The 54,872-nt window shown below is 66.4% G+C and carries 51 protein-coding genes and 1 pseudogene; 16 read left to right on the plus strand and 36 right to left on the minus strand.

The genetic code is table 11. The features are described from left to right. Positions 1-94: 94 nt before the first annotated feature. Entirely contained in the window at positions 95-1,189 is a 1,095-nt protein-coding gene (locus ACVOLZ_RS14130; protein ID WP_481516723.1) for an ABC transporter ATP-binding protein, read from the minus strand. A gap of 185 nt (positions 1,190-1,374) precedes the next feature. Here ACVOLZ_RS14130 and zwf point away from each other — a divergent pair, with 185 nt between their 5' ends. The 5 genes from zwf (at position 1,375) to eda (ending at position 7,428) form a co-directional block, all read left to right on the plus strand. Beyond that, on the plus strand, positions 1,375-2,946 hold the full coding sequence (gene zwf, locus ACVOLZ_RS14135; RefSeq protein ID WP_481516724.1) for a glucose-6-phosphate dehydrogenase: 1,572 nt from the start codon (positions 1,375-1,377) through the stop codon (positions 2,944-2,946). Beyond that, positions 2,943-3,950: a glucokinase gene (gene glk / locus ACVOLZ_RS14140; RefSeq protein WP_481516725.1), complete on the plus strand. Its 1,008-nt coding sequence runs from the start codon at positions 2,943-2,945 to the stop codon at positions 3,948-3,950. The genes zwf and glk overlap by 4 nt, the downstream gene beginning before the upstream one ends. Continuing rightward, a complete protein-coding gene (gene pgl, locus ACVOLZ_RS14145; RefSeq protein ID WP_481516726.1) occupies positions 3,947-4,666 on the plus strand; it encodes a 6-phosphogluconolactonase in 720 nt (239 codons plus the stop codon). The genes glk and pgl overlap by 4 nt, the downstream gene beginning before the upstream one ends. Before the next feature lie 139 nt (positions 4,667-4,805). Further along, on the plus strand, positions 4,806-6,716 hold the full coding sequence (gene edd, locus ACVOLZ_RS14150) for a phosphogluconate dehydratase (RefSeq protein WP_481516727.1): 1,911 nt from the start codon (positions 4,806-4,808) through the stop codon (positions 6,714-6,716). A gap of 52 nt (positions 6,717-6,768) precedes the next feature. Beyond that, complete coding sequence (gene eda / locus ACVOLZ_RS14155; protein WP_481516728.1) at positions 6,769-7,428, plus strand: bifunctional 4-hydroxy-2-oxoglutarate aldolase/2-dehydro-3-deoxy-phosphogluconate aldolase; 660 nt, start codon at positions 6,769-6,771, stop codon at positions 7,426-7,428. Positions 7,429-7,762: 334 nt separating this feature from the next. Here the strand turns inward: eda and ACVOLZ_RS14160 are convergent, their stop codons facing one another. The 6 genes from ACVOLZ_RS14160 to ACVOLZ_RS14185 form a co-directional block, all read right to left on the minus strand. Continuing rightward, positions 7,763-10,912 (minus strand): discoidin domain-containing protein, encoded by a 3,150-nt coding sequence (locus tag ACVOLZ_RS14160; RefSeq protein ID WP_481516743.1) that lies wholly within the window; start codon positions 10,910-10,912, stop codon positions 7,763-7,765. Positions 10,913-11,054: 142 nt separating this feature from the next. Then, entirely contained in the window at positions 11,055-11,891 is an 837-nt protein-coding gene (locus ACVOLZ_RS14165) for a carbohydrate ABC transporter permease (RefSeq protein ID WP_481516729.1), read from the minus strand. Then, positions 11,888-12,769, minus strand: a complete 882-nt coding sequence (locus ACVOLZ_RS14170; RefSeq protein ID WP_481516730.1) for a carbohydrate ABC transporter permease — start codon at positions 12,767-12,769, stop codon at positions 11,888-11,890. Before ACVOLZ_RS14170 ends, ACVOLZ_RS14165 begins: the two co-directional genes overlap by 4 nt. Continuing rightward, complete coding sequence (locus tag ACVOLZ_RS14175; protein ID WP_481516744.1) at positions 12,766-14,040, minus strand: sugar ABC transporter substrate-binding protein; 1,275 nt, start codon at positions 14,038-14,040, stop codon at positions 12,766-12,768. The genes ACVOLZ_RS14170 and ACVOLZ_RS14175 overlap by 4 nt, the downstream gene beginning before the upstream one ends. A gap of 13 nt (positions 14,041-14,053) precedes the next feature. Further along, complete coding sequence (locus ACVOLZ_RS14180; protein WP_481516745.1) at positions 14,054-15,628, minus strand: glucoamylase family protein; 1,575 nt, start codon at positions 15,626-15,628, stop codon at positions 14,054-14,056. Positions 15,629-15,788: 160 nt separating this feature from the next. Then, on the minus strand, positions 15,789-15,923 hold the full coding sequence (locus ACVOLZ_RS14185) for a hypothetical protein (protein ID WP_481516731.1): 135 nt from the start codon (positions 15,921-15,923) through the stop codon (positions 15,789-15,791). A gap of 165 nt (positions 15,924-16,088) precedes the next feature. Between ACVOLZ_RS14185 and ACVOLZ_RS14190 the strand changes: the two genes are divergently transcribed. The 3 genes from ACVOLZ_RS14190 (at position 16,089) to ACVOLZ_RS14200 (ending at position 18,411) form a co-directional block, all read left to right on the plus strand. Continuing rightward, on the plus strand, positions 16,089-17,378 hold the full coding sequence (locus ACVOLZ_RS14190) for a tyrosine-type recombinase/integrase (RefSeq protein ID WP_080375619.1): 1,290 nt from the start codon (positions 16,089-16,091) through the stop codon (positions 17,376-17,378). Positions 17,379-17,723: 345 nt separating this feature from the next. Continuing rightward, positions 17,724-18,095: a type II toxin-antitoxin system RelE/ParE family toxin gene (locus ACVOLZ_RS14195; protein ID WP_033474870.1), complete on the plus strand. Its 372-nt coding sequence runs from the start codon at positions 17,724-17,726 to the stop codon at positions 18,093-18,095. After that, positions 18,088-18,411, plus strand: a complete 324-nt coding sequence (locus ACVOLZ_RS14200) for a helix-turn-helix domain-containing protein (RefSeq protein ID WP_033474869.1) — start codon at positions 18,088-18,090, stop codon at positions 18,409-18,411. The genes ACVOLZ_RS14195 and ACVOLZ_RS14200 overlap by 8 nt, the downstream gene beginning before the upstream one ends. A gap of 85 nt (positions 18,412-18,496) precedes the next feature. Here the strand turns inward: ACVOLZ_RS14200 and ACVOLZ_RS14205 are convergent, their stop codons facing one another. Further along, entirely contained in the window at positions 18,497-19,387 is an 891-nt protein-coding gene (locus ACVOLZ_RS14205; RefSeq protein ID WP_033474868.1) for an alpha/beta fold hydrolase, read from the minus strand. A 103-nt stretch (positions 19,388-19,490) separates the two neighbouring features. On the opposite strand from ACVOLZ_RS14205, the gene ACVOLZ_RS14210 reads away from it, so the two are divergent. From ACVOLZ_RS14210 to ACVOLZ_RS14235, 6 genes are all read left to right on the plus strand, one after another. Next, a complete protein-coding gene (locus ACVOLZ_RS14210; protein ID WP_033474867.1) occupies positions 19,491-20,393 on the plus strand; it encodes a LysR substrate-binding domain-containing protein in 903 nt (300 codons plus the stop codon). Between the two features lie 74 nt (positions 20,394-20,467). Further along, complete coding sequence (locus ACVOLZ_RS14215) at positions 20,468-21,106, plus strand: TetR/AcrR family transcriptional regulator (protein WP_081044035.1); 639 nt, start codon at positions 20,468-20,470, stop codon at positions 21,104-21,106. Positions 21,107-21,121: 15 nt separating this feature from the next. Then, a complete protein-coding gene (locus ACVOLZ_RS14220) occupies positions 21,122-21,817 on the plus strand; it encodes a type 1 glutamine amidotransferase domain-containing protein (protein WP_033474866.1) in 696 nt (231 codons plus the stop codon). Beyond that, entirely contained in the window at positions 21,814-22,143 is a 330-nt protein-coding gene (locus ACVOLZ_RS14225) for an aldehyde dehydrogenase family protein (RefSeq protein ID WP_033474865.1), read from the plus strand. The genes ACVOLZ_RS14220 and ACVOLZ_RS14225 overlap by 4 nt, the downstream gene beginning before the upstream one ends. A 46-nt stretch (positions 22,144-22,189) precedes the next feature. Beyond that, the gene (locus ACVOLZ_RS14230) at positions 22,190-22,600 is read left to right on the plus strand and encodes an organic hydroperoxide resistance protein (RefSeq protein ID WP_033474864.1); all 411 of its coding nucleotides are present in this window, start codon (positions 22,190-22,192) and stop codon (positions 22,598-22,600) included. Positions 22,601-22,616: 16 nt separating this feature from the next. After that, positions 22,617-23,594 (plus strand): zinc-binding dehydrogenase, encoded by a 978-nt coding sequence (locus ACVOLZ_RS14235; RefSeq protein WP_033474915.1) that lies wholly within the window; start codon positions 22,617-22,619, stop codon positions 23,592-23,594. A gap of 259 nt (positions 23,595-23,853) precedes the next feature. Here the strand turns inward: ACVOLZ_RS14235 and ACVOLZ_RS14240 are convergent. The 16 genes and pseudogenes from ACVOLZ_RS14240 to ACVOLZ_RS14315 form a co-directional block, all read right to left on the minus strand. Next, positions 23,854-24,156, minus strand: a pseudogene (locus ACVOLZ_RS14240) (LysR family transcriptional regulator); the annotation flags it as partial. Positions 24,157-24,218: 62 nt separating this feature from the next. Beyond that, complete coding sequence (locus ACVOLZ_RS14245; protein ID WP_033474845.1) at positions 24,219-25,073, minus strand: 3-hydroxyacyl-CoA dehydrogenase; 855 nt, start codon at positions 25,071-25,073, stop codon at positions 24,219-24,221. 32 nt (positions 25,074-25,105) lie between these two features. Next, entirely contained in the window at positions 25,106-27,091 is a 1,986-nt protein-coding gene (locus ACVOLZ_RS14250; protein WP_033474844.1) for an esterase/lipase family protein, read from the minus strand. Beyond that, positions 27,088-28,119, minus strand: coding sequence for an Lnb N-terminal periplasmic domain-containing protein (locus tag ACVOLZ_RS14255; RefSeq protein WP_033474842.1), 1,032 nt, complete (start codon positions 28,117-28,119; stop codon positions 27,088-27,090). Before ACVOLZ_RS14255 ends, ACVOLZ_RS14250 begins: the two co-directional genes overlap by 4 nt. Positions 28,120-28,130: 11 nt before the next feature. Next, positions 28,131-29,333 carry an acetate/propionate family kinase gene (locus ACVOLZ_RS14260; protein WP_481516746.1) on the minus strand — a complete coding sequence of 401 codons (1,203 nt, stop codon included), beginning with the start codon at positions 29,331-29,333 and terminating at the stop codon, positions 28,131-28,133. Positions 29,334-29,350: 17 nt separating this feature from the next. Further along, entirely contained in the window at positions 29,351-30,103 is a 753-nt protein-coding gene (locus tag ACVOLZ_RS14265) for an SDR family NAD(P)-dependent oxidoreductase (protein ID WP_033474840.1), read from the minus strand. A gap of 49 nt (positions 30,104-30,152) precedes the next feature. Next, positions 30,153-31,100 (minus strand): bifunctional enoyl-CoA hydratase/phosphate acetyltransferase, encoded by a 948-nt coding sequence (locus ACVOLZ_RS14270; protein ID WP_081044025.1) that lies wholly within the window; start codon positions 31,098-31,100, stop codon positions 30,153-30,155. After that, positions 31,097-33,592, minus strand: a complete 2,496-nt coding sequence (locus ACVOLZ_RS14275) for a DUF3141 domain-containing protein (protein WP_481516732.1) — start codon at positions 33,590-33,592, stop codon at positions 31,097-31,099. The genes ACVOLZ_RS14270 and ACVOLZ_RS14275 overlap by 4 nt, the downstream gene beginning before the upstream one ends. Before the next feature lie 22 nt (positions 33,593-33,614). Next, positions 33,615-34,796: an acetyl-CoA C-acetyltransferase gene (locus tag ACVOLZ_RS14280; protein ID WP_481516733.1), complete on the minus strand. Its 1,182-nt coding sequence runs from the start codon at positions 34,794-34,796 to the stop codon at positions 33,615-33,617. 68 nt (positions 34,797-34,864) lie between these two features. Beyond that, on the minus strand, positions 34,865-35,611 hold the full coding sequence (phbB, locus tag ACVOLZ_RS14285; protein WP_481516734.1) for an acetoacetyl-CoA reductase: 747 nt from the start codon (positions 35,609-35,611) through the stop codon (positions 34,865-34,867). Positions 35,612-35,616: 5 nt separating this feature from the next. Next, positions 35,617-36,069 carry a phasin family protein gene (locus tag ACVOLZ_RS14290; protein WP_481516735.1) on the minus strand — a complete coding sequence of 151 codons (453 nt, stop codon included), beginning with the start codon at positions 36,067-36,069 and terminating at the stop codon, positions 35,617-35,619. Between the two features lie 43 nt (positions 36,070-36,112). Beyond that, positions 36,113-37,243, minus strand: a complete 1,131-nt coding sequence (locus ACVOLZ_RS14295; protein WP_481516736.1) for an ABC transporter permease — start codon at positions 37,241-37,243, stop codon at positions 36,113-36,115. A gap of 1 nt (position 37,244) precedes the next feature. Continuing rightward, positions 37,245-39,986, minus strand: a complete 2,742-nt coding sequence (gene rbbA / locus ACVOLZ_RS14300; RefSeq protein WP_481516737.1) for a ribosome-associated ATPase/putative transporter RbbA — start codon at positions 39,984-39,986, stop codon at positions 37,245-37,247. A gap of 6 nt (positions 39,987-39,992) precedes the next feature. Further along, a complete protein-coding gene (locus tag ACVOLZ_RS14305; RefSeq protein ID WP_481516738.1) occupies positions 39,993-41,081 on the minus strand; it encodes an HlyD family secretion protein in 1,089 nt (362 codons plus the stop codon). Beyond that, on the minus strand, positions 41,078-42,586 hold the full coding sequence (locus ACVOLZ_RS14310) for an efflux transporter outer membrane subunit (RefSeq protein WP_481516739.1): 1,509 nt from the start codon (positions 42,584-42,586) through the stop codon (positions 41,078-41,080). The genes ACVOLZ_RS14305 and ACVOLZ_RS14310 overlap by 4 nt, the downstream gene beginning before the upstream one ends. A gap of 1 nt (position 42,587) precedes the next feature. After that, complete coding sequence (locus ACVOLZ_RS14315; RefSeq protein WP_481516740.1) at positions 42,588-44,324, minus strand: PHA/PHB synthase family protein; 1,737 nt, start codon at positions 44,322-44,324, stop codon at positions 42,588-42,590. Positions 44,325-44,629: 305 nt separating this feature from the next. On the opposite strand from ACVOLZ_RS14315, the gene ACVOLZ_RS14320 reads away from it, so the two are divergent. Then, positions 44,630-45,346, plus strand: a complete 717-nt coding sequence (locus ACVOLZ_RS14320) for a TetR/AcrR family transcriptional regulator (protein ID WP_481516741.1) — start codon at positions 44,630-44,632, stop codon at positions 45,344-45,346. Positions 45,347-45,421: 75 nt separating this feature from the next. On the opposite strand, the gene ACVOLZ_RS14325 is transcribed toward ACVOLZ_RS14320, so the two are convergent. From ACVOLZ_RS14325 to ACVOLZ_RS14370, 10 genes are all read right to left on the minus strand, one after another. Further along, the gene (locus tag ACVOLZ_RS14325) at positions 45,422-47,392 is read right to left on the minus strand and encodes a relaxase/mobilization nuclease domain-containing protein (protein ID WP_033474832.1); all 1,971 of its coding nucleotides are present in this window, start codon (positions 47,390-47,392) and stop codon (positions 45,422-45,424) included. A 448-nt stretch (positions 47,393-47,840) separates the two neighbouring features. Continuing rightward, positions 47,841-48,452 (minus strand): S26 family signal peptidase, encoded by a 612-nt coding sequence (locus ACVOLZ_RS14330; protein ID WP_033474831.1) that lies wholly within the window; start codon positions 48,450-48,452, stop codon positions 47,841-47,843. Continuing rightward, a complete protein-coding gene (locus ACVOLZ_RS14335) occupies positions 48,449-48,994 on the minus strand; it encodes a DUF2840 domain-containing protein (RefSeq protein WP_033474830.1) in 546 nt (181 codons plus the stop codon). Before ACVOLZ_RS14335 ends, ACVOLZ_RS14330 begins: the two co-directional genes overlap by 4 nt. Further along, positions 48,991-49,263 (minus strand): hypothetical protein, encoded by a 273-nt coding sequence (locus ACVOLZ_RS14340; RefSeq protein WP_033474908.1) that lies wholly within the window; start codon positions 49,261-49,263, stop codon positions 48,991-48,993. Before ACVOLZ_RS14340 ends, ACVOLZ_RS14335 begins: the two co-directional genes overlap by 4 nt. After that, entirely contained in the window at positions 49,260-49,898 is a 639-nt protein-coding gene (gene parA, locus ACVOLZ_RS14345; RefSeq protein WP_033474829.1) for a ParA family partition ATPase, read from the minus strand. Before parA ends, ACVOLZ_RS14340 begins: the two co-directional genes overlap by 4 nt. A gap of 253 nt (positions 49,899-50,151) precedes the next feature. Next, complete coding sequence (locus ACVOLZ_RS14350) at positions 50,152-51,009, minus strand: replication initiator protein A (RefSeq protein WP_428992494.1); 858 nt, start codon at positions 51,007-51,009, stop codon at positions 50,152-50,154. Positions 51,010-51,023: 14 nt separating this feature from the next. Then, positions 51,024-51,308: a helix-turn-helix transcriptional regulator gene (locus ACVOLZ_RS14355; RefSeq protein WP_033474906.1), complete on the minus strand. Its 285-nt coding sequence runs from the start codon at positions 51,306-51,308 to the stop codon at positions 51,024-51,026. 115 nt (positions 51,309-51,423) lie between these two features. After that, a complete protein-coding gene (locus ACVOLZ_RS14360) occupies positions 51,424-52,191 on the minus strand; it encodes a DUF2285 domain-containing protein (protein WP_033474828.1) in 768 nt (255 codons plus the stop codon). Between the two features lie 54 nt (positions 52,192-52,245). Further along, the gene (locus ACVOLZ_RS14365) at positions 52,246-52,428 is read right to left on the minus strand and encodes a hypothetical protein (protein WP_088886606.1); all 183 of its coding nucleotides are present in this window, start codon (positions 52,426-52,428) and stop codon (positions 52,246-52,248) included. Between the two features lie 106 nt (positions 52,429-52,534). Next, positions 52,535-52,885 carry a DUF2958 domain-containing protein gene (locus ACVOLZ_RS14370; RefSeq protein WP_481516742.1) on the minus strand — a complete coding sequence of 117 codons (351 nt, stop codon included), beginning with the start codon at positions 52,883-52,885 and terminating at the stop codon, positions 52,535-52,537. A gap of 296 nt (positions 52,886-53,181) precedes the next feature. Here ACVOLZ_RS14370 and ACVOLZ_RS14375 point away from each other — a divergent pair, with 296 nt between their 5' ends. Further along, positions 53,182-53,472 (plus strand): helix-turn-helix domain-containing protein, encoded by a 291-nt coding sequence (locus ACVOLZ_RS14375; protein ID WP_033474827.1) that lies wholly within the window; start codon positions 53,182-53,184, stop codon positions 53,470-53,472. 110 nt (positions 53,473-53,582) lie between these two features. Here ACVOLZ_RS14375 and ACVOLZ_RS14380 read toward each other — a convergent pair whose 3' ends face one another. Beyond that, complete coding sequence (locus ACVOLZ_RS14380) at positions 53,583-53,723, minus strand: hypothetical protein (RefSeq protein WP_154583261.1); 141 nt, start codon at positions 53,721-53,723, stop codon at positions 53,583-53,585. 39 nt (positions 53,724-53,762) lie between these two features. Beyond that, a complete protein-coding gene (locus ACVOLZ_RS14385; protein ID WP_033474826.1) occupies positions 53,763-54,077 on the minus strand; it encodes a DUF736 domain-containing protein in 315 nt (104 codons plus the stop codon). Positions 54,078-54,872: the final 795 nt, after the last annotated feature.

Here is a 54,872-nt window from a genome sequence, read left to right on the forward strand (position 1 = left end):
CCCCCCCCCCCCCCCCCCCCCCCCCCCCCCCCCCCCCCCCCCCCCCCCCCCCCCCCCCCCCCCCCCCCCCCCCCCCCCCCCCCCCCACTACCGGTCAGGTTCCGGTTTCGATGCGACTGCCACTGGCCGCTTCGAAAAAATGCAGCTTCGATGCATTCACTTCAACTGCAATCTCCTGCCCAACCTGCGGCAGCTGTTGCGGCGGCACCCGCATGATCAGCGCTTGCTCGCCATAGCGCAGATTGACGAAAATCTCGTTACCCACCGGCTCCAGCCCTTCAATGCGCGCATTGAATGCAGCCGCATGGTCACCCGGTTGCAGATGCTCAGGCCGCACCCCAACCACCAGTGGCTTGCCAAACCATTCTGCATCCAGTGACACAACGCCGAGCGTCACGTCGACACCCTCGTCCAACTGCAGCACAGCCACATCCGTGGCGTCGCGCCGCAACTGACCGCGCAGCATATTCATCGCCGGGCTACCGAGAAAGCCCGCAACAAATAGATTGACCGGCCTGTCATACAGCGCCATCGGCGTGTCGATCTGCTGGATCACACCTTCGTTGAGCACAACGATGCGCTGCCCCAGCGTCATCGCCTCGACCTGGTCATGGGTGACATAGATCATCGTGGTACCGAGCTTGCGATGCAGCTGTGCGATCTCGGTGCGCACCGAATGACGCAACTTGGCATCCAGATTGGACAGCGGCTCATCCAACAGGAACACCGCCGGCTCGCGCACCAGCGCACGCCCCAGCGCCACGCGCTGCCGCTGCCCGCCCGACATCGCACGCGGCAGCTTGTCCAGCATCGAGGTCAGGCCCAAGGAATCGGCCGCCTCCTGCACACGACGCTGCACTTCGGCCTTGTCATGCCCACGCAGCTTCAAACCAAAGCCCAGGTTCTCGGCCACGGTCATATGCGGGTAGAGCGCGTAGTTCTGGAACACCATGGCGATGTCCCGATCTTTCGGCGCAACGTCATTGACCACCCGCTCGTCGATGCGCAGTTGGCCAGCACTGATCTCCTCCAGCCCGGCCACCATTCGCAGCAGTGTGGACTTGCCACAACCCGACGGCCCCACCAGCACCATCAATTCGCCATCGGCGATATCGAAACTGGCCCCGGCCACGGCAACCTGACCGTTGTCATACACCTTGCGCACACCGTCGAATTGAACCTTGGCCATCACTACCTCGTTGCGAGTCGAAACCTGGAGCAGGGGAACACTTGCGTTACAACGACAGAACAGTTTCCTGCAATCGTATACATCCGAAACATTGTGCACGGTAAGCATATTCATATGGCACCATCACAGTCGCTCTTACATGGCACCTGCGCTCCGCTGCACGGACCTGCTTTCGCCCTCGCGGCATGCTGCATTGCACAAGCACAGGTTGCCCACGCCCGCCCCCTCGCGCCGATGGACGCGGACGTCCCAATCGCGGCGCAGGCCTTGAAGACGAACAATTGACAACGATGTCATCCGCACCCGAAACTCGTGCCATGCACGACACCCTCTTCCTGTTCGGTGCCACAGGCGATCTGGCCCAGCGTTATCTGTTCCCGTCCCTGCTACGCCTGCTCGGCGACGGTCTACTTCCCGAAGATTTCCGTGTACGTGCGCTGGCCTTGTCGCCGCATGACACCGAGAAATTCCGCGACCTCCTGCGTCCGCGTCTGGAAGCAGCCATGCCGCATGCCAGCCAGGAGGACATCGGCAACCTGCTCAGCCGCATCGACTACCGCTCGGTGGACCTGCGCAATGCAGAGTCGGTCGCCGAGGCCGTCAAGGACCTGGTGCACCGCAAGTGCGTCAGCTATCTGGCGATCCCGCCGGGTCTCTACATCTCGACCTGCGAAGGCTTGGCACTGGGCGGCGCCTTGGCTGCACCGAACCGGCTGATGCTGGAAAAGCCGATCGGCTCGGACAGCGACAGCGCCGAGGAGATCCTGCAGTCGATCGGCAAGCTGATCGACGAAGACCGCGTGTTCCGCCTGGACCACTACCTGGGCAAGGCGCCGGTACAGAACCTGATGGCGCTGCGCTTCGGCAACACCTTGCTGGAAGCGGTGTGGAACCGTAACTACATCGCCTCGGTGCACATCCTGGTTGCCGAAAGCGACGGCGTGGATGGCCGTGACTCCTATTACTCGCGCTCTGGCGCCCTGCGCGACATGGTGCAGAGCCATATTCTGCAGCTGCTGTGCCTGGTTGCGATGGAGCCGCCGGCATCGCTGGAAGCAGACCGGATCCGCGACGAAAAGGTCAAGGTGCTGCGCGCCCTGCGCCCGCTCGACGCCAAGCATGCAGCCAAGGACAGCGTGCGCGGCCGTTACACCGCCGGCACCATCAATGGTCAGCCGGCGCAGGCCTATCAGCCGCCGGAAGGCAGCGAGGCCGAAACCTTTGTCGGTGTCACCGCGCATATCGACAACTGGCGCTGGGCCGGCGTGCCGTTCCACCTGGTTACCGGCAAGCGCCTGCCCGAGCGCACCACCCGCATCGAGGTCAACCTCAAGCCGGTGACGCATTGGTTGTTCGAACGCCCTGACCGCAAGAACGCCACCCCCAACCGCCTGACCTTCCAGCTGCAGCCGCAGGAAAACATCCAGCTCGGCTTGATGAGCTCGCTGGCCGGTCCGGAATGGGGCGCGCTGGAACTGCAGCCGCTGGAACTGGAACTGTCGGTTCCCACCGGCCTGCACCGCCGCATCGCCTACGAACGCCTGTTCCTGGACGCATTCAACGGCAACCACGCACTGTTCGTGCGCGATGACGAAGTGCGCGCAGCCTGGGCCTGGATCGACAGCGTCAGCGATGCCTGGAAGGCCGCCGACCTGCCGATGGAGCCTTACCCGGCCGGTGGCTGGGGCCCGCGACTGGCGCAGGATTTCCTGCCCGAATCCATTGCCGCCGATGCGGGCCCGGAGCAAGGGCTGTGAGCCCCAGCGCTGACCTGGTACTGGTAGCGGATATTGGTGGCACCAACGCACGCTTCGCGCTGGCCGACCGCTCCGCTGCCATCCCACTGGATCAGAGCAGCATCGACGAGTACCCGGTGGCGCAGTTCGCGTCACTGGCCGATGCAGCCGCGCACTACCTGCAGCAACGTGGTGCGAGCGCCACCAGCGGCGTGTTCGCGGTAGCTGGCCGGGTCGATGGTGACGAAGCACGCATCACCAATCACCCGTGGGTGATCTCGCGTTCGCGTACCGCCGAACAGCTCGGCTTCGAGCAGCTGCATCTGATCAACGACTTCGTCGCCCAGGCCATGTCCATTGCCCTGCTCGGCGTCGCCGATGTGGTGCAGGTCGGCGGCGCCGGCTGGCAACCCGCCGCTGAAGGCGAATCGCGCAACTACTGCGTGCTCGGCCCGGGCACCGGCCTTGGCGTTGGCGGACTGGTGGTGCGCGATGGCCGCAACTACCCACTGGCCACCGAGGGCGGCCATGCCAGCTTTGCACCGAACTCACCCGAACAGATCCGTATTCTGGAGATCCTCTCGGCGCAGTTCGGTCGGGTGTCCAACGAACGCCTGGTCTGCGGTCCCGGCCTGGTCAACATCCATCGCGCCATCTGCGAGATAGCAGGTACCGATCCAGGCCTGCTGCAACCAGCAGAGGTCAGCGCACGCGCTGCCGAAGGCGATGTGCCGGCGACTCGCGCGGTTGAAGTGTTCCTTGAAATCTTCGGCGCAGTCGCCGGCGACGCGGTGCTGGTACAAGGCGCCTGGGACGGCGTGTTCCTGACCGGTGGATTGGTACCGCGCCTGCTGCAGCAGCTGCAGCATTCCGGCTTCCGTCAACGGTTTGAAAGCAAGGGACGCTTCTCCGCGACGATGTCGCAGATCCCTTCGATGGCCATCACCCATCCCTGCCCCGGCCTGCTGGGTGCCACTGCTTATGCGCTGGACATGCAGCGCGCCAATTCTGGAGTGACCGCATGAACGCCGCTGTTTCCGACCGCATCACACTTGTCCGCCATGCTGACGAAGAGGCCTGGACCGAAGGTGTCGCCAAGGAAATGGCAGCGCTGCTGAGCGCGGAGATCGAACAGCGCGGGCGCGCCCGCATGCTGCTGTCCGGTGGCACCACGCCGGCTCCCATCTACGAACTGTTGTCCGACCAGGGCCTGGAGTGGGCGCGGGTAGAAGTTGGCCTGGCCGACGAACGCTGGCTCTCGCCGCAGGACAAGGACAGCAACGCCTGGCTGGTACGCGACAGCTTCCTGCGCCATGCCGAGGGTGCGCATTTTGATCCGCTGGTGCGGGTCGGCCTGCCCATCGCCGAATGCGTGCACACCGCCAATCTGCTCGCCACCCATTCGCAGCCGGCCTGTCTGGTGGTGCTGGGCATGGGCAATGACGGCCATACCGCCTCGTTGTTCCCGGGCTCACCCGATCTGCCGCAGGTACTGCAGAGCAAGCACCCTTATGCGGCATTGGATGCCACCGGCTGCCCGGTCGCCAAGCACTGGTCCTTGCGCATCACCTTGACCCCGCACGGCCTGGGTTTGGCCAACCAGCGCCTGCTGCTGCTGCGCGGCAAGCAGAAGCTCGAGGTGCTAGAAACCGCACTTGCATCCGGCGACGTGCATACCTACCCGATCCTTGCTGCGATCAATGCGCCCGGCAACAAGCTGCGCGTGCATTGGTGCCCTTGAGCGGGGAGTAGCACATCGGGAATACGGATTGGACCTACCCGCCGCTCGCATGAGCTGCAGGCAGTACTTTTCGAACCACCAGAACCCGAAGCCCGCCACTCTCCCTGCCGTACCTCCCCCTCATTCCAGCCATAAAGCCATGCATCCGAAAATCCAAGCCATCACCGATCGCATCCGCCAGCGCAGCGCCCCATCGCGCGCGGCTTATCTGGCCGGGATTGATGCCGCACTGCGCGAAGGCCCGTTCCGCTCACGTCTGAGCTGCGGCAACCTGGCCCACGCCTATGCGGCATGTGGCCCAACCGACAAGGACCGTCTGCGCGGCGATGTGACGCCCAACCTTGGCATCATCACTTCGTACAACGACATGTTGTCGGCGCACCAGCCGTTCGAGAACTACCCGGAGCTGATCCGCGACGCTGCCCGCGAGCTGGGCGCGACCGCGCAGGTTGCCGGCGCGGTGCCCGCGATGTGCGACGGTGTGACCCAAGGCCGTGGCGGCATGGAACTGTCGCTGTTCTCGCGCGACGTGATTGCCCAGGCAACCGCGATTGGCCTCAGCCATGACATGTTCGACGCCACCATCTATCTGGGCGTGTGCGACAAGATCGTGCCCGGCCTGCTGATCGGCGCCCTCGCCTTTGGCCACCTGCCGGCGGTGTTCGTACCGGCCGGGCCGATGACACCGGGCATTCCGAACAAGAAGAAAGCCGAAGTCCGCGAGCGCTACGCCGCTGGCGAAGCCACCCGCGAAGAACTGCTGGAAGCCGAGTCGGCCTCGTACCACGGCCCGGGCACCTGCACCTTCTACGGCACCGCCAATTCCAACCAGGTCCTGCTCGAAGCAATGGGTGTGCAGCTGCCCGGTGCCTCGTTCGTCAACCCGGAACTGCCGCTGCGCGATGCCCTTACCCGCGCCGCCACTGAACGCGTATTGGAAATCAGCGCGCTGGGCAATGACTTCCGTCCGTTCGGCCGCGTGATTGATGAGCGCGCCATCGTCAACGCCGTGGTTGCACTGATGGCCACTGGCGGCTCCACCAACCACACCATTCACTGGATCGCAGTCGCGCGTGCCGCCGGTATCGTATTGACCTGGGACGACATGGACGAGCTGTCGCAGATCGTGCCGCTGCTGGCCCGCGTCTACCCCAACGGCGAAGCCGATGTGAACCGCTTTGCCGCCGCTGGCGGCCCGGGCTTCGTGTTCCGCGAGCTGATGGACGCCGGCCTGATGCACGCCGATGCGACCACGATTGCCGAAGGCGGCATGCGCGCCTTCGCCCAGGAACCGCGCCTCACCGACGGCAAGGTCACGTATGTACCCGCCGCTGAACGCAGCGGTGACGAAGAAGTAGTGCGTCCTGCCTCCAATCCGTTCGAGGCCCAGGGCGGCCTGCGCCTGCTGCGCGGCAATATCGGCCGTTCGCTGATCAAGCTGTCGGCAGTGAAGCCGCAGTACCGCACGATCGAAGCCCCGGCCGTGGTCGTCGATGCGCCGCAGATCCTCAACAAACTGCATGCCGCAGGCGTCCTGCCGCAGGACTTCGTCGCCGTGGTCCGCTACCAGGGCCCACGCTCCAATGGCATGCCGGAACTGCATTCGCTGGCACCGCTGCTGGGCCTGCTGCAGAACCAGGGCCGGCGCGTCGCACTGGTAACCGATGGCCGCCTCTCGGGCGCCTCCGGCAAGATCCCGGCTGCCATCCACGTCACTCCGGAAGCCTCACGTGGCGGCCCGATCGCACGCATCCGCGAAGGCGACATCATTCGTCTGGACGGTGAAGCCGGCACCCTGGAAGTGCTGGTCGACGCCGCTGAGTGGGCTGCGCGCGGTATTGCCGCCAACACCGCACCGGCAGGCTCGGACATGGGCCGCAACCTGTTCGCGATGAACCGCCGCATCGTTGGCCCGGCTGATCAGGGCGCGATCTCGATTTCCTGCGGCCCGGCCAGCCCGGATGGCGGCCTGTGGGACTACGACGCCGAGTACGAACTCGGCCACGATCACGCCGCTGCCGCTGCCCCGCACGAAGCCAACGACGCCTGAGATTCGGGATTCTGGATTAGAGATTCGCGAACACGTTATCAATGAGGACACCATGAGCATTGCCCAATATCAGGACCGCGCCGAGCAGCTGCTGAGCGCCGCTGGCATCCTGCCGGTCGTTACCGTGCATACCCTCGACCAGGCGCGCGCCGTCAGCGCCGCCCTGCTCGAAGGCGGCCTGCCCGCGATTGAACTGACCCTGCGCACGCCGGTGGCGATGGAAGCGCTGGCCATGCTCAAGCGCGAATTGCCAGATGTGGTGGTAGGTGCCGGCACGGTGCTGACCGTCGAGCAGATGCAGCGCTCGATCGATGCCGGTGCCGACTTCATCGTTACCCCGGGTACGCCCGCGCATATGGCCGATGCTCTGGCTGCCGCGCCGTTGCCGGTGGTTCCGGGAGCTGCTTCACCGACCGAACTGCTGGAACTGGTCGCGCGCGGCTTCCGCATCTGCAAGCTGTTCCCGGCCACCGCCGTCGGCGGCCTGGCGATGATCAAGGGCGTTGCCGGTCCGATCCCGGAACTCAAGCTCTGCCCTACCGGCGGCATCACCGAAGCTACCGCAGGCGACTACCTGTCGCAGAAGAACGTGGTCTGCATCGGCGGCTCGTGGATGGTGCAGGACAGCTGGATCCGCAACGGCCAATGGGACGAAGTGAAAAATTCCGCCGCCGCTGCTGCTGCCATCGTCAAGCAGGCTCGCGCTGGCTGACGCAAGGCAGCTTCTTTTGTAGGAGCGGCGTAAGCCGCGAAGCCGACAGCATCGAAACCACCTGCATCCACTTCCCCAGGTTCCGACCAGGAAGCGGGTGCCGTTTACGCATGATCTGCAAGCAGCATCAGCTTCGCGGCTTACGCCGCTCCTACAAGCATTTTCCGGGAAAGCCCCTGCCGAGCATGGCTCGGCACTACATCTTTGCTCCCAGCCATTGGTCGCAAGCCAACGGGAGCGTGGTGGTTTCTTTTTCTCAGATCCGACGGAAGTTCTTCCTCTCCCTCTCGTCGACTGGCCTGCGCCTCGGTATTCGAGGCGCAGTTTTTATCGCTCAGCGCTTGCTGCGCTCATTGCGGCGTAGCTCGGCAGGAATCTCGATCTCGACCTTGGCCGGCAAGCTGCTTATGTGCAACTCATTGCCCAACCACTGTGCCGGTTCGCCATTGATGGTAGCTTCCCCCGGCGCGCCCTCATAAGGCCATTGCAGCAAAAGCCCGGCCGCAGGCAAGCGCAGTCCTTCAGACACCTCCAAGGTCAGCTGCTTGTCACTGCGCTGCAGCGCGTAACTCAAGGTGCCGTGCGAGGTGTTCAAGTCCTCGATGGCGATGCCTTTGCCGGTCAACCATGCACTTGGCACACCCCCAGCCAATACGATCGGACCATCCACATCGCGCTCATAGGCGAACATGTCCAGGGCCGAACGAACGAAGTCCGACGCCACCCATGCATGTGGCAGATCGCCGACAAAGAACGGTTTTCGTGGCGTTGAGGACACCACTTCGGCCCATTGATTCCATGCCGGCGGCGCACGGTCCTTGAAGAAGAACTCGGTGGCCTCCCAGGCCCGTGCACGCCAACCAAGGCGCACGAAAGCACTGACATTGCGCCACTCATACGGCGTGTAGTCCTTCCATTGGCGCTTGCCGTCACGGCGCTCGACGAAGTGCTGCCAATAGCGCTCGAAGGTATTGTCCAAGGCCGGCTGCGGCAACCTGCCCTGCTCGCCACCCGGTGCCAAAGCGATGGTGGTCGAGGTCGCATCGAAGTCGCCCAACTCCACCGATCCGGGCAGATAGTCGATCTTGTGCGCCGCCATCGCCGCACGCAGCGATTCGTCCAGGTCCTGGCGGAACTGGTCACGCGAGGCTGCCATGGTCAGCGCTTCGGTTTCCAAGCCCAAGGCTGTCGCCATATCGGCGGCGTCCTTGTAACCACGCAGCGCCCAGAAGTTGTCCCAGTACGAATGCACCGGCTTGGCCGAATAGCCTTCGTGACTGATCGAGGCCGGCATCATCCCGTAGAAGCCGGCGTTGCGCGCACGGTTCTCCTCGGTGCGTTCACTCAGGCGCAGCAGCTCCATGTAGTTCCATGCCGATTGCACATGCGGCCACATCTGCTGCAGGAAAGCAGTGTCACCGGTATGTCGCCAATACTCGGCGATGGTGTAGATCAGTTCGCCGTGGCTGTCGTTCTCCGGCACCGGATCGCTGCCACGCGCATCCACGCAGCACGGCACCATGCCGCTTTCAAACTGATACGGCGCATACCAGTCGACGTACTGGCGCACTGCATCGGCGCGACCCATCCGCAACAAACCCTCCGAGATCATCGCGCCGTCGCGGATCCAACTGCGTGCATAGGAACGCGTGCCCGGTTGCAGGCTCGGTCCAACCCGCGAGATCAGCATGTGTGCGAGCGCGGTGCGCAGCGTGTTGGCCAGCGGCTGGCCAGCCTCGGGCACGCGCAGCTTGAGCTGGTCCAACTTCTGCCGCCACATCGTGGCGACCTGTTGCTGCGCTTTGTCCGCATCGAACTTGGCCGGCATCTGCCAATTGCCGGTCTGCGGGAGCACCAGCACTACTTCGCGGCGCTGGCCAGGCTCCAGTTTCCAGCTGTAGACCAAGGCACCCGAAGCCAAGCCGGTGGCGTCGCGAACCTCCTGTGTGGTTGGCAAGTCCTTGTCAGCTAGATGGGTGACATCCAGCTTGCTGTCGAAGCTGCTGGCGAAACCGGCATCGGCCGGAAGTGACGTATACACGCGCGGCTGGCCATTGACACTTATCTGCCCGGTTCGCACGGCCAGATTGTCGATACGACTGACGCCGCCGACGGTATTGAGGAACTGGCTGGGCGGATTGACCTGGAACGGCCGCACCGCAAGCGCCAACCGGTACTCGTGCGCGACCTTGTCGGTATTGCGCAGCTCGTAGCGCGCCACCAACTGCGCCTGCTCCGGCCGGCCCTGCACGAAACCGCTTACGTTCAAGCCAAACTGATCGTGCTGCCAGCCCACCGACGGCATCGGCAGATACCCGTCCTGCAGACTCTGGCTGGACTTCACCTCTGCCCAACCAAGCACCTTGCCATCGAGCACCACAAACGGCTCGATACTGAAGCCACCCTTCATCGCCTCGATTGCACCGTCCTCGCTGATCAGCGCCTGCTCGCGGCCGCCGTCCAGACCCAGGATGGTCCAGTACGGCTGCTCGCCAGTGAAGCCACGCGGCAAGGAGCCGCGCGGCAGATCGGCCGCAACAGAACGGATGAAATCATTCGGGGTATTGGCAAACGACAGCGGCTTGAGGCTGATATCGCGGATGCCATAACGCCAGTTGGGGCCATCGACCAGATCAAATCGCAGGTAGCGCGCTTCGGTCTCCGGCAATGCCAACCAATCCTTGCCGCCAGTACCGCTGGTGACTTCACGCAACGTCTTCCAGTCGCGCCCATCGGCGGACGCGCGTACCACGTAGCGGCTCGCTTCCAGACCGGGTGCCCATTGCACGACCGCGCCACCGAACTCGCGCACCTTACCCAGATCCAGGCTGACCGTCTGTTGCTTTACGCCGCCGCTGATCCACAAGGTATCCGGCTTGCCGTCGGCGATGCGCTGCTGCAGGGCAGTCGCGGTATCGGCGATCACCGTGGTGGTCAGCGCCGAGTTGTCCTCCTTCGGCAGCGGCTGCAGGGTCAGCTGATCGAAGCACACCGTGCCACGGCCACCGACCTTGCTGTAGATGGTGAACTCAACCGCCGCGCTGCGCCGCAGGGTCTTGTCCTGGTCCGGGCCCCAGGCCTTCTCGATATGCCGCTTGCGATAGCTGATGCGGGTCCAGTTCTTGGGGAAGTTGAAACCCGGACGATTGACCCACCAGACGTTGTCGCCACTGGCATCAACCAGCTTGAACTGCAGGTCGTTGGCCGGTGAATCACCGCGCAGGTCGAACGACAGCTGGTAGTTCTCAGGCCAGCTCACATCCAACGGACGACGGATGCCGACGTAGCCGGAAACCTCATGGAAGTCGTAGTCCAGGCACAACGCGCGGCCACTGTTGCCGGCTACTGGTCGCAGCGAGCCGCTGACCTGCGGCGAGGTGATCAGCTGCCACGCGCTGACATCGTCGAATTTGGCGAGCACAGCAGCACTGGCTGGTTGTACCCACGCCAGCAGCAAGCCCAGCACAACGATGGAAAAACGCATATTCATCAGCAAAATCCCGATTCAACACCAGCAAGCAACACCTGCTGGATTTTCGCAAAGATCACCGCCATTCGCGGCGGTATGTTTCGTATGGAAGTTCAGCGTCACAGCTACATGACAGCCCGCGCCGCACTCAGCGGCTTCAGCCCTTAACGCTGCCCAGCAACAGGCCCTGGATGTAGTAGCGCTGCAGCACCAGGAACAACAAAAGGACCGGCAACACCGTCACCACCGCGCCAGCCATCATCATTTCCACATCCATGATGTGTTCGCGCGACAAGCTGGCCAGTGCCACCGGCAAGGTGTAGTGCTCCTGGTCGGTCAGCACGATCAATGGCCACATGAAATCGTTCCATGCGCCCATGAAGGTGAAGATCGCCAAGGTCACCAGCACCGGCTTGAGCATCGGCAACACGATCTGGAAGAAGATCCGCGCCTCACTGGCACCATCGATCCGCGCCGCCTCCAGCAACTCATCGGGAATCGAGCGCGCGTACTGACGCACCAGGAAGATGCCGAACACGCTGGCCAAGGCCGGAATCACCACACCACCAAAGGTGTTCACGAAACCCATCTGCTTCATCAGCAGAAACAGCGGCAGCATCGCCACCTGTGCAGGGATCACCAGCGCGGCCAACAACATCTGGAACAGCCGCTCGCGGCCGGCAAAACGCAGCTTGGCAAAGGCATAACCGGCCAGGGTGTTGAACAGCAGCGAGCCCAAGGTGATCGCAATCGACACCAACAAGCTGTTGACGAAGTTGTTGCCCATGCCGGTGCGGGCGAACAAGGCCTGGTAGTTGGCCAGCGTGGTATGCGCCGGCAACAACGGCGGCGGGAACTGCGATGCCTGCCCGCTGGGCATGAACGACACCGACAGCATCCACGCCAACGGCGCCAGACTGATCACCGCCAGCAACAACAGCCCACCATTCACCCACCACGCATGCCAGCGCGACTGCCCAATCTCGCGACTCATACCAGCTCCCTGCGCTTACCGAAGCGCAACATCAGCGTGGTCACCGCCAGAATGATCAGGAACAACAGGAAGGCCACGGCGGAGGCGCGCCCCAGGTTCCACCACTTGAAGCCTTCCTCGAACATGAAGTACAGCACGCTCACCGTGCTTTGCAGTGGATCGCCACGGGTCATCACATAAGGCTCGGCAAACAGCTGGAAGTAGCCGGACACGGTGATCACACCAACCACAAGCAGCACCGGCCCTAGCATCGGCAAGGTGATGTGCAGGAACTGCTGCCAACGCGAGGCGCCATCAATCCGCGCCGCCTCGTACAAGTCCTTGGGGATGGCCTGCAGACCGGCCAGGAAGATCACCATGTTGTAACCGAAGTTTTTCCACACCGCGAAACCAATGATGGTCGGCATCGCCCAGTTCGGGTCACCGAGCCAGTCGATCGGATTGATGCCGATCTGGCCCAACCCCCAGTTCACCAGCCCGTAGCGGGTGTGGAACAGATAACGCCAGATCACCGCCACCGCCACCAAGGTGGTTACCACCGGCGCGAACAGCGCCGTGCGGAACAACGCCTTGGATCGTGCGGCCGGCGCGTTGAGCAACAACGCAGCGCCCAGCGAAACACCTATCGACAAGGGCACGCCGGCCACCACGAAGTACGCGGTATTGCCCAGCGACTTCCAGAACATCGGCGTCTGCAGCAGATCGATGTAATTGCCAAGACCGGCGAAGCGCAGGTTGTGCGGATCAGCCAAGGCATAGAGATCGAAGTCGGTCAGGCTCAAGGCCAGCGCCGACAACACGGGTAGACCGAAGAACACGCCGATCACGATCAGCGCCGGTGCGGCGAAGATCCAGCCAGCCAGCGAGCCGCGCTTCATGGCGCCGCCTTCGCAGCCGCACCAGCCTGCTGCTCGACGATCCAACGGCGCTTGGCAAGGATGTCATCCACCTGCTGATCCAACTGTTCGACCGCCTTGTCCTGCGGCAAACCACCGCGCACCACCTGCTCGGTCACCACCCGCATCTGCTGGGCGATGCGCTCCCACTCCAAAACCTTTGGCGTGGGCTTGACCCGTTCCAGCTGATCGGCGAAAGCGGCAGTCAACGGATCATCCTGCAGCTCCGGCGACTGCCACGCACTGCGCCGCGGCGGCAGGTCGCCAATGATCTTGTAGAAGCGCTGCTGGATGGCAGGACGCGACAGGAATTCGATCAGCTTCCATGCCGCTTCTTTCTTCTGCGAAGAACGGAACACCACCAGACTGGTGCCACCGGCAATGCCTGCGCCCAGACCATCAGGACCGGGCAGCGGCGTTGCGCCCCACTCGCCCTCCAGCGAGGCCGGTTGGCGCTGGCGGAACTCGCGGATATTCCACGGGCCCGACAGATAGAACGCAGTGAACCCGCGGAAGAATTCATCCCAGACGTTGGAAATCTGGGTCTCGGACATCTTCGGCGCCCAGCCCTGCTCGAACATATTGTCGTAGAAGGCCAGCGTGCGACGGAAACCGGGACTGCGGAAGTTGCCGCGGGTATCACCATCGCGCAGCAGCGAATCCTCCTGCTGCAAGGCGAACGACAGCTGCGGCTCGAATTCGTTCAAGGGCATAAGTACGGGGTAGCCACGCGTGCCCATGATCTTCTTCAGCGCCGCGTTCATCTGCTCCCATTCGGCCCAGGTCTTCGGCGGTTGCGAGTAACCGGCCTGACGCAGCAGATCCTTGCGATAGAACAGCAGCCGCGTATCCACGTACCAGGGAATACCGACCAGCTGACCGTCGACGACATTGGTGTCCCAGATGCCGGAAAAATAGTCCTGCTGATCGATGACCGTTGACGCGTCAACCAATGGCTGCAGCGGCGTCAGCGTCTGCAAGGTGGCGAACTCGGCGATCCATGTGTTGCCGAGCTGGCAGACATCAGGCAGACCGTCGGCGGCATACGCCGTCAACAGTTTCTCGTGCGCTGCCGTCCATGGAATGTTCTGTACATCCACACGGATGCCCGGGTTTTCCGCCTCGAACTCACGTACCAGCTCCCCAACCACTTCAGCCTCGCGGCCCATCGCCCAGAACCGCAAGGTGGTGCCCTGCTCCGGCTTGGCGCAGCCTGCGAGCAACAGCAACAACAGCATGGCCAGCGCGCGCATCATTGGCCGCGCATCACTGCTTCGTGGCCGCAGGCGCAGCCGGCTTCTCGCTGGCTGCCTTCTGCTCGGCCGCTGCCGAAGCGCGCGACTCGGCAATTCCTGCTGCCCGCGCCGAAGCAGCCTGTTCGTCCTTCTGCAACGGCTGGAAGCTGTCTTCCGGCGCCAGCCAGCCGCCAGTGAACCCGGCCCGCTCCAAGCCCTTGCGGATGTAAGGGTTCTTCTTCATCACTTCCCACACGAATTCATCGCGGTAATTGGCGATGCCGGCGAGGATAGGCCCCTGATCAATGGCGATGTAATCGCTGGCCACCCAGCCGCGCTCGGGGATCAAGCGTCCGGTCTTGAGCGGAATGTCGTAGCTGAAGCTCGGATTGAAGGAATCCAGGAAGCCATAGCTGGAGTACAGGTAGTCGCCGTAGCGCTTGTGCATTTCCACCGTGGCCGGGATCACCACTTCCGGCGCGAACGGCAGCGAGGAGATTGCCGCAGATGGCACGATGGTGCCGTCATCGAAGTTCTCGCGCAGGCCCGCACCGCGTGCCGAGTAGTGGCGGAACTGGCGCTGCTCGCCCTTGTAGTCCTGGGTGGTGTTCTGCGGGCCATCGCCTGCAGTCAAACCCCATACATTGGCGCTGTAGTCTTTCCACTGCATCGGATTTTCAATCGCATACTCGCGTTGCGCCAGGGTCGCGCGGCGACTATTGAGGAAATAGTCGATGCCACGTTCGCGCATGTACGGGTCCTGGATATCGCGGAAGTCGATCCAGACATGGCTGTACTGATGGCCGAACAGCGGCCCGAACGACAGGTATTCCTGACCTTGGTACACGCCCCAATCGTTGTCATAGGTGCGCGTCCATACCGTCCAAGCATCTGGCTCGACAGGATGTGTCGGCGAACCCAGCGCAAGCACATACAACATCATCGCCTCGTTGTAGCCCATCCAGTCGTGCTGGATGAAGCCGCTCTCCGGGAACCAGCCCATCGATACCAAGGGCTTGTTGCGTTGCAGCCACTGCCAATCCACGCGCTTGTAGATCGTATCGGCAATCTGCCGGATCTCTTTTTCGCGCGGATCGTCCTGGTCGTAATAACTCTGTGCAAAAAGCACGCCCATCAACAGCAGCGCGGTATCCACGCTGGAAAGCTCCACCCAGCTGTCGTAGCGGCGCCCCTGCTGCATGTCGAGGAAGTGGTAATAAAAGCCCTTGTACCCTGCCTTGCCGGTGCGCTGCGGCCCGCTGGGCAGGTCACGGAAGAACTTCAGCGTAACCAGGGTGCGTTCCACCGCCTGATTGCGACTGACCCAGCCGTTCTCGATACCGATCGGATAGGAGGTCAGTGCGAAGCCCACCGAAGCGATGCTGGCAAACGGCCGCGACGGATAGCGGTCCGGGGTAAGCCCGTTCTGCTCGTTGGTGGTATCCCAGAAGAACTGGAAGGTACGCCGTTCAATGTCATCGAATAGCGGCGGCAGCTCCGGTTTCATCGGCCGTGGCGGCAGATCCGCCTCGATCAGGATCACCTGCGGCAATACCTTCGGCATCGGTGGCTCCGGCGCTTTGCCACAGCCCCCCAGCAACGCCAGCCCGATACCGGCGAGAACACAGGCCAACAACGGCGGGGTGCGTGACTTGCTCAAGGCGACATCCATCTAGAGAACATAGCAGCAGATTCATGTAGCAAAGGCGTGCTGCATATAAGAAAGGTCCCGGCCTTCGATCATGAGGTGACCGGGACCCACACGCTTACCAATCCAGGCCGAACGACAGTTTGACCGTCCGCGTGGGAAGCAGCTGTTCGGTAGTCCTGGGATCAGCATCACCCGGGGCGCGGAACCAGCGCGGATAGTTGTAGTTGACCCAATCGAACAGTTTGAACATAGGTTCCGCACCGAGATACGCGGGACTACGCCAGCCCTCGCCGCAGCGAGTTTTCCTAGGGATGACGCGGATTCACCATATCCCGGTGCTTTCTGCAACCCGACCTGATTCCCCCTCGCCAGGCTCCTACTTGGCCCCTGGAATCGGTCATCCCGAGGACTGTTCATGGCCAAGATCAAACTCACCAAATCCGTGGTCGATTCGGCGGAACCCGAAGCCCACGACGTTGAACTGCGCGACACCCTCGTGCCCGGCTTTCTCTGCAAGGTCACGCCGGCTGGTCGCAAGGTGTTCATGCTCCAGTACCGTACCAATGCCGGCGACCGCCGCAAGCCCTCGCTCGGTCTGTTCGGCGAACTGACCGTCGAGCAGGCCCGCACCAAGGCGCAAAACTGGCTGGCGGAAGTCCGCCAAGGCCGCGATCCCGGCGCGGCCAAGGTCGAGGCGCGCAAGGTGCCGACGATGAAGGAGCTATGCACGCGCTTCATGGAAGATCACTCGAAGCGCCACAACAAGAAGTCTTCGCAGAAGACCTACCAGACCTACATCGACAACCACATCATCCCGAAGCTCGGCAAGCTCAAAGTCTCTGAGGTCAAGCGCGCCGACATTGCCGCGATGATGAAGAAGATGGAACACATCCCGACCTGCGGCAATCGCACCTACTCGTTGCTGCGGGTGATGTTCAACCTGGCCGAAGTGTGGGGCTACCGGCCCGAAGGCTCCAATCCGTGCCGGCACATCAAGGGGCTTCCGGAGAAAGGCGAATCCCGGCTCATCACCGACGAGGAAATGGGCAAGCTGTTCGCCTACCTCGATCAAGCGGAGATCGAGCGCACCGTCCGCCCCGAAACCCTGCTGGCGATCCGCCTGCAATTCGAGTTCGCGGCACGCATGTCGGAAATCCTCTCTCTGCAATGGGACTGGATCGACTTCGAGAACCGCCGCATCAACTGGCCCGATAGCAAGACCGGCCCCATGTCCAAGCCCATCAGCGAGGAAGCGCAGCGGTTGCTGTCCAATGCCACGAGGTATGAAGATTCGCCCTACGTCATCACGGCCGCACGCGACCACAAGCGGCCCATGTCCAAGGGCGTTTACTACCATGCGTGGGTCACGCTCGCCAAGCGCGCCGGCCTGGCTCATGTCGGCACCCACGGCATTCGCCACCGCTCGGCCACCGACATTGCCAATTCCGGCGTGCCGATCAAGGTGGGCATGGCACTGACGGCGCACAAGACCGTGGGCATGTTCATGCGCTACGTCCACACCCAGGATCAGGAAGAACGCGAGGCCAGCGACGTGGTGGCGAAGCTGCGCAAGTTGATCGCCAGCGGCCAGCAGGCCGCGCCCGCGAAGGCCGAGGAAGCGACGGAACTGCCGCAGGCGCTGGCCGAGCTGTTCAAGCTGCTCAAGCGTTCGCCCGAACTGCTGGAAAAACTGGAAGCCGCGTGATGCCGGCCCAGGCTCTAGCGGAGAAATGTCGTGACGGCGACACGACATTTTCCGTCCTCGCCCAGCCCCGAATTGTCGTATCACCGATACGACAATTCGCGCGGCCGGTGGCTTTCGACTGCTACGCCGGAGCACGCCCCAGCGAGTTTCCGGCCGCGCCAGCCTGCGGCATCCTTCCTTCATTTGCGGATGGACGCCCGTGCCGCTTGAACTGACCGGCTTCGTTCCGCTGGGCGTGCCTGGCCGGGCCGTACCTGCCACGGCAAGCGAGCCTGCCTAGCGATCTGGCAGCATCCATCCCTTCATGGACAAGTCATGCCACTGAGTGGTATAGTGAGGACAGCGATGCACATCTTCAAAACCCGTCACTTCCAGCGGTGGATGCGCAAGACGGCATTGGGCGATTCTGATCTGCGCAAGGCTGTCCTTGAAATGACCGCCGGACTGATCGACGCCGATCTCGGCGGTGGCGTGGTGAAGAAACGTATCGGATTGGCCGGGCGCGGCAAGCGCGGCGGAGTGAGAACGCTGGTCGCCACCAACAAGGGCAACCGCTGGTTCTTCGTCTTCGGGTTTGAGAAGAACGAGCGGGACAACATCAGCGACGCCGAACTGCAAGCCTTGCAGGACTACGCCGCCGATTTGTTGGAGCGCACGGCCGCGCAACTGGATGCCGCCGCTGCCGACGGTACTTTGCTGGAGATCACCGATGACTGAAAAAGCCCAACCCAAGAGCCGCATTCTGGAAGCGGTGCATGAAGGCGCCCGCGATCTGCACCACCTGGGGTTTATCGACAAGCGCAAGATGCAGAAGTACGACCTGCTGTGCCTGGAGCCGGTGCAGGACTACGATGCCGCCAAGATCAAGGCGCTGCGCGAGCGCCTGCAACTGAGCCAGGCCGTGCTGGCCTCGGTGCTCAACACCAGCGCGTCCACCGTCCGTAAGTGGGAAGTGGGCGACAAGCGCCCCAGCGGCCCGTCGCAGAAACTGCTGGACATCATCGAACGCAAGGGCCTGGAAGCCGTGCTCTGAACGGCCGCAGGCGCATTGACGAACAGAACCCGCCAGCGATGGCGGGTTCTGCGTTTCAGAGGTCAGCGCGGCGACGCATTGGCGCTCACGCCGATGCGCAGAACCGCGAAACAGCCTCGGCGACCGCCTGCGGCGCCTCCCGCTGCGGAAAGTGGCCGACGCCATCGAGCACCTGTCGCTCGTAGCGGCCCGTAAAGAACGCTTCCCGCCCCTTGGAACTGTCGGGGTGGTTGCAGGTATCGGCCCCGCCGTGCAGCACCAGGGTCGGAACCGACAGGACGGGCGCGGGGTTCAGGCGCGCTTCGTCCTCCGCATAGGCCGGGTCGCCCTCTGCGAAGCCCCAGCGGTGGCGGTAGGAGTGCAGCACGATCTCGGCCCAGTCCTCGCCCTGGAATGCCCGCGCTGCCTCGTCGAAATCGGCAGGGTCGTACCAGCCGGCCGGTGCCCAGGTGTCCCACATCTGCCGGGCGAACGCCTCGCGTTCTTCCCGCACCACGCGCTCGCCGCGCGGCGTGGCCATGTACCAGTGATACCAGTAGTTGCGCGCCTGCGCCAAGGACATTGGCTGGTTCGGGTCGTTGGTGCCGTAGCCGACCGACAGCATCGCCAGGTGCGAGGCCACGCCATCGCGCAGGCCGCAGGCATTGGCGGCGGCCCGTGCGCCCCAGTCATGGCCGATCAGCGCGGGCTGCGCCAAGCCGAGCACGTCGATGAAGTCCAGCAGGTCACGGCCCAGGGCGGACAACTGGCCGCTGCGTGGCGCGCCGGCCTCTCGGAACCGGGTCGGCGCAAAACCGCGCAGCGCCGGCGCCAGCACCCGGTAGCCAGCGTCGGCCAGGATGGGCGCCACGGCCTTCCAGCACTCGGGGCTGTCCGGCCAACCGTGCAGCAGGATGGCGGTTCGCGCTCCCTGCCGGTTCCATTCGAGATAGGCGATGTCGAGCCGTTCGGTCGTGGCGACTTGATAGTCCTGCATGGGTTTGTCTCCCGTCGTGAAGATGCGCCAGCGTAGCTGGACGACTCCATTTGATTGGAGAATAATCATTCATCATTGATGATTTTTCGTGTTGAATTACTGAATGAACCTATCTCCCATCGCCGATGGCCCGCCGCTGGAAACGGTACTGCTGCGCACCTTCCTCGAAATCGTGGACAGCGGCAGCTTCGCCACCGCCGCCGAGCGGCTGGCGCTGACGCCTTCTGCCGTCAGCGGGCACATGCGGCGGCTGGAACAGATCGCCGGTGCCAGCCTGCTGGCGCGCACCACGCGCCGGCTGGAGCTGACCCAGGCGGGCGATACCCTGTACGCCTACGGCCGCAACATCCTCGATCTGGAGCGCGAGGCCCGCGCCAAGCTGCGGGGCACCCCGCTGCGCGGGCGTCTGCGCATCGGCGCCTTGGAAGACTTTGCCGGTGCCTGGCTGCCCCAGGTGCTGCAACGCTTTGCCCAGTGGCATCCCGAAGCCACGGTGGAATTGAAAGTCGGCATCACCGCCGACCTGCTGCGCCAGCAGGAACGTGGCCGCCTGGATCTGGTGTTCGGCAAGCAATGCAGCCGGGTCGAAGGTAGCGGCACGCTGCTGTGGGAAGAACCGCTGGTGTGGGCGTTTGCCGCCGATCACCCGTTGCCGGCGCAAGCACCGTTGCCGCTGGCGGTCTTTCCCGAACCGTGCGTCTACCGGGAGTCGGCGGTCACGGCGCTGGGCCAGACGGATCGCACCTGGCGCATCGTCTTCGAGAGCAGCAGCATGGCAGGCTGCCTGTCGGCGGCGCGGGCAGGTTTCGCCGCCACGGTCATCGCCGACAGCCAGCGCGGCGAAGGCTTGCGCGTGCTGGGCGGTGAGGATGGCCTGCCCGAACTGCCGGCGGCGCGCTTCTACGCTTTCGCCGGCAAGGACAGCCCGGCCAGCACGGCGCTGATCGAGGCGGCCCGACGCGCCGGCCAAAGCCGGTTTACTCCGCGAGGGCTGCGGGACCGATAGGCGCTATGGCTGTCTTCGTGTTGATTGAATCCGAGATATAGACGACCGGTCTATTTTAATGCATAATGCCCAGCATGCACCTGACCAAGAAAGCCGAAGCGACACGCCAGCACATCCTCGATACGGGGCACCGGCTCGTGCTGCACAAAGGGTTTTCCGCGTTGGGGCTGCTCGAAATCCTCAAGGCCTGCGGCGTGCCCAAGGGCTCGTTCTATCACTACTTCCCGTCGAAGGAAGCCTTCGGGTGCGAGCTGCTGCAACAGTACGTCGATGGCTACGCGCGCAAGCTCGATGGCCTGCTTTCGGTGCCCGGCAACGGCAACGAGCGCCTGATGCGGTATTGGGATGCCTGGATCGCAGATCCCGCCGATCCGGCACAGGGATGGGCCGACGAATGCCTGGTGGTGAAGCTGGCGGCGGAAGTGGCCGACCTTTCCGAAGACATGCGCCGGGTACTCGATGCCGGTGTGCAACGGCTTCTGGCAAGGATCGCGGCACTGATCGACGAAGCCCGCGCGGACGGCTCCTTGCCTGCTGGCTCACCATCGCCGGCATTGGCCCGGGTGCTTTACCAGATGTGGCTGGGCGCGGCGCTGCTGGCGAAGTTGAGCCAGGACAAGACGCCTTTGACGCAGGCGCGCGACGCCACGGGGCAGTTGCTGGCCTGCGGCACGGCACGGCACATCGCGGCCGACCAAGCACTTTCCCGATAACGCCTGGAGCTTTTTATGAAAATCCTGTTCGTACTCACTTCCCACGACCGCCTGGGCGATACCGGCCACAAGACCGGTTTCTGGCTGGAGGAGTTCGCCGCCCCCTACTACGTGTTCAAGGACGCCGGCGCCGCCATCACGCTGGCTTCGCCCGCAGGCGGCCAGCCGCCGCTGGATCCCAAGAGCGACGAACCCGATGCGCAAACGGCCGCGACCGAACGCTTTCGCCAGGACGTCCAGGCGCAAGCGGCCCTGGCTGCCACCGTACCGCTTGCGCAGGTGGACGCCGCGGATTTCGATGCGGTGTTCTACCCCGGCGGCCACGGCCCGTTGTGGGATTTGGCCAACGATCCCGCCTCCATCGCCTTGCTCGAAGCCTTCGAGCGCGCCGGCAAACCGCTGGGCCTGGTCTGCCACGCGCCGGGCGCGCTGGTGAAGGTGCGTGCAGCGAACGGCCAGCCGCTCGTCGCGGGACGCCGTGTCACCGGCTTCACCAACAGCGAGGAAGCGGCCGTGGGTCTGAGCGCCGTCGTGCCATTCCTGATCGAAGACGAATTCATCCGCTTGGGCGGCCACTACCAGAAGGGCCCGGACTGGCAGGCGCACGTCGTCACCGATGGCCGCCTGGTCACCGGGCAGAACCCAGGCAGTTCCGAGGGCGTGGCCCAGGCGCTGTTGTCCCTGCTGGCGCGGGACGTAGAAGCGTCATGAATGCAGACAACGCGCATCCGCGTCCGCTGGCGGCCTATTACTTCGGAAACGATCCAGCCAGGCAGCAGGCGTTTCTCGACCGCACCACCTCCGGCGCCGCGGTCATCAACGACGTGATGACGCATGCCGTGGTCGAAAGCGTGCCTTTCGGCGGCGTGCGCCCGTCCGGCATGGGCGCCTACCACGGCATCCACGGCTTCCGTCGCTTCAGCTACGCCAAGGCCGTGGTGGTGCAAAGCGCCGATGGCGCGTCCAACCTGCGCTTGCGCGCACCGTATGCCGACGCGCTGGCGCAGGCGCAGGCCGCGCTCGCCGGCGTTGCGTGACGTTCCGCTTTCATCCTTTGCCTCTCTCATCCAACAGGAGCCAGCCATGAAGATCTTCTACAAGACCCGCGCCACCGCCACGGGCGGCCGTTCCGGCCGCACCGCGCTGGACGACGGCAGCCTGGCGCTCGACCTGGCCACGCCCGGTTCCGGCAAGACCGGCGCCAACCCCGAGCAGCTTTTCGCCATGGGCTACGCCGCCTGCTTCGACAACGCCTTGCCCGTGGCCGCCAAGCAACTGGGCCTGGCGCCGACCGGGACGCGCACCTCGGTGGAGGTCGGCATCGGCCAGACGGCCACCGGCGGCTATGCACTGGACGTGGACTTGCATGTGGAAGTCCAGGGCCTGGACGAGGCCGCTGCGCGCAAGCTGGTGGAGGCCACGCATCAGGTGTGTCCGTATTCAAATGCCACGCGCGGCAATATCGACGTGCGCCTGCATGTTTCCGTGGCCTGAGCAGGAGAACAGCATCATGCGCAGTGCCATCCACACCACATTTGGCGAGCCTGCCGACGTCCTCGAACTCGGCGACCGTCAGGTGCCGCAGCCTGGCGCGGGCGAAGTCCGCATCAAGACCTCGCTGGCGCCGATCCACAACCATGACCTGTGGACGATCCGCGGCCGCTACGGCTACAAGCCGGAACTTCCCGCCATCGGCGGCAGCGAGGCGGTCGGCATCGTCGATGCACTGGGCGAGGGTGTCGAAGGCGCCACCGTCGGCCAGCGTGTTGCCGTGGCCTCGGCACACGGTACCTGGGCCGAGTACTTCCTGGCCCCGGCGCGGCTGCTGGTGCCGGTGCCGCAGGCCCTGCCCGACGAGACCGCCGCGCAGCTCATCGCCATGCCGCTCAGTGCGTTGATGCTGCTGGAGTTCCTGCACGCCGAGCCGGGCCAGTGGATCGTGCAGAACACGGCCAACGGCGCGGTCGGCAAGACGCTGGCCATGCTGGCCGCCGCACGCGGTGTGCAGGTGCTGAGTCTGGTGCGCCGCGACGCGGGCGTGGACGAACTGGCGGCCCTGGGCATCGGCAACGTCATTTCCACTGCGCAGCCGGAGTGGCAGGAACGCGCCCGCGCGCTCCTTGGCTCCACCCTGGCCCACGCGGCCGTCGACTCCATCGGCGGCGCGGCCAGTGCAGCGCTGCTGGGCCTGCTGGGCGAAGGCGGCACGCTTGTTTCCTTCGGCACGATGGCAGGAGAGCCGATGCAGATCGACTCGGGCTCACTCATCTTCAAGCAGGCCACGGTCAAGGGTTTCTGGGGCAGCAAGGTCAGCCAGGCTTTGTCGGCGGATGACAAGCGCCGGCTGGTGGGCGAACTGTTGCAGCGCACGCTGGCCGGTGAACTGTTGCTGCCGGTCGAGGCGATCTACGACCTGGCCGATGCAGCCCAGGCCGCGGCCGCCAGCCTGCAACCGGGGCGCAAGGGCAAGGTCTTGCTGAAGCCATGAGAAAGGGGTTTTCCCATTCGCTGTGTTTTGGCGATCGTGCCTGTGGAATGCGCCTCTTCTTGAAACCCGATCCCCGCGATGAACGTCTCCAGCATGTGCGGGATCAGCCAGTTCGGCCTGGATTGATACGCTGGGCGCGCAGCCGCAGCGCATTGCCCACCACCGAGGCCGAGCTCAGGCTCATGGCCAGGGCCGCGAACATCGGCGAGAGCAGCCAGCCGGTCAGCGGGTAAAGCACGCCGGCGGCCAGCGGCACGCCCAGGCCATCGGACAGGGCGATGCGCAATTGGCCGTGGAAGCCGTTGGCCGCCGCCTTGACGCTGTCGCGGGCCTGCTGCAGGGCGGTGAAGACGCGTGGCACATGTTCATGGAACAACTTGCCCGCACGGGTCAGGCGCGTGCTCCGGCTGGTACGAACGAACAGTTGTTCGCCCAGCTCTTCTTCCAGTTCCTTGATGGTGCGTGACAGTGGCGATTGCTCGATATGCAGCCGCTCGGCGGCTCGGGCGAAGTGGAGTTCTTCGGCAACCGCAAGAAAGCAGCGAAGGTGTCGAAGTTCCATTTCTTCCTCCATGGTGCATCACGTGAGTCGCTGCAGCGTTGGTGACGGCCGTGCCCGCATGATCAGGACTCGTAACGATAGAATCCTTCGCCGGTCTCCACGCCGAGCTTGCCGTGGTCGATGTAGCGTTCCTTGAGGAGACGGGCGAACGCCTGCTGCTTTGGCCCGCCGGCCAAGGAAATGTGGTACGCGGTGCCCAAGCCGACGATGTCGTATATCTCGAACGGTCCTCTCGGCGAACCCGTGGCGATCTTCCAGGTCCTGTCGATGGCCTCATGCTCGGCGATGCCATCGACCAGGAGTTCGGAAGCCGCGGACATCAGCGGTACCAGCAGCGAATTGAGCACGTAGCCGGCTTTTTCCTTATGGATTTCGACCGGCACCATGCCGATGTCGTTGGCAAAGCGAACCAATGTCGAGAACACTTCGGGGTCGGTTCCGGCGTGCCCCATGACTTCAGCCACGTTGTGCAGCCAGATCTCGTTGGCGAAATGCAGTGCAATGAAGCGCTCCGGGCGGCCGGTCGCGTCGGCCATCGCGCTGGGCAGCAGGGTCGAGGAATTGGTGGCGAAGATCGCCGTCGCCGGTGCCAGGCGCCCCAGTTCGGCATATACCCTGCGCTTGAGCTCCAGCTGTTCCGGAATGGCTTCGATGACCAGATCGGCGTCCTTGACGGCCGCGGCCAGATCAGTGGTCCAGCGGATGCGCCCCGCCGCTGCCGCCAGCGCCTGCGGATCGGCGCCGTCGATGTCTTGCAGGTAGCGCCGCTGCAGCCAGCCGATGACCTTGCCGGCCTTGTCCAGGGCGGCCTGGTCGGGAACATAGGCGCTGACGTCGAAACCCTTGAAGGCGGTCTGGAAGGCGATCTGCGCGCCGAGGACGCCGGCGCCGACCAGGGTGACATGCCGAATGCTCATGGGACTACCTCTACGATGGACAGGGAGCGCTGCTACGGTGGTGGGAACGATTTGCCATGCATGGCCATGTCTTCGCGCAGGATGCGGAGAAGTTCGAGGACGGATTGCGCGGTGCCCTGCACGCTGTGGTCGGCGTCGATCACCCTTTCGGACAGGGCGCCCGGCAGGTGCGCGCTGCGATACGGCACCAGGCCGTCGTCGGATGCGGCCAGGCTGACGGCGGGGTCGCGGCGGGCGATGATCGAGTGGTAGGACACGCGGGCGGAGATCGGCAGGTCGGCGGCCGCTCGCATGAAGGCATCGTCCTCGCGCAGGTTGTCGATGCTGTTGGGCAGCAGCGAGAGGCGTTCCAGTGCCTGTTCGCGCGGGACGCCCTGGGCCATTTCGGACAGGCTTTCCAGCACCGTCAGTGGCATGCGCACCATTCGCGAGGCGAGCCGGGCCAACCGGTCCGCGGCAACGGGGGTGCCCCGGTGCGGGGCGGCGATGAAGACGGCCCGCCCGACGTTGTCCATCGGCTCGAAGCGCAGGGCCGCGTCCACGCGCGGGCGCAGTCGTTCGATTCGCTCCGAGTCCAATCCGCTTTGCTCGACCGCCCAGTTCCACAGCTTCTGGTCGGCCGAGGACACCATCAGCCGCGCGATGACCCCGCCCATGCTGTGCCCGACCAGGACCATGTTCTGGGAGGCGGCGGCCGTTCCCTGCGGATCCAGGTGGGCCAGCGTGTTGCTCACCGACTCGCGCAGCCACGCGTGGTTGAGGACGATCGGCATGTTGGTGGGGTAGTAGGCCAGCCAGATCTGGAAGTGCTCCCGCACATCGTGGTCGGCCTGCAGTTCGTTGGCCACGTCCACCCAGGCCTCCGGGCTGCTCGCCAGGCCGTGCAGCAGCAGGACGATGCGACGGTTCGGATCCCATGGTTGCAGCAGGTACAGGTGCGGTCGCTCGATGCCCTCGCCGCGACCGAACAGGGTGCGCAAGGACTGCCGATTGAAGCCGGATCGAGCAAGCCACAGGCCGTAGCCGGCGGTGAAGTTGGCGGCCAGGGGAACCCGTTGGCCCTGCAAGGCGATGCTGTCCTGCAGGTAAGGGTCATGGGCGCTGACGAGTACCGTCCGGGTGCCGAGCACGCCGTCCAGGTCATCGCCCTGGAAGCGAAACAGTGCGGTGACACCGGGGGACGGCATTTCGCTCCAGCCGCGCGCTGCGGCCCCGTCGCCGTCGAGGGAGGGCGCAGGTCGCCCGGCTTTGTCGGGCAGGCGAACGGCGGGTTCGACCGAGGCGACCAGTTCGGCGCCGAAGCCGTCGCGGCGCCACGTGTTGCGCAGACCGGTGAAGGCCAACTGCCTGGCGGGCAGGAGTTCGTGCGGCAGTCGTGTGCCCTCGGGAAGACGGATGCCGCTAAGGTCCAGATGCAGATTCCAGCCGGCGTAGGCGATTGGCTGATCGTTGCGCGGGACGTCCTGCGCCGCATGGATGCGCCCCTGCTCGTCCAGCACGTCGAACAGCAGGGTCGAGGCCTGCTGGACCGCGTGGTTGTACCAGTCGCGTGCCTGAGTCTGGCGATCCTCGAATGCGCGTTCACTGGGATCGCGCCGGGTGAAGAACAGATAGGCGTAGGCGTGGCGGGCGCTTTCCATCCAGGCCTGCATGCGCGCTTCGGCGTGCGCAGCGTCCGATGGCGTCTGCATGGCCGCTTGCAGCCAAAGCTCGGACAGCGCCGACAGGCGCTGCTCGTCGGACAGCGTGGTCTGCTGCGCCGCCGCGTCGATGCAGCCCAGCGAAGGTTGGCTGCAGCACGCATCGAGCCCCGCCACGCGCAGCGTCTGCACGGTTGCGGCACTGAGCCTGCCGGTGGTGAGGATGTCGCCGCGCTGCATCGCAATGTACTCGCCCGCGCTCATCGGGTCGAATCTGACCGCCGGCTGCAGTTCGCGGTACACGGCGCAACCGTTGAACAGCGGCAGCACCACGGTCGCCAGCAGCACGAGGCGGAGGGAGCGTGCATGCCGGGTCATCGGGAAGGCTCCGTGCCTGGAACGCCATGCCGGATGGCTTTCGGGAAATCCTCCGCGGTACCCGCGAAAGCCTGCGCGCGCGCCACAATGTGGCCGCGCGCGTGCAGCGTCCGAAAGTCGTACCCCGGCACCAGGCCCTGGTGATCGTGGGCATAGCGGGCGAAATGCCCCGACAGCAACAGCCGGTAGTCCGGCGGCAACGACGGCGACAGGCGCTTGGCTAGCCCGAACACGATGGTCGTGCAGTTGCTGGTCAGGGTGTTGTAAAAGCGCGGCCGGCGGCGAATGTCGTCGGCCTGCTCGAGATAGCCAAGGAAGGCGCTGCGCAGCGCTTCCGGCGCCAGGTCGAGCCGATACAGGTAGACGTCCTCGCCGCGCACATTGGTCCGCACCCGGACGATGTCGTTCTCGTCGGCGGCGATCAGCACGGCCTCGAACTTGCGGAACAGGCCGCCCAGGGCGGAGAAGGACTCGCCGCGTTCCTTGCGGATCTCCAGCGAGAACACGAGTTGGCGCCCGTCGTCGAAACCGAACGACACCAGGGTGTGCGCGACGTGCGGCCCCATCCAGTACGACAGGATCAGATCGGCGGAGACCAGCCGGTCGAGATCGTAGCTGCGGGTTTCCCAGCGTGCGGTGTAGTCGCCTTCGTCGCGCCAGTCGAAGTTGCGGACATCGTGCAGCACCACCTGCGAGCCGGATATCTCTGCCCGCAGCAGGCGATCGACGTCATCGGCCCAGTCGCGCTCGTGCGATGGCGCCAGCGTCTGCCACCAGCCCAGCAGGAGCGCGGTGGCCAGGACCAGCAACGGGATGGCGAGCGGTGCGCGTGCGCGAAGACGCAGGCCCAGCGATACGCCACAGGCGACACACCACAGCGCGGCCAGCGAACCGCGTACCGGCGGTGTCCCCGGACCCTGGAACCACAGCGCCAACGCGCCCCAGGCTGCCAGCAGCGGCACCACCAGCGCGAGGCAGATCGCCCGGAGTCGCCGGAAACGGTTGCCGACTCGATGGCTCACGGGCATGGCGGCGCCACTCACCCGGCCACTTGAAGTGCATGGTCGGCGGCGATCCACTCCTCGTTGGTCGGCTCCACCGCGACCCGCACGGGGCTGTCGGAAGTGGAGATCAACGCTGCGTCGGCGGCGTTGGCTTGGTCGTCGAGTTGCACGCCGAGGAAGCCCAGCGCGCGGCAGACGCGCTCGCGTACAAAAGCGTTGTGCTCGCCGACGCCAGCGGTGAACACCAGCAGGTCGAGCCCGCCGAGCACGGCGGTGAGCGCACCGATCTCGCGCACGATGCGGCGCACGTACAGCGCGAGTGCGATGCGGGCACGCTCGCCGCGTTCGCCATCGTCGCCTTCGTGCTGCACGATCACGCGCGGCTCGGCCGAGATTCCCGACACGCCGAGCAGGCCGGAGCGGTGGTAGAGGATGCGGCCGACCTCTTCCAGCGACAGCTTCTCGATCTCCATCAGATACAGCACCGCGCCCGGGTCCAGCACGCCGGTACGGGTGCCCATCATCAACCCGTCCAGCGCCGAGAAGCCCATGGTGGTGGCCACGCTCCGCAGATCCTGCATCGCGCACAGGCTCGCGCCGCTGCCCAGGTGAGCAACGATGGTGCGTCCATGCGCGACGGCACCGTGGCGCTCGCCCAGGACCGCGGCCATGTAGGCGTAGGACAGGCCGTGGAAGCCATAGCGCCGCAGTCCGCGCTGCCACGCATCCCAGGGCAGCGGCAGCATCTGCTCGACCACTGGCAGGGTGTGGTGGAAGCCGGTGTCGAAGCAGGCGACCTGGGCGATGTCCGGGCGCTCGCGCAGCAGGATCTCGATGGCCTCCAGCGCGAACGGCTGGTGCAGCGGCGCCAGCGGGATGTAGCCCTTGAGATCGGCCAGCACCTGGGCATCGACGCGCACCGGGTCGAAGTACTTGCTACCGCCGTGGACCACGCGGTGCGCGATCGCGGCCACGCCGCGCCCGTCGAGCCGGGCCAGGACGCGCTGCCGGATCAGCGCCAGCGCGTCGCGGTAGGGGTGGTCCGGGCCCAGTTCGATCGGGAACGGCGCCACGTCGGTCTCGCCGAAATCCGGCGCCGGCCCGCCGATGCCCTGCACCTTGCCGTTCCACAGCGGCCTGCGCGGCAGCGGCACGGCGCCGGCATCGAACACGGCGAACTTGATGCTCGACGAGCCGCAGTTGAGCACCAGCAGGACGTCTCGGGTGGGTTCGGACATGGACATGCGGCCTGCGTTCAAGCGGCGGTGTAGCCGCCGTCGGCGACCAGCGCGCTGCCGGCCAGGAAGCTGGCGCCGTCGGACAGCAGGAAGGCGACGGCATGGGCGATCTCCTCGGCGCGGCCGAGCCGGCCGATCGCGTGCTTGGCCACCAGCGCCTGGCGCGTGGCGCCGTCCAGGTTGGCCAGGATCGCCGTCTCCACGTAGCCGGGGTGGATCGAGTTGATGCGCACGCCCTGGCTGGCATAGGCCAGCGCGGCCGAGCGGGTCAGGCCGGTCACGCCGTGCTTGGCGGCCACGTAGGCCGGGGCGCCGGCGTCGCCGACCAGGCCGAGGATCGAGGACATGTTGACGATGGCGCCGCCGCCGGCGGCCAGGATCGCCGGGATCTGGTAGCGCAGGCCGTACTGCACGCCGCTGAGGTTGATGTCGATGACCCGGCGCCATTCCTCGGTGGTGAGTTCACCGGCCGGCTTGAACGGGGCACCGATGCCGGCATTGTTGAACGCCAGCTGCAGCGCGCCGAATTCGCGCACGGCCAGCGCCACCGCCGATTCGGCGTCCTCTGGGCGCGAGACGTCGCCGGCGTGGGCCACGGCGGTGCCGCCGTCGGCGACGATGGCCCCGGCCACGCGCCCGGCGGTGCCGGCGTCGATGTCCGAGACCACCACACGCAGGCCGTTGGCGGCCAGCAGCCTGGCGGTGGCCTCGCCGATGCCCGAGCCGGCGCCGCTGACCAGCACCACGTCACCCTGGAATGTGTATTTCATGTCATCTCCTTCGTTTGATGGAACCGTCGTCGGCATCGGGGGCCGTTGTTCAGGGCGGGATCTGCCGGTAGCGGTGCGCCAGCAGCAGGGCGATCGCGCAGGAGGCCAGGCGCGTTTCGCGGCTGTCGGCACGGCTGGTCAGGATGATCGGCACTTTGGCACCGAGCACGACGCCGGCGCTCTCCGCGTTGCCCAGGTAGATGAGTTGCTTGGCGAGCATGTTGCCGCTCTCCAGGTCGGGCACCACCAGCACGTCGGCCTGCCCGGCCACCGGCGAGGCGATGCCCTTGGTACGCGCGGCGGCGATCGACACCGCGTTGTCGAAAGCCAGCGGCCCGTCGAGCACGCCGCCGGTGATCTGGCCCCGGTCGGCCATCTTGCACAGCGCGGCGGCGTCCAGCGTGGCCGGCATCGCCGGGTTGACGGTCTCGACCGCCGCCAGGATGGCGACCTTGGGCTCGGCCACGCCGATGACCTGCGCCAGTTCGATGGCATTGCGGACGATGTCGGCTTTCTGCAGCAGGTCCGGGGCCAGGTTGATGGCCGCATCGGTGACGATGAAGGGGCGCGGATACTGCGGCGTCTGCAATACGAAACAATGGCTGACCCGGCGCTTGGTACGCAGCCCGGTGGTGGAGGACACCACTGCCGACATCAGTTCGTCGGTATGCAGGCTGCCTTTCATCAGGGCCTCGACCTGTCCCTCGCGGGCCAGTTCGACCGCGCGCGCGGCGGCGGCGTGGCTGTGCGGCACGTCCTCGATGGCCAGGCCGGCCAGCTCCAGGCCGGCCTGCCCGGCGACCGCTTCCAGTTTCGGGCGCGGGGCGACCAGGATGGGCTCGATCAATCCCTCCGCCCTCGCCTCCAGGGTCGCCGACAGGCTCAAGGCATCGCAGGGATGCACCACTGCGACCCGGATCGCCGACTTGCCCGCGACGTGGGCGAGCAGGTGCAGCAGGCCTTCGTTGCCGGCGGCCTGGCCGGTTGTCGCGGTCATGGGCGGTTTCCTTTCTTGCCGGTGGCCTTCTTGCCGGGACGCCCAGGCGAACCGGAGGGGCCGGGACGGGTGGCGGGCTCGCCAGCAGTCCCCGATGGGACTGCAGCGCCTGCCGTGGTGCCGCGCTTTCGCGTCTGCGCAGTCCCGGGACGCGGCGTGTGCTTTGCCGCGGAAGCCGCTTTGGCGGTGGCGGCCTTGCCGACCTTCGCAGGCACGCTGGGCGCATGGGCAGGCGTCAATGGCACGGAGGCCGCCGGCGCGGCCGCAGCGGTCGCCGCTTGCGCGGCGCGTGCGAACAGGTCGAGCACGCGTCGCAGGCTGGCCTGCTCCTGGGCAGACAGACTGCCGGCCACTTCGACCAGTCCGGCGATGATGTCGCTGGCGCGGTGGATGATGTCGGGTGGCGTGTCGGCCAGCAGCCGCGGGATCGCCGCCAGTGCGGCCTCGCCGTCGCGCCAGACCAGCAGGCCCTGTCGGCGCACCAGTTCGCGGAACCGCGCCAGGTCCGGCACGCCCAGATCCGGGCGGTCCAGGCGCGGCTGCAGCAGCTCCCAGGCATGGCGGAAATGGCGGAAATGGCGGCAGTCGGCCTCGCCGCGGGTCTTGAGCACGAAGAACAGGCCGCGGATCACCGCCTCGGCCAGCCCGCCCCGGTCCAGGTCGGCCTCCAGCCGCGCCAGCTCGCCGGCCAGGAAGGCGCGGTGCTCGGGCGAATCGCCCGGATGCGTCCTGGGCGGCTGCGGTTGGTACAGGGTCTGCCCTGCCAGCGACTGCAGCAGGAGCGAGCCGAAGATCAGTTCGAACAGGCGTCCCTGCAAGGCGTCGCGCTGGTCCCGGAACTGATCCAGCGCCTGCACGATCGTCTCGGACAGGCGCTCCTGCGCCAGCAGGAAGGGGTTGCCCGCGGCGGCCGGCGCACGCTCCTTGCGGATCTGTTCGGCGGCGGCGGCGACCGGCACGGCCAGTGGATGCTGATCCGACCACCACTCGAAGCCGACCCGCAGCGGATGCAGCGCCTGCAGCCAGCGCGCCGACCAGGGCGTGGAGATCGCCCGGATCCAGGGTTGCAGCGTGTTGCGGTACAGCGCCAGGTTGATCTCCGACAGGCGCGCGGCGGCCGCGAAGCGGCGGTCGGACGCGGGATCGGGCCGCACGATCTGGCGGATCTCCTCCAGGCTGCTGCCGCGGATGCGCATGAGGTACTCGGCGTCGCCGAGCTCGCCCGCCGGCACGCCGTCGGGACGGTCCTCGACCTCGGCGCGGTAAATCCCGGACGGCAGCAGGTCGATGATGTCGATGTGGGCGGCGAACTTGCGGTGTTCCTTGCGACCGACGCTGGCCGAGACGAAGATCCCCAGATGGCCGATGCTGTCGTGGGTGGCGTAGACGATGGTCTGGTCGTGGGCGACCAGGTCGTCCTTGTCGCGGTACAGGTCGGTGATCCAGCCCAGCGCCTGGCCGGGCGGGGTGATGTTGTCGCCGTAGGAGCAGAACACCACGATCGGCGAGCGTATGTTGCGCAGGTCCACGCGCACGCCGTCGGAGGTCAGCAGCTCGGCGGTGGCCAGCTTGTTGCCGATGAACAGGTTGTCGACGATGTACTGCATCTCCACGTCGTTGAGGAAGACGTAGCCGCCCCAGTACTTCTCGAAGCGCAGGTAGCGGTCGGCCTCGGTGTCGATGTTGGCGTACAGGTGGTACTGCTTCTTCCACAGGGTGTTGGCCGGGTCCAGGTGCTCGAAGTTCTGCACCAGCCAGGCGCCGTCGAAGCGCCCGGCGCCGATGTCGCTGGTCAGTGCGGTCAACCAGCTGCCGCCGGTCAGGCCGCCGCCGTAGCGCATCGGGTTGTCGCCGGCCCAGTACGAGACCGGCGCGCCGGCCACGATGATCGGCCCGAACAGCTCCGGCCAGACCGCCGCGGTCATCAGCACCTGCCAGCCGGCCTGGCAGTTGCCGATCACCACGGGCTTGCCGTTGCCCGGATGCAGTTCGCCGACCTTGCGCACGAACGCGGCCTCGGCGCGCATCACGTCCTCGACCGTCTGCCCCGGCACCGGGTCGGGCAGGAAGCCGACGAAGTAGCACGGATGACCGGCCTTCATCGCCGCACCGATCTCGCTGTCGGGCTTGAAGCCAGCGATGCCCGGGCCGTGGCCGGCGCGCGGGTCGACCACGACGAAGGGGCGCTTGGCCGGGTCGACCGGGGTTCCGGCGCCGGGCACGATGCGCGCCAGCCAGTAGTTGACCGGGCGCGGCAGGTCCAGGCCGGAGAGCACCAGTTCGGCCTCGAAGGCGAGCACGTTGGGCACGCGCTCGCGCAGGTGCGCCTGGTACTGGTTGCCGCGCTGGCGGAGTACGTCGGCATACAGCAGGCCGCGCTGCCAGGCGTCGATGGTGTATTCGGCCGCGGCGGCACCCAGCCGCAGCGGGTCGGTCGGCCAGTCTGCGGGGATGTTCCCGGTCGTCTTGTGGGGGGCGCGATCGTCGCTCATGTCGTCGGGGCCTGTGTCGGGATCAACATTCTATGACGATGGCCACGCCCTGGCCACCGCCGATGCACAGCGTGGCCAGGCCCTTGCGGGCATCGCGGCGGATCAGTTCGTGGACCAGGGTGACCAGGATGCGCGCACCGGACGCGCCGATCGGGTGCCCCAGCGCGATCGCGCCACCGTTGACGTTGACCCTGGCCGTGTCCCAGCCCAGTTCCTGGTTCACCGCCAGCGCCTGCGCGGCGAAGGCCTCGTTGGCCTCGATCAGGTCGAGATCGCCGATGCGCCAGCCCGCCTTGTTCAGCGTCTTCTGCGTGGCCGGCACCGGGCCGATGCCCATGACCGCCGGGTCCACGCCGGCGCTGGCATAGCCGCGGATCCATGCCAGCACCGGCAGGCCCAGTGCCTCGGCCTTCTGCGCACTGGCCAGCAGCAGCACCGCGGCGCCGTCGTTGATCGTGGAAGCGTTGCCGGCGGTGACCGTGCCGTCCTTCTTGAACGCAGGGCGCAGCTTGGCCAGCGCCTCGGCGGTGGTGCCGGCGCGCGGCTGCTCGTCGGTGTCGAACAGCACCGGATCGCCCTTGCGCTGCGGGATCGAAATCGGGGTGATCTCGTCGCCGAAGCGGCCGGCGGCGATGGCCTCGGCGGCCTTGCGCTGCGAGTCGGCGGCGAAGGCGTCCTGCTGCGCGCGGGTGATGCCGTAGCGCTCGGCCAGGTTCTCGGCGGTGATGCCCATGTGGTAGTCATTGAAGGCGTCCCACAGGCCGTCGCGGATCAGGCTGTCCTCCAGTTGCGCATGGCCCAGGCGCAGGCCGGTGCGCGCCTTGGGCAGCACGTAGGGCGCCAGGCTCATGCTCTCCTGGCCGCCGGCCAGGACCAGGTCGGCGTCGCCCAGGGCGATCGCCTGCGCGGCCAGGTGCACGGCCTTCAGGCCCGAGCCGCAGACCTTGTTGAGGCTCAGCGCCGGCACCGTGTGCGGCAGGCCCGCCGCGATCGCGGCCTGGCGCGCCGGGTTCTGGCCGCTGCCGGCGGTGAGGATCTGGCCCAGGACGACCTCGTCGATCTCCGCGGGCGCGATGCCGGTCTTCTCGACGATGCCGCGGATCAGCGCCGCGCCCAGGGCGTGTGCCGGCAGGCCGGACAGCGTGCCCTGGAAACTGCCGATGGCGGTGCGGGTGGCCGCCAGGATTGCAATGTCGTTGCTCATCTCATGTCCTTTTCTTTGCGGGAGGGCGCCTGACCGCCGGCGCGACCGGCGCCGCGGCGGGCGCGGCGTCAGTACATGTGCTGGCCGCCGTTGATGGACAGGTTGCTGCCGGTGAGGAAGCCGGCGGCATCGCTGGCGACGAAGGCGATCAGCGCGGCGATCTCGTCCGGTTCACCCAGGCGACCGACCGGGATGCCAGCGATGATCTGGTTGCGCACGTCCTCGGGCATGGCCATCACCATCTGCGTGGCCAGGTAGCCTGGCGAGATGGTGTTGACGGTGATGCCCTTGCGCGCCACCTCCTGCGCCAGCGCCTTGGTGAAGCCGTGGATGCCGGCCTTGGCCGCCGAGTAGTTGGTCTGGCCGAACTGGCCCTTGGAGCCGTTGATCGAGGAGATGTTGACGATGCGGCCCCAGCCGCGTTCGAGCATGCCGTCGATGAACAGCCGGGTGACGTTGTACATCGAGTCCAGGTTGACCCGGAGCACCGCGTCCCAGTTCTCCTTGCTCAGCTTGCGGAAGGTCGCGTCACGGGTGATGCCGGCGTTGTTGACCAGGATGTCCACCACATGCCCGTCGGCGGCGATGCGCTCGGCCATGGCCTGGGTCGAAGCCCAGTCGGCCACATCCACGGCGTAGCACTGGAAGGTGTAACCGGCATCGGCCTGTTTGCGCAGCCACAGGTTGGCGGCTTCGTCGCTGCGGGCGTGGGTGACCAGCACCGTATGTCCGGCATCGTGCAGATGGCGGGCGATGGCCTCGCCCAGCCCTCCCATGCCGCCAGTGACCAGCGCAGTATGTGTTGTGCTGCCCATTCCGATCAGTCTCCCTTGGGCGCCTTGCGCTGGGTGGCCTCGGTCGTCTGCGACCACAAGGCATTCCACTGCTTGAAGACGTCGGCGAAGGGCGACGCGGAATTGTCGCTGCCGAGCGCGCTGCTCACGGCCTTGTGCCAGCTCTCGATGGCCTGGTGCAGTCCCGACGTGAAGGCCGCCTGGTTCTTGATCGCGACCTGTTGGAACGTCTGCACGTGCGCAACGCAGCCCTGGAACTGACGCCAGAAGGCTTCAGGCGGCAACGACGCCAGTGCCTGCCAGTTGGCCGAACGCAGCACGCCTTCGATCTCGGCCGAGGTTTCCGCGATACCCTGCGAACTGGCCTCCTTCACCGAATCCAGCCATTGGTGGCTGCTTTCCTGCAGCAAGCGAGTCAGGCGCAACTGCAGTTCGGCGTTGGCCTTGAGGAGGTTCAGGGGAAGCGTTTCGGTGGTCATGGGTAGTACCTCACTGAGTGGAAGTCCCGAGTCAGGGACGGATTCAGGCCATCTGGCTGATGGTCCTGCGGAAACGGGTGAGCGCGAGCGCGAACAGGGCCGAGCCGATCAGCGCCAGGGCCAGGAAGGGCTTCCAGACCACGCCGATGCCGGCGCCGCGGTAGAGGATGGCCTGCGACAGCTCGACAAAGTGGGTGGTCGGCGCGGCCAGCATGATGGTCTGCACCAGCTGCGGCATGCTTTCGCGCGGCGTCATGGCGCCCGACAGCAGCTGCAGCGGCAGCAGCACGAGCACCAGCAGCATGCCGAACTGTGGCATGTTGCGCGCCAGCGTGGCAAGGAAGATCCCCAGCGACGTTGTGGCGAACAGGCACAGCGCCGCGCCGACCACGAACAGCGCCAGCGAACCTTCGATCGGCACGCCCAGCAGACCCCGCACTACCAGGTTGAGCGAGACGAAGGCGGTCACCAGCACCACCAGCCCCATCGACCAGACCTTGGACAGCATGATCTCGGCCGGGGTGACCGGCATCACCAGCAGGTGTTCGATGGTGCCGTGCTCGCGCTCGCGGATCAGCGCCGCGCCGGTGAGGATGATCGAGAGCATGGTGACGTTGTTGATGATCCGCATCAGCCCGCCGAACCAGGTCTTGTCCAGCGACGGATTGAAGCGCGCGCGCAGCGCCAGTTCGACCGGCATCGCGGTGCTGCCGCGCTGGCGCCGCACGAACTCGTTGACCTCCAGGTTGATGATCTGCTGCACGTAGCTGTTGCCGGTGAAGGCCTGGCTCATGCGGGTGGCGTCGATGTTGAGCTGCAGCGCGGGTTGCCGGCCGGCCAGCACGTCGCGCTGGAAATTGGGCGGGATGTCGAGCACGAAGGTGTAGGCGCCGGAGTCCATGCCCGGGTCGACCTCGCCCAGCGAGATCATCGCCGGCGGCGAGAACTGCGGGGGATAGAAGGCGCCCGCGATGCGCTGCGACAGCGGCGAGCCGTCCTCGTCCACGATGGCGATGGGCGCGTTGTGCAGGCTCTCGGGCATGGCCGTGGCCGCCGTGTAGATGGAGACCGTGAACACATAGGCGATGAGCACCAGCAGCACGGGGTCGCGCCACAGGCTCCACAGCTCCTTGACGCCCAGCCGGTAGATGTTGGAGAAAAGGCGGGTGCGCATGTCAGTTCTCCTGCTTTCTGGTCAGCGCAATGGCCAGGCCCAGGATCGCCGGCACGGACAGCAGCAGCGGCCCGAACGAGCCGGCCAGCTCCCGAAAGCCCAGCGCCTTGCTGAACACGCCGCGGCTGATGGCGATCATGTGGCTGGCCGGATAGACCTCGCCGATGGCGCGGCCCACGCCCTCCAGCGAGGACACGGGGTCGACCAGGCCTGCGAACTGCGTGGTGGGGATCAGCGTGCCGATCAGCACCAGGAACATCGAGGCGATCTGGCTGCGCGTCAGCGTGGAGGCCAGCAGGCCGAAGCCCGTGGAGGCGCCGCTGAAGATCAGCGCCGCCAGGGCCAGCGTGGCAAAGCTGCCCGTCACGGGCACGCCGAACAGGGTGACGGCCATCAGGCACATCAGCAGGAAGTTCAGCATGGCCAGCACCACATAGGGCAGTTGCTTGCCCAGCAGGAATTCGGTGCGCGTGACCGGCGTGACGTAGAGGTTGGTGATGGAGCCGCTTTCCTTCTCGCGCACCACGGCCAGCGCCGTCAGCATGGCGGGCAAAAGCAGCAGCAGCAGGGGCATGACGGCCGGCACCATGGCCGGCAGGCTGCGCACGTCGGGGTTGTAGCGAAAGCGCGTCTGGATGTCGATGAGGCCGGCCGGCGCCACGCCCAGGCGCTCGCGCGCCTGCTCGGTCAGCCAGTGCTGGTGGATGCCCTGCAGGTAACCCTGGATGGTCTCAGCGCGGGTGGGCATGGCGCCGTCGAACCAGGCGCCGACCTGGACGCTGTTGCCGCGCAGCACGTCGCGCGCGAAGCCCGGCGGGATCTCGATGGCCAGCGCCAGCTCGCCGCTGCGCATGCGCCGGTCCAGCTCCTCGTAGTCGGCCAGCGGCGCCCGTTCGATGAAATAGCGCGAGCCTTCCAGGCTCATCGCATAGCTGCGGCTGAGGCTGGTCTGGTCGCGGTCGAGCACGGCGTAGCGCAGGTTCTCCACATCCATGTTGATGCCGTAGCCGATCACGAACATCAGGATCAACGAGCCCGCCAGCGCCAGCGTGGCGCGCACCGGATCGCGCTGCAGCTCCAGCGCTTCGCGCCAGACGTAGCTGATCATGCGCTGCAGGCTGAAAGGCTTGCGACGGGCGTCGCGATGGCCATCGGCGCGGGGCTGCGCGGGCGCCGGGTCGTCGCCGGTCTGCCCGGACGTGCCGCCGCCGGCCTCGACCAGATAACCGATGAAGGCCTCTTCCAGGGTCTGCGCACCGCGCTTGGCCACCAGCGCGGCCGGGGCATCGCTGTCGAGCACCTTGCCCGCATGCATCATCGACATGCGGTCGCAGCGCTCGGCCTCGTTCATGAAGTGGGTGGAGATGAAGATCGTCACCCGGTCGCGGCGCGACAGCTCCACCAGCAGGCGCCAGAACGCATCGCGCGCGACCGGGTCCACGCCCGAGGTCGGCTCGTCGAGGATCAGCAGCTCCGGCTTGTGCACCATCGCCACCGCCAGCGACAGGCGCTGGCGCACGCCCATCGGCAGGCTGGCGGGCAGGCTGTGCACGACCGCCTCCAGGCCGAAGCGTTCGACCATCTCCTGCACCCGCGCCGGGATGCCGTCCTCGGGCACCTTGAACAGGCGTGCGTGCAGCACCAGGTTCTGCTGCACGGTCAGTTCGGAGTACAGCGAGAACGCCTGCGACATGTAGCCCACCCGGCGGCGGGTGTCGATGTCGTGCGGGTCGACCTCGTTGCCGAACAGCCAGGCGCGGCCCTCGCTGGCCGGCAGCAGGCCGGTCAGCATCTTCATCGTGGTCGACTTGCCGCAGCCGTTGGAGCCGAGGAAGCCGAAGATCTCGCCGCGGCGGATGCGGAAGGACACATGATCGACCGCCACGAAGTCGCCGAAGCGCATGGTCAGGTCCTGGGCCTCGATGGCGATGTCGCCGTCATCGCCGCTCAATGGCGGGATCACGACCGGTTGGTGGTCGCGGGTCTTTTCTTCCGGCAACAGGGCGATGAAGGCCTCTTCCAGCGAAGCCGAGCCGGTCCGCGCCAGCAGTTCAGCCGGCGTGCCGGTAGCCAGCACCTTGCCGTCGTCCATCGCCACCAGCCAGTCGAAGCGCTGCGCCTCGTCCATGTAGGCGGTGGCCACGACCACGCTCATCTCCGGGCTCTGCCGCCTGATCCGCGCGATCAGGTCCCAGAACTGCGCCCGTGCCAACGGGTCGACGCCAGTGGTCGGCTCGTCGAGCAGCAGCAGGTCGGGGTCGTGGATCAGCGCGCAGCACAGCCCGAGCTTCTGCTTCATGCCGCCCGAGAGCTTGCCGGCAGGGCGCGAAAGGAACGGATACAGGCCCGTGGCCTGGGTCAGCTCGTCGATGCGGCGGCGGCGCTCGGCCGCGCCGTGGCCGAACAGGCGGGCGAAGAACTGCAGGTTTTCCTCGACCGACAGCGTCGGATACAGGTTGCGGCCCAGACCCTGCGGCATGTAGGCGATGCGCGGGCAGACCGCGTTGCGGTGGCCGCGCCGGGCCATGTCGCCGCCCAGCACCTCGACGCGGCCGGCCTGGATCCGGCGGGCGCCGGACACCAGCGCCAGCAGGCTGGACTTGCCGACCCCGTCCGGGCCGATCAGGCCGACCATGCGGCCGGCGGGAATGTCCAGATCGACGCCATCCAGCGCGGACACCTTGCCGTAGTCCAGGCGCACGCCCTGCAGTTGCACGACGGTGGGCGCGATCGGCTTGGTCATGTCCGCTCACTCCGCCGGCACATTGGCAACCAGATCGGCGGGCCAGGCCTGGTCGCTGTCGAGCCGGATCCAGGCCACCCCGGGCACTCCGGTCTTGACCTGCTCCAGATGCCGACGCAGAAGATCCTCGGAAATCTGCGCACGCACGCGGAACATCAGCTTCTGGCGCTCGTTGGCGGTCTCCACCGTCTTGGGCGTGAACTGGGCCTGGCTGGCGACGAAGGAGATCGTGGCCGGGATCACGTACTGCGGCGCGGCGTCGAGCACGATCCGCACCTCGCTGCCGATGGCGATGCGACCGGCGCTGGTCTCGGGCACGAAGAAGGTCATGTAGACGTCGGACAGGTCGAGCAGGTTGAGCACGCGCCCGCCGGCGCCGAGCACTTCGCCCGGCTGCGCCACGCGCACCTGCACCCGGCCGGCGCGCGGCGATTTGAGCGCGCTGTCGTCGATGTCGGCCTGGATCCGCGCCACCGCGGCCTCGGCCGCGCGGACCGTGGACTGCGCCCCGACCAGCTGCGCCTCGGCGGCGCGCACGGCCGCCTGGGCAGCGGCAGCCTGGGCCCGGGTCGCCGCGACCGCCGCCTGGCTGGCGCGTGCCCGCGCGCGGTCGTCGTCCAGTTCCTGGGCCGAGGAGGCGCCCTCCACCGAAAGCGTCTCCGAACGCGCCAGCCGGCGGCGCGCAGCATCGAGCTCGGCCTCGCGCTGGACGACCAGCGCCTGCGCGGTGGCCACCTCGCTCTGCCGCAGCGCGATCTGCGCCTGGGCCGCGGCCACGCCGTGCTCGGCCTGTTGCCGCCCGGCCTCGGCCTGGTCGTACTGGGCGCGCAGGGTGTCGGTCTGCATCCGCGCCAGCGTCTGCCCGGCCTGCACGAAGTCGCCCTCGCGCACCAGGATCTCCTCCACCCGGCCGGGCAACTTGGTGGCCACGTTGATCTCGGTGGCCTCGATGCGCCCGTTGCCGCTGACGAATCCCTCGCCCGGGCCGTGGTCGGACCAGCGCTGCCAGCCCCACCATGCCAGCACCGCGACGGCGACGACCAGCGCAGCGGGGACGATGCGTTTCTTGGAAAAAAGGGACGATGCTTTGCTCATGGTATGTCCGACGCCCGTTGCGAATGGGTGGAAAGGCCTGCTTCTGCGCCACTGGAGCGCTGGCCAGGCCCGCCTCCGAGCGCGCCGTACAGCGCGACCTGACTGGACAGCAGCGCACGGCGCACCTGCACCAGTTGCTGCTCGGTGTCCAGCAGGTTGCGCTGCGCGTCGAGGACTTCGAGATAGGCGGCCGAGCCGTTGTCGTAGCGCAGTTGGGCCAGCCGGGAGCGTTCGGCCAGGGCCTGGCGCGCGACGGTCTGCACCTGCAACTGCTCGGCCAGCCAGTGGCGGGCCGCCAGCGCGTCGGCGACCTCGCGGAATGCGGTCTGGATGGATTTCTCGTACTGGGCCACCGCGATGTCGCGGCGCACTTCGCTGAGCTCCAGGTTGGCGCGGCGACGGCCGGCGTCGAAGATCGGCAGCGACAGCGTCGGCAGAAAGGTCCACGCGCGGCTGCCGGAATCGAACAGGCCAGCGAGCTCGGCGCTGGCCGTGCCCCAACTGCCGGTCAGGGCGATGCGCGGGAAGAACGCCGCGCGCGCGGCGCCGATGTTGGCATGGGCGCCACGCAGCTGATGCTCGGCGGCGATGAGATCGGGGCGGCGGACCAACAGGTCCGAAGGCAGCCCTGGCTGCAGCGCTGCCAGCACCGTGTCCTCGTCGAACGGCGCGCGGGCCGGGAGCGCGCCGGGATCGGCGCCGACCAGTTGGGCCAGTGCGTGGTACTGGCTGGCGCGCGCGCGTTCGAGCTGGGCCAGCAGCGCCTGCGCCTGGGTCAACAGGGTCTGCACCTGGGTCAGGTCCATCCGGGAGGTCGAGCCGACTTCCTGGCGGCGCTGGAAGATGCGGTAGGACTCCGCGCGCGAATCCACGGTGCGGCGCGCGATCGCCACGCGCTCGTCCAGTTCACGCAGCCCCAGGTAGCCATCGGCGACCTGGACGATCAGCGCCAGTTCGACCGCCTGACGGCCGGCATCGGTGGCCAGCCACTGCTGCAGTGCCGCATCCTTCAGGTTGCGTATGCGGCCCCACAGGTCCAGTTCCCAACTGCTCAGGCCGACTTCGGCGCGGTATTCGCTGCCGACCACGGACTGCCCATAGTAGTTGAGATCGCCCGGCACCCGCGCGCGCGCGCCCTGCACGCCCAGGCCCAGGCCCGGGAATTGATCGGCGCGCTGGATCTGGAATGCGGCTCGGGCTTCCTCGGCCCGGAGCGCGGCGACGCGCAGGTCGCGGTTGTTGCCCAGCGCCGTCTCGATCAGGCGCTGCAGCAGCGGATCGGTGAAGTAGTCGCGCCAGGGCGGCAGATCCTCGCGCCCTGGCGTCGATGCGCCCACGGCGGACGCATAGCTCTGCGGTACCGGCGCGACGGGCGGTTCATACTCCGGCGCCAGGCTGGCGCAGCCGGCCAGCAGCGCCAGCGCGGTGCTGGCCAGGATCGGCCGGGCCCGCAGCGGCGGCGGACGGCGCTTGCCACCTGTGGCGACGGCTGGCATATCGTTCATGTCATGTCTCCAGCACGTAGTGGCCCGGCGCCGCGTACTGCGGCTTGTAGCCCTTGGAGGGCGCCCCGATCGCGGGCGGCTTGACGGGCGTTCCCGAGCGTTCCTGCAGCCACGCGATCCAGGCCGGCCACCACGACCCGTCCTGTACCGGCGTCTGCTCCAGCCAACGGTCGGGGGGCACGTAGCTGGCGCCGGCCGCACGCGTACCGATCCGGTAGCTGCGTCTGGGCCTGCCCGGTTCGCTGACGATGCCGGCGTTGTGCCCGCCGCTGGTCAGCGCGAAGGTGATCTCGGTGGGCGTGAGGTAATGCAGCTTGTACACCGAGCGCCAGGGCGCGACGTGGTCGGTGAGCGTGCCGACGGCGAACGTCGGCAGACCGATGTCGCCCAGCGAGACCGGACGGCCGCCGACCGGGTAGCGCCCCTCGCTGAGATCGTCGTCCAGGAACAGCCGCCGCAGGTACTGCGAATGCATCTTCGCCGGCATCCGGGTCAGATCGGCATTCCAGGCCATCAGGTCGTTCATCGGCCTGCGGTCGCCGAGCAGGTATTCCTGCACCATCTTCGACCAAAGCAGGTCATAGGAGCGCAGCATCTGGAAGGCGCCGGCCATCTGGTCGCCGCGCAGATAACCGGCCTCGGCCATCTGCGCTTCCAGCATGGACACCTGGCTTTCGTCGATGAACAACCCGAGTTCGCCGGGTTCGCTGAAGTCGGTCTGCGCCGTGAACAGGCTCAACGAGGCCAGACGCTCATCGCCATCGCGCGCCATCGCCGCAGCGGCAATCGCCAGCAGCGTCCCGCCCAGGCAATAACCGGTGGCGTGCACCTTGCGCTTGGGAACGATCGCGTTGACGGCCTGCAGCGCTGCATGGAAGCCCTGCTCCAGATACTCGTCCATGCCCAGATCGCGCTCGGCCTGGCCCGGGTTCTTCCAGGAGATGCAGAACACCGTATAGCCCTGGCCTACCAGATACTTGATCAGGGAGTTGTGCGGAGAAAGATCGAGGATGTAGTACTTCATGATCCAGGCGGGGATCACCAGCACCGGCTCCGGGTGCACCGTTTCGGTCGAGGGCGCGTACTGGATCAGCTCCATCAACTGGTTGCGCAGCACCACCTTGCCCGGCGTGGCGGCCACATCGCGACCGACCACGAACGCCTCCGCTCCTGCGGGCGGCAGCTTGGCCAGCGAGCGCTCGATGTCGTCAAGCAGATGCGCCAGGCCGCGCTGCAGGTTCGCGCCATCCTCGGCGACGGTACGTGCCAGCGCCTCTGGATTGGTCAGCAGGTGGTTGCCGGGAGAGAGCATGTCCAGCCACTGCCTGGCCGCGAAGGCCACCACGTTCTCGTGGTGCTTGTCCACGCCGGATACGCCATGGGTGGCCTGCGACCACCACTGCTGGTTGAGCAGAAAGACCTGATGCAACAGGTTGAACGGCCAATGGCGCCATTCCGGGGCAGCGAAGCGCCGATCCTGCACCGGTGTCTCGATGCAATCGCGGGCTTCTCCCGTGCCGGCCAGAAGGCATTCGCGCAGATAGCCGGCAAGCGCGGACGCCTGTTCGGCCGCCAGTGACATCAACTCGGACTGCTTGCCCGGCGAGGAGGCCAGATGCGAAGCCCAATCCGTCCACGCCAGCAGGAGAGACTGCGGCGAGATGGACGCGCTGGCAGCGGCCTGGACAGCGCGGGCCAACGCATCCATCTGTATCGAGACTTCACCTTCATCCGCCATCAAAACGCGTCCTCTTCCTATGACGATCAATGAATTACGCAAGAAACGACCCGTTCGTCGTTTTGGACTATAGCATCAATTCCCCAAATGCGAAGCGCTTATCCGCGGCTCGATCGGTCACGTGGGCGTACGCATGGGCCGCTCTACGACAAGGGGTGCGGCACGGGTGGGCGTTGAAGTGAAGCTCCGTGCTGCCTTGATTGCAGCTCTGAAAGCAGAATGGCGAGACTGCGCCAGGCGAGCCGCGTTAGAATTGCCGCAACAATTTCGCAGCGTGTTGAAGCAGGCCTAGGCCGGGAGATATCTTGAGTAGCTCGTCTCACCGAGGCGGTCGGCGGCGCCGTTATTTGCCAGGAGCCGAGCGAAAGCGGGAAATCCTGGATGCTGCACTGATCGAGTTCCTCGCACATGGGTTTACCAAGACCACTGTCGAGGGAATCGCCATACGCGCAGGCATGTCGAAGTCAGGGGTCTATGCGCACTTCGGCAGCAAGGATCAGGTCTTCGAAGAACTGTTGATGGCAGCCTTGCCTACGACGGAAGATTCTTTCAGCGTGTTTCTGTCCGAGGCCAATGGCTCGATCCAGGAGATAGCAGAGGCCTACATCGACAAGCTCTATGCACGCCTGGACAGTCCGCTTGCCGTTCCGACCTTCCAGTTGCTGATCGCGGAGAGCAAGCGGGTACCCGGCCTCATCGAACGATGGCACGCCAACATCCTGTTGAAGATGCGCGCGAGTTCGCAGGCCTTGGTCGACGAATGCGTACGCCGGGGAGTGATGCGTCAAAGCGCGCTGACAGAACATTTCGAGATCGTGCTTTGCCCTGTCGTGTATTGGCTGGCCAAATGCGTGCTGCTGGGCGAGCGCGCTGAAGAAACGGGCCTGTCGCTGAAAAAATGCACGAGCTTCACAAGAAGTTGTTTCTGGAACTGCTCTTGCCTCGTTAATGATCCCGATATGGCGAGGCTGAGCGCCGTCGTTCGACAGCCTGGACACCGACCAGTCTGCGAAATCAATTGACCGCTTGCCGTCAACGTGATCGACCTCAGCGTCCGCGGGCCGAGCCAGGCGAATGGATTACCGGCTGAGCATTGATCATCCAACTGTCGGCCCTCGCTGCCTTCCGATCTCCCACGACACCCCGCCGCCACGCACCGTCGCCGCGATCTGCTGCCCCAACCGTGGCTCGATCACGGGTCGCCACGGCACCAGGCTGAACCCCATGCCGTCATCGAGCATCGCGTAGCGCCCGCTCGCCAGCATGACCGAGCGCCGGTAGATACCGGCGACCCGCTGCCCATCCGCCGCCGGGCGATGCGCCAGTCCGGTTTCGGCGGCAATGTCCTTGGCGGCCTGCGCCAGTTCCCGGTTGCGCAGCGTGCCAAGCAGGTTGCGCGCCAGGATGATGCGCTGCCCGCGCCGCTCGGCCAGCCCCTGTTCGGCCAGGAAGTCGGCGCGCTGCTGGATGGCCTGCTTGGCCTCGCCGCCAAAGCCCAGGTCGCCCAGCCCACGGTCGCCGCCGATCAGTTGCTGGTCAAGCCAGGTCGCGCCGATGACGCGGGCCTGCCGCTCGATGGACAGATGCGATTTCAGCTCCACCGCCACGCCACCCAGGCGCTGCGCGTCGTACTGGCGACCACGCTCGGCCAGATCGTCTGGCACCTTCCATAGCCCTTCGGCCACGCGCTCCACGATGCCGGCCCGGCGCAGGGCTTCCAGCCGGCGGACGTGGGCGGCGACAACCTCCTGCGGGTCGCGTCCGGGCTTGGCCCGGCCCTGTTCGATGGCAAGGTGATGGTCGGCACGGTACAGGCCATCACTCGCCAGCGCGGCGATGTTCTTGTCGGCGGCGCGAACCTCGGTCGAACCCTTCACTTCCACGATGGCGCCGGCCGGGTACTGCTCCAGCTCGGTGCGCGGCGGCAGCGCCACGTAGTGCGCCTTGCCGTCCACGCCGTCGATGACCAGATAGCCTCGGTCGTACAACTCGTCGGCCAGCCCTTTGCCTGCGACACGGCCCACGATGGTGTGGCCGTTTTCGCCATCGTCCTGGCCGGGCTGGAACACGGCCAGCTCGCGCTGCCTGCCGCCCATCGCCCGCTGCATGGTGCGGATGATGTCGCCGCGCTCGGCCATCGCCCGCAGGGTGGATTCAGCTTCTGCATGAATGGCCCAGGTGCCCGGCGCCGTTTCCGTCGCCAGTCCCATGCGCTGCAAGTGTTGCAGGCGACCGACGAGCAGCAGGCGCCGGCGTTGCAGCCTGGGTTCGGCAAGCCGTTCCGTGTGAACCAGGCCATCGACGGCTTCACGCTGCAAGGTGCGATCCAGGCTTGTCCATCGCTCCTGTTCCACCTCGCGGGCCAGGGTACGCTGTATCTCCAGCTCGGTGCGCGGCCCCAGCCACTCGGTCGCCAGTTCCATCGCCCGCTCGCGCATGCCGCGCGTGATGTAGTCCTGCGAGACGATCAGATCCTTGCCGGTGTCGTCCTTGCCGCGCAGCACGACGTGGGTGTGCGGGTTGTCGGTGTTCCAGTGATCGACCGCCACCCAGTCCAGTCGCGTGCCCAGGTCGGCCTCCATCCGTTGCATCAGGTGCCGGGTGTAGGTGCGCAGGTCGTCGAGTTGTTCCGCGTCTTCGGGGGAGACGATGAAGCGGAATTGATGGCGGTCGCCCCGGCCGCGTTCCTCGAAGGCGGCGGTGTCGGCCTCGTCGGTCGCCGGCCCGTAGGCATGGCCCGGCCCGCCCTGCCTGTCCACGCCCTCGCGCTCGATGTAGCGCAGGTGCTGGACGGTGGAGCGGCCGCTGGCCTGCTGGAGATACACCAGCCGCACCTTGACCGTGGCGCGGCGTGAGTTTGCCGTCAGCGACTGGCCGGTGAAGCGGGCCGCCACATGGCCGCGTCCCAGGCGTGAACCGGGCGCCTTGCCCCGCTTGCCGCCGGTCGCGTTGGCCGCCTTGCCGGCCTGGCGCAGCACCTGCGAAACAAAGGTGTCGCCGCGCTGCTTGGGCTTGCCGGGCCGGATGCGGAAATGGTCGTCACCGGGGGAGTTTCCGCGCTGGTTCATGGCGTGGCTCCAGGCAAGCCCGTCGCACCCTGGCGGGCGAGGCACGCGGATTCTCCAATGGCTGCAAGGCATTGGCTGCTGTCGCGGCACGAAGCCGCCATAAGGCGCGTGCCGCGCCACCCCCACGTGCAGACTGGCTTTGCGCGCACCCTGGTGCCGCACCCTTCAATCTTGCCTTCCGCCTTTGCCTTCCGCTGTCGCTCCAGGCACCGGCGGCCCGGCGGCGCTGCTGCGGGAGCAGCCAGCGCGCCGGCGAACGCGCGAACTGACGCTATGAAGGCCGCAGGCCGGGCGCGTTCGAGGCAAGACGCCTGCACGTTGGACGGCTTCGCCGAAGGCAGCGCGACGTGCGGTGCGAATGCACCGGCACGGCAGGCGCGACGACACGGCGACGAACAGTAGAACGACATGCCCGATGGCACGCCGGAGCGCAGCGAATTGGCGGCCATCATGGGCGTGTCTCCAGCCAGACCGGATGCGCGACGCCGATCACGGCGGATGCGCTGACCGGGCCGAAATACCGGCTGTCGAACGATGCCGGGTTGGTCACGCTCAACAGGAACAGCTCGCCCGGTTCGAGGCGGCGGCAAAGCTGCAAGGATGGCAGCGGCCGGCCCAGCCGGTCGGCAGGCAGCACGGCGGCCGCAGGCACGCCGTCGATGCGTACCTGCCCGGCGACGATGCAGACGTGTTGCGGCGCGACCGCGCCCACACGTTTGAGCAGCGGCACGCGCGTCGGCAGGTAGCCGCGCTGCGCAGCCAGCATGGCGGCCCTGTCGGGCAGTGGCACCAGCACGATGCTGTCCACGGACAACGGACGTGGCAGCGAGGCGGTGCGCGGGGCGAACGGTTCTATGCGATACCAGCCGACCGCCACGCTGTCGGACGGGTTGTAGATCAGGCGCGGCGGTGGTTGCACGAAAGCCGCCCAGGCCAGCGCAGCGAGACCGATGGCGGCCAGTGTCGCCACGACGACGCGAGCGCGCAAACGTGAACGTGGGTACAAGCGAGGACGCGGCGCAACGGCCGACGCGCCGCCCGTGTTGGTCGGGGCCGTCATGGCAGCACCTTCCCGGCCAGCCAAGCGGCGTGCCGCTCGGCGGTGTATTCGGGCAGCGCAAGGCGGGCCGCCAGACGGTTGCCCAGCGTGCGCCAGTACGCGGGCGACACGTCGATGGCGGCGATGCCCAGCGCTTCGATGGCGTCGATGCGTTCCAGCACGGCGCGCACATTGGCATCGCCTTCTGCGTGCAGCAGCAGGCGCGCGCCTGGCTGCACGCCTGGGATGCGCTGCACGGCATCGAGCGGCGTGCACGTTTGCATCACCATGAGCTGCCATCGGATCGTGCCGTAATCGTTGGCCTGCCAGCGGATGCGGCAGAGCATCGCGCCCGGCAGGAACACTGCGCAGCGCCGCCAGCGGTCTAGCTGGAGTGTGCGCGCAGGTTCTCCAAAGCGCAGGTAGAGTTTGAAACGGGCCTCGATGTAGGCCAGCGAAACGCGCGTCAGCGGCACGTTGCCGGCCTGTCCGGCGAGTGCCGAAAGCGCAGGCAGCGGCATAGCCGGTGCCGCGTTCGCGGCAGGCAAAGCGGATGCGGTCATGGTGTGTTCTCCCTGTGGTGATCGGGAAACTCCCGCTCCAGCAGGCCGCGCAGCAGGTCGGCCACGGTCACGCCTTGCGTGAAGGCCGACACCTTGATGCGCGCCCGCATGGCGGGCGTGATGTCCAGGGTCAGGCGCGCGGTGTAGAGGTCGCCTTTGCCCAGCGCATCGGCATCGCCCTGGCGAATCCACGCTTCTGCGTGCGGATTCGCGGGCGGACGTGCGCCGATGCCGACACGCTTGCCGCGTGGTGGTGGCTTCGCCGTCATGTCGGCCACCGCAGCAGTTCATCCACCAGGGCGGTGATTTCGCGGGCGGCGGCGCTGTCGGGCGCTGTCTCGCGGGCGAGCCGGCCAGCGGCCACGCTGTCGGCGAACACGATGCGCTGATGCACCTCCGAGCGCAGCGCGGGCAACGGCTGTTCGGCCAGCGATTGCCGTGCCTCACGCCCGATGATGGTGGTGCTGACGCGCCGATTGATGACGAAGGCCGCGCGCAGCGCAGGCCGGAACACCTGTGCCTCGCGGATCAGCGAAACCATCTCGGCGCTGGCCCACACGTCGTAGGGGCTGGGCTGCACCGGGATCAGCACGCGCTCGGCCGCCAGCAGTGCGGAGCGCGCCAAGGCCGCGATGCGCGGCGGGCCGTCGATGATAACGTGATCGGCCCGCCTGGCGAGTTCTGGCGCTTCCTGATGCAGCGTTTCGCGGGCGAGGCCGACGGCGCTGAACAGCCGCGGCAAGCCTTGCTGACTTCTGCGCTGCGTCCAATCCAGCGATGAACCCTGCGGGTCGGCATCGAGCAGGATGACGTGCTGGCCGCGCATCGCCAGCTCGCCGGCGATGTGCGTGGCGAGCGTGGTCTTGCCGACGCCGCCTTTCTGGTTGAGCAGAGCAAGGATCATGGCGCGGCCCTCCCTGCTGGAAAGCCGGTCTTTCGCTCCTGCATTTCGTGCCGTTGGGTGGTTGTCCACCGAAACGGCGCGCTTCTACTAAAAGTTATGTATTTACTGTTAGGGAAGTTAAGGGGCGAGAAAACCCAGCAGCGGCGCGGGTTTGCGGCCGATTTTGTTGCCTGATAGCACGAGGATTTGTTGCCTGATAGCACGAGTCCACTGTTGCCTGATAGCACGAGTGAATTAACAGGTTTTCCCGCACTTATCCCCGTGCCGTATGCAGCACGGGCCGGAAGGTCAGCAGTTCGGTTTTCTCGCCAGGCATCCGCTCGATGCCCAGGACGTAGCCGGGCAGCGACTGCCGCGCCACCAGCGCGCGCAGGTCGGCGGCGAAGTCGTAGAAACGCGCCACGCTGCCCGACTTGCGGTACAGGTGCTGGAAATCGAATTGCCAGCCGTGTTCCTGCCGTCCGCCGTGCTTGCGCACCAGGCGGTACAGCCACCGCTCGATGCCACCAGTGAGCCGGAAGTACGTCGGGTCGATGGTCAGCACCAGGGCCGCGTCCACCACGCCCGCGTAGAACCAGTCCGGCAGGATCAGCTCGATGCCCAGCGGCGTGCCGCTGGCATCGGCCAGTTCCTTCCACTCGTTGATCCACGAGAAGCGATGCAGTCGCCTTCCCGTGGTTTCGCGGATGGACGTGGCCACCGTGGTCGATTGCAGCCGGTCGAGCGCGGCCTTGAGGCGCTGGTAGTCGCGCAGCGACGTACCGCGCCCGATGAAGCGCAGGATTTCGTAAGGGCGCACCTGCATCAGCCGCGAGGTCGGGATGCCCGCGTCGCGGGCTTCCACGATCTGCGAGGCCGCCCAGATCAGGATGTCGGCATCCCAAATGGTCGCTATGCCATGCTCCTGCGTCCCCTCCACGCGGATGGTGATGCCGCCTGCCCGGAAGTCGATCGGCGCCGTGCGGCGCGACTTCGCCAGCGAGAAGAACGGAAAGGCCATCAAGTCCTGGCTGTCGCGTGGCGCCATGTCGCCCGGCAGCGCGCGGAACAGGTCGAGCTGTTCGCGCTGCTGCAAGGCTTGCCCTGGCGGGCTGGACATGGCGAAGGCCACCCACGCGCCGATGGTCAGCGGCCGTCACGGTAGTCGCCCGCATGCCGTTCGGCATATTCCGGGTCGGAAGTGGCCGCGTAGCTGCGCGCATCGGCCCAGGCGTCGAGGTCGCTCACCGCATACATGACGCGGCGGCCGAACTTGCGGAACTTCGGGCCACCGCCGATCACGCGCTGCTTCTCCAGCGTGCGCGGCGACAGGCGCAGGTAGTCGGCGGCCTCGTCGTTGGTCAGGTAGCGTTGGGGCTGCGCGGGCGCAGGGACAGCAGCGGCGGCAGGCCGCAAGGGAGCGGGTCGCATGGGATGTACCTCCATCAAGCCCGGCCACACCACGCGGCCGGATAGAGGCACTTTCAAGAAAGATGGGCTTCTTGCTAAGGGACGAATTGCAGGGACTGCAAAACGTCCCCCCTTACTACGATGCAACTGGCGAGACCTGCGCCAGACTGCGATAGCCGCCGCGCATCAGCGCCTCGCCACGCCTGACCAGCCGCCGCACGCGGGCACGCAAGGCGCTGTCCTTGTGCCAGTCGGCCACGACGGCATCCGCGCCGAACAGTCCTTCGGCGACTTCGCGCAAGGACGCGCCCGCCAGGGTCGCGTCGAGCGCCTGCAAGGTGTGCAGTTCCAGCACCGCGGCCGGCGTGGGCCGGGAGCGCGCCGCTGCCGCAGGCGCGGCCACGGTCGCGGCGGACAGCGCATCCAGCTCGGTCGCCAGCGTGCGGTAGCGCGCGCAAGGCGCGGCGCAGGCACGGGTGGCGTACAGGTAGGCCATGCCGTCTTCCAGGCCGGGCGCGAGCGCGAGCCGCAGGCAGCAGCCGGGCCAGTGCGACACCAGCACCAGGCGCTTGCCATCATGGATCAGTTGCTTGCGGCCAGGCACGCGCCAGAACTCGAAGGCAGCGGCTTCGGGCGGCGGGTCGGCATCGGGAACAAGCTGCACCACGGCATCATGATCGGGGAACCAGGCCGGATGCGCGTCGCGCGCATCCAGAGCGGGATCTTCCAGCAGGCGCAGGCCCCAAGCCAGCGCCGCGTCCGGCCGCCGGCGACGGCGCCGCCAGTCGCGGCGGTAGCCGGGGTTTCGGCGCAAGTATTCCCACGCCAGTGCGGGGCCGTCGAGGTGCAGGACGTAGAGATAAGCCGCTGTCGGATACCAGTGTTCGGCGCTGCGATCAGTCATGGCGAGACCTCCCTGTGCTTGGGGTGCGTCGCCACGGATTCCGCCGTGCGGGAGCTATCGAAACGCCATCAGGTCGTCATCAAAAAAGGTTAAGCTGTAACTGTCGGTGTCAAGACCGTTTGGCTCCGGCGTGTTGCGGCAATCGTCTGAATGCGACGGCTGCGCAACCCGGAAATGGTGCGCGGCACCGGATACCGTGCCGCAGGCCGCGCCAAAGATCATGACTGTTTGCATCATGCTGGCACCGCTTCGGTGCATCAATGCCGATTGAGACCGTACAGGTCTTGGGTAAGACCGAAATAGTCACAATGCGCCCCGGCTGGCCGGGCTGCGCTGGCCTTCATCAGTCCGTGATCGCGCCGTTCTCCTGCGCCAGCCGGAGGTACTCCGACAGTGGGCGCAGCGCCTGGAAATACCGATCCCGCCGCACCGGCAGCTTGCGCGGGCCGACGATGCCGGCTAGGTCGGAGAGCTTGACCGTGCCCAGCGAGGGCATCCCGATACCGAGGTCGATCAGCCCGTAGGCCGTGTCGTCATCCGCAGGGTCGAGCGACACCAGCAGCCAGGTCACATGCGCGTCGGGGGTGAACAGCCGCACTACGGGCAGCGGGTCGAGGTGCTGGCCAGCGGCGAGCGCCGCTCCGTGGGCGAGCAGCCGGGCACGTTCGTCAGCGGTGACAAGTGGCAGGGTCATGGCCGGAACCTCCACGAAACCGAGGATGCGCGGATGCGCTTGTGCGTCGAAGCACGGAACCGCCAAACCGTCTCCGTGCTTTCGTGCGCAAGCACGGATGCGCAAGCCATCGCATCCTTGGAAGAACGCAAGCGCAGAAGCGCAATTGTAGGAAGCCGGAAAGACACGGATGCGATTCCCCGGTTCTGTTGGAATCCGTAGATACGGATTTCCGTAAAAGCACGGAACACCGTTTTTTCGCCAATGAGTTAAAGATAACGTGGTTTTAATTGTCCTTTGATTCGACGCTTCTGTCTATGCAGAAGCGATCCGTTCAGCCAGGCCGACCGGCCGGCGTTACCACCTTCGATGCCGACCTGGCGCAAGCCTTCGGCGCGGCGGTGCGTGCGCTACGGATGGAGCGAGGGATTGCGCAAGAATCGCTGGCGCACCTGGCCGGCATCGAGCGTTCGCACATGGGCAAGATCGAGCGTGGCGAACACATGCCCACGCTGGCGATCATCTTCAAAATCGCCCGCGCACTCGATTGCAGTACGGCGGTGCTGATGGCCGAGACGGAAAGCCAGATCGCGGCGTTCGAGACATAGCCGCAAGCGGAGCGCGCAGCGCCGCAGGCGCGAAGGCGTGAGGGATTGAAGCCGCATGGCCGTGACGGCGAAGTCGGCACGGGGCGCAGCCCGAAAGCCCGGCGGCGCTTTCAGCGCCGACACGCCATCTTGCGCTTGTCGCCACGGGCTTCGAGCCATTCGACCATCACCGATGCGATGCCGGCCCTGAACATGCGGCGCATGAGACAACTGCCGAAACCCTGTGCGTGCGGCGCTGCGATCAGCAGCATCGCGCCCCGCCGCAAGGGACGGGGCGCGGTGGGCGGCCGTCAGGCCGCCTTGGGCTTGCTGCGCGACCAGATCAGGTCGTGCGTGCCGTCCTCGTTCTCGATCAGGCGGGCATAGACCGTCGCCGGGAACGAAGGATCGTCGAGGGACACTGACACGTAGGGCCGCCCGGCTTCGCTGGTCTTCTTCCACCCCGCGCCGATGTCGTGGCCGGCCGCCTGAAGGCGGAAGTCGGGGGCGTTTTCGTTCTCGCCTTTGTCGTTGGCAACCAGCTTGACCTTGACGTTGAGGGTCAGGGTGCGAAGCGTGCCGGTGAAGCCGTCTTTCTCTGCGGTGAAGGTGCCGATGTTTGCCATGATGAATCTCCTTTCGGTTGAACAGGGTTCGCGCCCATCGCGTCCTGTTGTGATCCGACCGGCGGGGGACGGGCTGGCTGCACCGCTTGCGGGCGCAACGCAGTGGAGCGCCTGGAAGCGAAAAGAATTTGTCCCGCGAGGAATGCGCACAGCGCAGGGGAAATTGTTTTCGCTGGAAGGTTGCAGCCATAGAAGCCCGGCCACCGCCAGGATTCACAAACAGACAGGACGCCTTGGGCCGACCCGCTCCGAAAGGAAACATGGCCGGCTCGGCTCCCCGCGCGACGGCTTCACCGGCTTGCGCCCTGGCACGGGCAAGGACAACGCCCAGCGACAAGGTGAAAGCGCCCCTGACGTAGCAGGCGGCCTCTTGCTTGAGGCGTGGCGTGGAAGCTCCATTGCAAGGCCGGGTGGCGTGTCGGTGAACCGTCCTTCGTGACGTACAGGTGACGAACCGCCAGCGTCGAGGACGGCACGCTTTCGTGCAACCTGCGGCAGCAAGCCGGGGCGTAGGCCCACAAGCCCCGACCATTGGGGCGGGGCGCATTCGGAATGTCGTCGGCGTTGTGCGCCGACGCACTTATGGGCTTCGAGGGTTTCCCGCGCACAAGGCTACTTGTGCGCCGCCCCTGCGCGGCCTGCCCGAAGGCGGCGCAGGGGCGCTCTGGCTTTGGGCCTTGAACACCGGGCGCGGCCACCGCCGCGCCCGGATTTTTTGGCATTCCCCGCCCCCCAGGCCGCCCGGCCTGGGCGCGGGGGGGGTGCCGAGTTGTGGGTTTGGATGTTGCACCCCCC

The sequence above is a fragment of the Stenotrophomonas sp. STEN020 genome, assembly GCF_056760195.1.

What these genes read in the sequence shown, in the direction of transcription:
- ACVOLZ_RS14130 (WP_481516723.1), bottom strand. Translation starts at nt 1,189, where the DNA reads ATGGCCAAGGTTCAATTCGACGGTGTGCGCAAGGTGTATGACAACGGT.
- zwf (WP_481516724.1), top strand. Translation starts at nt 1,375, where the DNA reads ATGCTGCATTGCACAAGCACAGGTTGCCCACGCCCGCCCCCTCGCGCC.
- pgl (WP_481516726.1), top strand. Translation starts at nt 3,947, where the DNA reads ATGAACGCCGCTGTTTCCGACCGCATCACACTTGTCCGCCATGCTGAC.
- edd (WP_481516727.1), top strand. Translation starts at nt 4,806, where the DNA reads ATGCATCCGAAAATCCAAGCCATCACCGATCGCATCCGCCAGCGCAGC.
- eda (WP_481516728.1), top strand. Translation starts at nt 6,769, where the DNA reads ATGAGCATTGCCCAATATCAGGACCGCGCCGAGCAGCTGCTGAGCGCC.
- ACVOLZ_RS14160 (WP_481516743.1), bottom strand. Translation starts at nt 10,912, where the DNA reads ATGCGTTTTTCCATCGTTGTGCTGGGCTTGCTGCTGGCGTGGGTACAA.
- ACVOLZ_RS14165 (WP_481516729.1), bottom strand. Translation starts at nt 11,891, where the DNA reads ATGAGTCGCGAGATTGGGCAGTCGCGCTGGCATGCGTGGTGGGTGAAT.
- ACVOLZ_RS14170 (WP_481516730.1), bottom strand. Translation starts at nt 12,769, where the DNA reads ATGAAGCGCGGCTCGCTGGCTGGCTGGATCTTCGCCGCACCGGCGCTG.
- ACVOLZ_RS14175 (WP_481516744.1), bottom strand. Translation starts at nt 14,040, where the DNA reads ATGCGCGCGCTGGCCATGCTGTTGTTGCTGTTGCTCGCAGGCTGCGCC.
- ACVOLZ_RS14185 (WP_481516731.1), bottom strand. Translation starts at nt 15,923, where the DNA reads ATGTTCAAACTGTTCGATTGGGTCAACTACAACTATCCGCGCTGGTTC.
- ACVOLZ_RS14190 (WP_080375619.1), top strand. Translation starts at nt 16,089, where the DNA reads ATGGCCAAGATCAAACTCACCAAATCCGTGGTCGATTCGGCGGAACCC.
- ACVOLZ_RS14195 (WP_033474870.1), top strand. Translation starts at nt 17,724, where the DNA reads ATGCACATCTTCAAAACCCGTCACTTCCAGCGGTGGATGCGCAAGACG.
- ACVOLZ_RS14200 (WP_033474869.1), top strand. Translation starts at nt 18,088, where the DNA reads ATGACTGAAAAAGCCCAACCCAAGAGCCGCATTCTGGAAGCGGTGCAT.
- ACVOLZ_RS14205 (WP_033474868.1), bottom strand. Translation starts at nt 19,387, where the DNA reads ATGCAGGACTATCAAGTCGCCACGACCGAACGGCTCGACATCGCCTAT.
- ACVOLZ_RS14210 (WP_033474867.1), top strand. Translation starts at nt 19,491, where the DNA reads ATGAACCTATCTCCCATCGCCGATGGCCCGCCGCTGGAAACGGTACTG.
- ACVOLZ_RS14215 (WP_081044035.1), top strand. Translation starts at nt 20,468, where the DNA reads ATGCACCTGACCAAGAAAGCCGAAGCGACACGCCAGCACATCCTCGAT.
- ACVOLZ_RS14220 (WP_033474866.1), top strand. Translation starts at nt 21,122, where the DNA reads ATGAAAATCCTGTTCGTACTCACTTCCCACGACCGCCTGGGCGATACC.
- ACVOLZ_RS14225 (WP_033474865.1), top strand. Translation starts at nt 21,814, where the DNA reads ATGAATGCAGACAACGCGCATCCGCGTCCGCTGGCGGCCTATTACTTC.
- ACVOLZ_RS14230 (WP_033474864.1), top strand. Translation starts at nt 22,190, where the DNA reads ATGAAGATCTTCTACAAGACCCGCGCCACCGCCACGGGCGGCCGTTCC.
- ACVOLZ_RS14235 (WP_033474915.1), top strand. Translation starts at nt 22,617, where the DNA reads ATGCGCAGTGCCATCCACACCACATTTGGCGAGCCTGCCGACGTCCTC.
- ACVOLZ_RS14245 (WP_033474845.1), bottom strand. Translation starts at nt 25,073, where the DNA reads ATGAGCATTCGGCATGTCACCCTGGTCGGCGCCGGCGTCCTCGGCGCG.
- ACVOLZ_RS14250 (WP_033474844.1), bottom strand. Translation starts at nt 27,091, where the DNA reads ATGACCCGGCATGCACGCTCCCTCCGCCTCGTGCTGCTGGCGACCGTG.
- ACVOLZ_RS14255 (WP_033474842.1), bottom strand. Translation starts at nt 28,119, where the DNA reads ATGCCCGTGAGCCATCGAGTCGGCAACCGTTTCCGGCGACTCCGGGCG.
- ACVOLZ_RS14260 (WP_481516746.1), bottom strand. Translation starts at nt 29,333, where the DNA reads ATGTCCGAACCCACCCGAGACGTCCTGCTGGTGCTCAACTGCGGCTCG.
- ACVOLZ_RS14265 (WP_033474840.1), bottom strand. Translation starts at nt 30,103, where the DNA reads ATGAAATACACATTCCAGGGTGACGTGGTGCTGGTCAGCGGCGCCGGC.
- ACVOLZ_RS14270 (WP_081044025.1), bottom strand. Translation starts at nt 31,100, where the DNA reads ATGACCGCGACAACCGGCCAGGCCGCCGGCAACGAAGGCCTGCTGCAC.
- ACVOLZ_RS14275 (WP_481516732.1), bottom strand. Translation starts at nt 33,592, where the DNA reads ATGAGCGACGATCGCGCCCCCCACAAGACGACCGGGAACATCCCCGCA.
- ACVOLZ_RS14280 (WP_481516733.1), bottom strand. Translation starts at nt 34,796, where the DNA reads ATGAGCAACGACATTGCAATCCTGGCGGCCACCCGCACCGCCATCGGC.
- phbB (WP_481516734.1), bottom strand. Translation starts at nt 35,611, where the DNA reads ATGGGCAGCACAACACATACTGCGCTGGTCACTGGCGGCATGGGAGGG.
- ACVOLZ_RS14290 (WP_481516735.1), bottom strand. Translation starts at nt 36,069, where the DNA reads ATGACCACCGAAACGCTTCCCCTGAACCTCCTCAAGGCCAACGCCGAA.
- ACVOLZ_RS14295 (WP_481516736.1), bottom strand. Translation starts at nt 37,243, where the DNA reads ATGCGCACCCGCCTTTTCTCCAACATCTACCGGCTGGGCGTCAAGGAG.
- rbbA (WP_481516737.1), bottom strand. Translation starts at nt 39,986, where the DNA reads ATGACCAAGCCGATCGCGCCCACCGTCGTGCAACTGCAGGGCGTGCGC.
- ACVOLZ_RS14305 (WP_481516738.1), bottom strand. Translation starts at nt 41,081, where the DNA reads ATGAGCAAAGCATCGTCCCTTTTTTCCAAGAAACGCATCGTCCCCGCT.
- ACVOLZ_RS14310 (WP_481516739.1), bottom strand. Translation starts at nt 42,586, where the DNA reads ATGAACGATATGCCAGCCGTCGCCACAGGTGGCAAGCGCCGTCCGCCG.
- ACVOLZ_RS14315 (WP_481516740.1), bottom strand. Translation starts at nt 44,324, where the DNA reads ATGGCGGATGAAGGTGAAGTCTCGATACAGATGGATGCGTTGGCCCGC.
- ACVOLZ_RS14325 (WP_033474832.1), bottom strand. Translation starts at nt 47,392, where the DNA reads ATGAACCAGCGCGGAAACTCCCCCGGTGACGACCATTTCCGCATCCGG.
- ACVOLZ_RS14330 (WP_033474831.1), bottom strand. Translation starts at nt 48,452, where the DNA reads ATGACGGCCCCGACCAACACGGGCGGCGCGTCGGCCGTTGCGCCGCGT.
- ACVOLZ_RS14335 (WP_033474830.1), bottom strand. Translation starts at nt 48,994, where the DNA reads ATGACCGCATCCGCTTTGCCTGCCGCGAACGCGGCACCGGCTATGCCG.
- ACVOLZ_RS14340 (WP_033474908.1), bottom strand. Translation starts at nt 49,263, where the DNA reads ATGACGGCGAAGCCACCACCACGCGGCAAGCGTGTCGGCATCGGCGCA.
- parA (WP_033474829.1), bottom strand. Translation starts at nt 49,898, where the DNA reads ATGATCCTTGCTCTGCTCAACCAGAAAGGCGGCGTCGGCAAGACCACG.
- ACVOLZ_RS14355 (WP_033474906.1), bottom strand. Translation starts at nt 51,308, where the DNA reads ATGCGACCCGCTCCCTTGCGGCCTGCCGCCGCTGCTGTCCCTGCGCCC.
- ACVOLZ_RS14360 (WP_033474828.1), bottom strand. Translation starts at nt 52,191, where the DNA reads ATGACTGATCGCAGCGCCGAACACTGGTATCCGACAGCGGCTTATCTC.
- ACVOLZ_RS14365 (WP_088886606.1), bottom strand. Translation starts at nt 52,428, where the DNA reads ATGATGCAAACAGTCATGATCTTTGGCGCGGCCTGCGGCACGGTATCC.
- ACVOLZ_RS14370 (WP_481516742.1), bottom strand. Translation starts at nt 52,885, where the DNA reads ATGACCCTGCCACTTGTCACCGCTGACGAACGTGCCCGGCTGCTCGCC.
- ACVOLZ_RS14375 (WP_033474827.1), top strand. Translation starts at nt 53,182, where the DNA reads ATGCAGAAGCGATCCGTTCAGCCAGGCCGACCGGCCGGCGTTACCACC.
- ACVOLZ_RS14380 (WP_154583261.1), bottom strand. Translation starts at nt 53,723, where the DNA reads ATGCTGCTGATCGCAGCGCCGCACGCACAGGGTTTCGGCAGTTGTCTC.
- ACVOLZ_RS14385 (WP_033474826.1), bottom strand. Translation starts at nt 54,077, where the DNA reads ATGGCAAACATCGGCACCTTCACCGCAGAGAAAGACGGCTTCACCGGC.